This window comes from Niallia nealsonii, assembly GCF_002835805.1.
In the GTDB taxonomy this organism is placed as follows: domain Bacteria; phylum Bacillota; class Bacilli; order Bacillales; family Cytobacillaceae; genus Niallia; species Niallia nealsonii.
Window position 1 is genome coordinate 57,672 of the sequence record NZ_PISE01000031.1, and the last position, 57,671, is coordinate 115,342.

Below are 57,671 nucleotides of genomic sequence, written 5' to 3' on the forward strand. Positions count from 1 at the left end.
GACGTCTCCAGTACTTGATTTTATTGGCATATAGGCTGTAATTAATGCCCCATATTCATCTGAATAGCTCATTTGACCGACTTGCTGTTTTCCTGTCTCAAAGGCTTTAACTAACAGCGGATAGTTAGTGTCTTCTACTGTTCCAAGTGCAGAGGCATCTTCTGAATCCAAGGGCATACCGTCTACTATGTATCTATACGTATAACCATTGCTGCTTTTTTGACGGTCCATTGTAAATAAATAAACTAAACCATTCGTTTCTCTAATTTCATTTAATGTTTTCCGCAGTTTATAATAATAGTCTGTTTCACTTGATGCAAGTGTCAGTTCTTCATATTTATTTGGATCCATTACTTTTACAGCTTGCTGCAAAATCGATAATGCCTGATCTCCTAATGAACTAGTGATAGTTTCTGTTGAAGTACGAAGAGATATAAAGCTAGTTAATAGGCCAGACAACAAAATAATACTAGAAAAGATGATAATCATTTTAACTTTAATGCTTTTTCTCATAATTGCTCCCTCGTTAGTGATAGTATTTATGTGGGTAATAAGGATCATGGACTATTATACTACAAAATAACCATTTGAATGATAAAAATTTTCAATATTTTGCAATAAAGAAAAAATAATGAATAAATTCAGGTGAGTATTAGCTGAACAGGGATTTTTCACCTTTTCTAAGGATCATGTTTGTATCTATAAAAGGAGGTGAACTAATGTAGGGGAAAATAAATTCCTATGGTTTATGCAGTATTTGATTGTAGAGAGGGAATGTTTATTGAAAAAGAAGATGGTGGATTTATGAAAAAAGCTCTTCTCAAAAAATGAGTTGGGCATTTTTTATTAGGTGCAACCTTTATATTCATCATAATGAGTCGCAGGATTAATGGTTTGGATTAGGCAGCAACTACATCCTCTATATGGATAAACTCAATGTCAGCTACTTTTTCCGCTCCCTTTGATTATACGATAAAAAAGGAGAGGCACTAAATGATTACTATGCTGTAATGCAGAGGCCGTCAAGCTTAGGCAGAGGAGAAAATTCATAATTTTTAGCTAGTTGTAATTTATGTAGGGAAAGAAAAAGGTGCACTTTAAATATTGCTTAGAGGGTTCTTTCAATCAAATAAATTCATATATCCTTCTATAAAATAGCGCTTCTAGCATTACTTTTTCTTTAATGATTCAAGCTCGCTTTTTAATTTTTAATTTCATTTTGATTATGAACGGTTAGAGCAAATGCAGCAGCAGCTAATGCAAAACCAATATACTCCATGCTAATCACCTCCATTTAATAAAAATAATTATACGAACAGATTAATTCTGCTTATCTTTTTCAAGCAAATCAATAATTCGATCCAATTTATGTTCTATGGCTTTAGATTGTTTGTATCCATTTTTATTTGTTACATTTTTAATAATGACTACAATGGCCAAAATGACAGCAATCACAATAATAAATAAAAAGGTTTGAAAAATAATATCACCATAGTTAATCATTGTTAGAGGCTCCTTTTTAGGTATATTATACCATCTGTTTTTATCCATCTGTCAAATATTGATTGATGTGTGAGAATTAAAGATTGATTAACTAGGCTGTATCCACTACGCTTAATGAATCCAGCAATGTTAAAGGAGGATATTTCATGTTAAAAGAAAAGATGCATATTGCTGTTCCAACAGCGTTTTATGAAGATGAATCATTAAATATACAAGGGACAATCGAACATATTAAATCACTTTATAGTCAGGGAATACAATCTGTTCTTGTTTGTGGATCGACAGGAGAACAGCATAGTTTAACTTTAAAGGAGAAATTGAAAATCCTTGATGATCTTGTAGCAGAGGAAGAGCTTATTCATAATATGGAAATTATTTTTGGAGTTTCTTCTATCAGACAAAAAGAAGCTGTTGAACTTGCCAAAAGAATTCAACCTACTAAAATAGCTGCTATTTTGCTTGGATATCCACCTTACATCCTTCCGGCACAGGAAGAAGCATTGATTTATGCAAAAAAGATTATTCGTTTCAGTCAAAAGCCAACCATCCTATATAATAATCCGAAAAGAACCGGATTCGATCTTTCATCAGAAAGTATTATCGAATTAAGTGGTTTAGACTTGGTTATTGGACTAAAAGAGGCTGGCAACACAAAAAGAGTTTTATCACTAAAAAGGGAGATTCGAAATAAAAATTTTTATTTTTATGCAGGTGGTGAAATGCAGCTAGAGGAAAAAGTTTCATTAGGATTTAATCGCTTATCTTCTATTGCTGGAAATATACATCCACTTAAAGTAAAACAATGGTTTATTAAGATGGTTTCTAAACAAACGATAACAGAACAAGAAAAGTTAGAGATAGCTAGTCTACTAGATGAAATTTATACAGGATCTCCTTTAGCTTATGTGAAAAAATCCATAAATGAAAAAGGAATTACGATGGGAGTGTGCCGAAGTCCGTTGGGGAATGTTTAATCTAGTATATCGGTAAATCTATCGTCATATAATGAATACCGTTATTCATTATAGCTTAATTGATTAGGTTAATAAACCTATTATCTTCAAATTATTGCCCGATTTTTTTCTTTTTTAGATAGATTAGAAGGTAAAAAAAAGAGCGAGATATGGACGGATAGCATGTGGCAGTTGGATATAAAAGAAAAGAGTTCCTCCACATGGGAGGAACTCTCAGAATACAGAAAAGTCTTTTTATAGGGCTTTTTTAATTTTTTCCTTTTGAAAGTTCTACTATTGTATCTAATTCGCTGTATTTAGTAGAATAATATTTGTAATTTCCAAAGGAAGGGGATTGTCCGGTTTATAGTTTCTGTTTTTATAAAAACTAGTGTTAAATATTGGAAACATTTCCTTTTTTTTATCATGATTTTGATGCAATATGTATCCGTAAGCGCGAGACGAACAAAATATTTGTCCCACGCTTACGAGCTATAATAAATATCCATTCGATTGAATAAAAAACTGTGATTGTTGATAGTTATAGGTAACTTTGGAAAAATCGAATGGCTGGCCGTTTGTTAAATGAAAAATGCCTTCTACATAAAGTTTAGGATCTCCTTTGTTCAGCCCTAAATAGTTCGCCTCTTCATCATTGAGTTTATCTATATGAAGATAGGAATCGGTAAAGCCGACTTTTAATCCTAATCCTTCCCGAATATAATCAAAGATCGATTCAGAAACAATTTCTTTATTTAAATAGGAAATGATGGCTTTATTATAATAGGATTCCTCTACACATAATGTTTGTCCATTAATATAGCGGATTCTTTTTACATAATAAACATCGGCGTTGGGTTCAATATTTAAATTATGAGATGCTTCTTCTGTTGGTGTTCGCACATCTAATTCAATTATATTGGAAGTGATATGATAATCCTCCAAATCCTTTTTAAATCCTTGATTGGAAAGCAAACTAATATAGCCTTTTCTTTTATGTCTTCTAACAAAAATCCCGCTGCCTCTGACTTGAAATACCATCCCTTTTTTTTCCAATAGATCTAGCGACTTAGTAATCGTGCTTTTGCTTACTGCAAATTGAGTCATTAATGTCTCTAATACTGGCAGTTTATCTCCTTGCTGCAGGGCATTTTCCTCGATATATTTTTCTATCTCGATTGCGATTTCCTGATATTTTAACATATACATTCCTCATTAGTTTATTTATGTGATTTATTATTCGAATTATAGCATAATCTTATTAAAAGCTCATTCTAAAATTATAAACAAATAAAAAAAATATTTAGGTATTGATAAATTATACCGGTACAATTATAATAGGGTTGTACAATATATTTGCATAAAATAAATGAAATGGTCGGATAAATGAGAGATGGCAAAAGATATTAAGCTGTGGGAGAAAAAACTCTTCATCTAACGACTTTACATGATCTAGACAAATAAAATCAGCATTGATTGCTTATAGTGAATAGGGAGGAAATGAACATGTCAAAAATGCCAAAAGATTTTTTATGGGGTGGCGCTTTAGCTGCACACCAATTTGAAGGTGGATGGAATCAAGGAGGAAAAGGGCCAAGTGTAATAGATGTTATGACAGCAGGAGCACATGGTGTAGCAAGAGAACTAACAGAAACAATTGAAGAAGGCAAGTTTTACCCAAATCATGAAGCAATTGATTTTTATCATAAATATAAAGAAGATATCGCGTTATTTGCGGAAATGGGATTAAAATGTTTAAGAACATCGATTGGCTGGAGCAGAATTTTTCCAAAAGGCGATGAAGCAGAGCCAAACGAAGGAGGACTTCAATTTTATGATGATGTATTTGATGAATTATTAAAGCATGGAATTGAACCTGTTATTACATTATCTCACTTTGAAATGCCTCTGCATCTAGCAAGAGAATATGGCGGATTCAAAAACAGACAAGTAGTGGACTTTTTTGCAAAATTTGCGGAAGTTTGTTTTGATCGATATAAAGATAAAGTAAAGTACTGGATGACATTTAATGAAATCAATAACCAAATGGATGTCAATACCCCGTTATTCTTATGGACAAACTCAGGCGTTACTGTAGAAGAACATGAAAATGCCAAAGAAGTGATGTATCAAGCAGGACATCATGAACTGATTGCGAGTGCGCTAGCTGTTGCAAAAGGAAAAGAAATTAACCCGGAATTCCAAATTGGAGCAATGGTTTCCCATGTGCCGATCTATCCTTATTCATCCAATCCAGAAGATATTATGCTAGCTGAAGAAGAAATGAGACAGCGCTTCTTTTTCCCAGATGTACACGTTCGCGGATATTATCCAAGTTATGCGCTAAAAGAATTTGAAAGAGAAGGATACAACATCAAATTTGAAGAAGGCGACGAAGAAATCTTAAGAAACGGAACAGTTGATTATTTAGGATTCAGCTACTATATGTCTACAACAGTAAAAAGCGATATCGTTAATGACAACAGTGGAGATGTGGTAAACGGCGGATTGCCTAATGCTGTAGAAAACCCATACATTAAATCGAGCGATTGGGGATGGGCAATTGATCCAACTGGACTAAGATATACACTAAACCGTTTTTATGACCGCTATCAAATTCCATTATTTATCGTAGAAAATGGTTTTGGCGCAATAGATACGGTCGAAGAAGACGGCTCTATCCATGACCCAGAAAGAATTGATTATTTAAAAGCACATATCGAAGCATTAGAAAAAGCAGTAACATATGATGGAGTAGATTTAATGGGCTATACGCCATGGGGAATCATTGATATTGTCTCCTTTACAACAGGGGAAATGAAAAAACGCTATGGCATGATTTATGTGGATCGTGACAATGAAGGAAATGGATCAATGAAACGATTGAAAAAAGATTCATTTAATTGGTATAAGAAAGTAATTGAAACAAATGGGGAAGAATTGTAATAGACAACATAGTGCTATTAGATAAACCAAATAGGGCATCTTATCACAGGTGCCTTATTTGGTTTTTTCTATACTAGTTTCTAAATATTGAAGTTTATGCTCCAATTTTAAAGTATATGGTAAAATGTGTATGAGTTTTAATGTGGAAAATATAGCATCAAGTTTTTTATATTGAAAAAGCAAGGAGACTTTCTGATAAGTTAAAAGCAAAAGGAGACAGCGCTTCTACGGAAGAAAAGGAATATTATTTAATTACCACAAATTATGGAAGGCATCTTATATTAGCAGAAGATAGCATACAAGCTGTTAAACTGTGGGATGACAAACTATATGCTGAAGGGGAACGGATTATGAAAACGAGTCCTCCGCTATTTACGGTTGAGCGAATTGGCTATGAAAGTGAATTGATTTTTTAATTGTATAAAATAGAAGGGGAGGAAGCGCATATGAAGAGTAGAGTATTAAATTTTAGTGTTCTCTTTCTGATGCTCTCAACAATGGCAATAAATAATTTAGATTTACTTCACTCCTTCAAAACTGTTTTGAACAGTATTTGTATAACGGTTTTAATTCTCATTGCTTGTGAACGTTTATTCCGCTATATAAAAAGAGGGAAAAATGCACTTTAACTTATTCTCTATACTAACTAGAATGGGGAAAGTATAATTTAGGGAGAATTTATATTTTTGGCAGATTAATATATATTGAATTTTTATCTAGTATAAGTGCATACAGGGGAAATTTGATGAAACATGCTACAGGAGCAATTTATTTATCACTCGGAATATTATTGCTTTCTTTTGAAAATTTCGAAGGATATTATTCAAGCTTTACCTGGATTTTTTGGCTGTCTATTCTTTCTTATTGGCCTTTTGTTTTCATTTTCTGCTTTTAAAGATTATTGGAATAAACCTAATAAAAGAATAAATGAAAAAAAGCAGTAAAAAGAGTGGAATGTTTAGTGTATTAAAAATTTTTTGTTCATAATGCCTGTTTTAAAATGAAAAAACTATCCCAGGATTAAGGTATCTATTTACTAAAAATTACAGAAGGAAGACTAAACCTCTATTTTGTGAATAAAAAGAAGTACCCTAGCCTAAAAATAATCAGATGAGGTTGGGACACAACTAATTAGATAATCTGTCAAGACGAATAATCTCTAATTTAGCTTTAAAATAAAGGCTGGTTTCGCAATCTTGGTTACTTCTGTTTTTAAATATAGTCAAGTGTAAAAACTAATTCGTTTCATTGCGCTACAGACACGCCCTTTCCTCTACTTCCCGCAGGAGTGGAGTGTCCTCTGCTCTATTCCACTTCGTTTTTAAAGGTTATTATCTAAAAAAATTTTAAAAAAATAGAAAAAATTAATTATTTGGAAAAACTGAGCAGCCTGAATACACGTAGACTCCTGTGGGATTAGCGAGACAGCTTAGACCCTGCAGGCGAAGCCTAAGCGGCTCAGCGCGAGCCCCACGGAAAGCGAAGTGTATTCAGGCTGCGGGTAATAACAACAAACTTTACTGAAATCGCCCTTTTAAAAACTTAAAAACAGAACAATTATACGTAATTTCCGTATAATTGTTCTGTTTTTTCTTCAGCTGGAATACTTATGTCCCAGCCTCATCTTTATTATTCAGCTGGTTTTGTACGTGGAAATTTTTTTGAATAGTCTAGCTGCTAATGATTGAAGCTATTTGAAAATGGAATAAGATAAGTAGGAAGAAAGTACATATAATTTATATTTGTACCAATAAATATTATATGTTACTATGAATGTAATAAATAGGTATAAATGGAGGATGAAAAATGAAGTTTCCACATGATTTTTTATTTGGAGCGGCTTCTGCTTCGTATCAAATTGAAGGAGCATGGAATGAAGATGGGAAAGGATTAACCAATTGGGATGTCTTTTCCAAGATTCCTGGCAAAACGTTTGAAGGTACAAATGGTGATGTAGCGATTGACCATTATCATCGATATAAAGAAGATATTAAATTAATGGCAGAGATGGGACTTGAATCTTACCGTTTTTCTGTTTCATGGGCACGAATCTTGCCAACTGGGGATGGGGAAGTAAATGAAAAAGGATTGGCATTTTATAACAATGTCATTGATGAATGTTTAAAATATGGAATTGTTCCTTTTGTAACACTGTATCATTGGGATTTGCCCTTGTCTCTTGAGGAAGATGGGGGCTGGACGAATAAACGTACGGCCGAAGCTTTCGTCAAGTATGCAGAAATTTGTTTTCAGGCATTTGGAGACAGGGTTAAACATTGGATTACCTTTAATGAAACAGTCATGTTTTGCGGATTAGGCTATTTAAAGGGAGCACATCCTCCTGGTATTCAAAATGATGAGAAAAAATACTTTCAGGCGACACATTATGTGTTTTATGCCCATGCAAAAGCGGTAGAAGTTTACAAGAAACTAAATCAATATGGAGAAATCGGCATTACTCATGTTTTTTTGCCAGCTTATAGTGTAGATGAAAAACAAGAGAATATAGTTGCTGCAAGGCATGCGAATGAATACGAAACGTTCTGGTATTATGATCCTATTTTAAAAGGGCAGTATCCAAGCTATGTGGTAGAGCAATTGGAGCAGAAAGGCTGGACGCCAACTTGGACAGAAGAAGAACTTGATACGCTGAAAAGAAATGCAGGCAATAATGATTTTATTGGACTGAATTATTACCAGCCAATTCGCGTAGAAAAAAATCATCAAACGGCTCTATCAGTGGAGCATTCAAGGGAATCTTCCACATTATCTCCAGGAAACCCGTCTTTTGATGGTTTTTATAAAACGGTAAAAATGGAAGATAAAACTTATACAAAATGGGGCTGGGAAATCTCACCCAAAGGATTTTTAGACGGACTGCATATGTTAAAAGAGCGCTATGGCGATATTAAAATGTATGTAACAGAAAATGGACTTGGTGATGAAGATCCAATTATAGAAGGAGAAATAGTAGATGTTCCCCGCATTAAATATATTGAAGAACATTTAAAAGTGATAAAGCTCGCAATTAAAGAAGGCATTCATTTAAAAGGATATTATGCCTGGTCTGCGATTGATTTATTAAGCTGGCTCAATGGATATAAAAAACAGTATGGATTTATATATGTCGATCATCAAAACCAATTAAGCCGCAAGAAAAAACTTTCCTTTCATTGGTACAAAAATATTATTGAAACCCGAGGAGAAGAGCTGTAAGGGCAAGAATCTTGTGTTCAGTCTATGAAAAAAGGATATTTCAAGCTAACCTCTTGATGTTAATCAAGGGGTTTTGTGTATAATAGAAGCAGGAAATATGGGAACGAATGATAGGGAGATATTATGACTGTAAAATATAAAGAAATAGCAGATTGTCTAGAACAGGAAATACAAAATGGAAAATTTGATGATACGAAAAAATTGCCGACAGAAGAAGAACTGATGAAGAAATTCGAAGTAAGCCGCAACACTATTCGTAAAGCGATTAATCAGCTTGTTAATCGAGGCTATATTTATCAGGTGCAAGGAAGCGGCATGTTTTTAAGGGAACAATCGGTAACTGATTATATAAATTTAGGGAGCCTTAGAGGGCTAACAAAAGATTTAGCCGCAAAAGAAATTGTAACAAAAATCCTTTCTGTACAAGTGATAGAAGCTGATGAAGAAAAAACAAAAAAATTGCGCTGCAAAGTAGGTGCAAAAATTTATTATGTAAAGCGGTTGCGAATTGTTGATAAAGAGCCATTTTCCATTGAAATCAGCTACTTTAATAAAGATATTGTGCCATATTTAAATGAAGAGATTGCGTCCCATTCTATTTATAGCTATCTGATAAATGATTTAAAGTTAAACATTAGTTTTGCCGACAAAGTCATCAACTGTGAAAAAATCAAGGCAGAAACAGCAGAATTGCTTCAGGTTCATCCCAATGATCCAGCGTTAATCATTGAAAATACGGTGTGTTTGGCAAATGGAACGATCTTTGAACTATCTAAATCCATTTTCCATTATCAAAAAGCAAAAATCCTAAATCGTATTAATTTTCAATGAAAATTAACAAAAGGTTACAAAAAACAAAAAGAGCGGAAGAACTTCCATCGCTCTTTTTGTTTTTATTTGATTATATTTTGCAGAACTTGTTCATGATCAGATCCATTTATTTTTCCTGGTAATACAAGAAAAATAAATGGCCATCGAAAAAATCAAGCAATATTAATTGGATTCTTAGCCATACTAATACAGATTTAAATTTAGTTAGGAGGCTATTGTATGGGAAGAGCAAACAAGCAAAAAGCATCAGGCAATAAAAATTCATTGCCCCAAACACCTAAAGATTTAAAAATAGAAGCCAATCATGTTGACGAAGAATTTGCTTCTGAGCTAGGTGAAAAAGAGAAATTAAACGTTCCAAAGCCTAAATAACAAGAGAAAAACTTTAGCACAAAAAAGATTACGGGTGGCACGTAATCTTTTTTTGATTATATCCTTTAGAAAGGGCTAAATTTAGCCATTTATTAAATAAAGATAAACGAATCATTAGAAACAATGGGAATAAATGAAGAAAAACATAGTGGGAAAAGAGAAAAGAAGCGTAATAGAATGGTCTTGTACATTAAAAAAAACTTTAGCTGCTTTCATATATGGCCATGCTTAAAAGGAGGACATTAGAAACCAAGAGCTTATTTTTTATATACAATAAAAAATGATTTCTTTTTTGTTGAATGTTTTGTGATAAATTGCTGAAATGCCTGCAAGACTTCTTTGGCAAATAGTGCGCTTTCCCCTTTTTTTCTTATCACACCATAACTCAGCTTGCTTTGACAAGTTGCATCACTAAGATGTACATAATTTTCTAGGTCCAATTCAATAAAGAACTGCACTTCGGTTCCTTCTCGGTTCTTTATGGAAACGAGATAATTTCCGAACTCTTCGATAAGAACCTCGCTAAACCATCCTTGTTGCTCCCTTTCCGCTAAAAATTCTTGCGCTAATCGTATAAAAGTAGTTAAATCCATTTTGATTATTCACATCCTTTTCTATAGTGGAAATAAAGAGAGCATCCGTACGGCATCATCAAATGGTGTAAGGTTTTTATATTATCGTTATTATTATATGCAGCACGATTATTGAAAAGAAGACATAAAAGAGGAAATAGAATAAATTTATATTTTCAAAGAAATTTCTAACTGTTTTTATCATTAAAAGAGTAAAAAATAAAAATTAGTATAAACTATACCAAAAAAAGGATTCTTTTATGATTGGCCTTTTTTTAGCGATTATCATTTTTAACCTGGTAGCCTTTCGCATAAATACACATTTATCGAAAAAACAAATTGCTCATATATGGATGTTTATAGTGGCATTTCAAACAGTTGTTGATGTTATGATAGATTTAAAATATGTGGGTACTGGTATTTTTCTAAAGGCATTGATTGGATATCTTTACTGGCAGTAACGGCATTATTGCCTCCTGTGAATATGGTGTTTTTGAATGGCTATCCGTTCAATACTTCTATAAAAAAGAAAATTGTTTATTTTTTTTATTGGGAAATTTTTATGGTGAGTTATGAATTGTTGACATTACTTCCTGAACCATGGGGATATTTTCATTATGACTGGTGGAAGTGGTGGTATTCTGCGCTTTGTGATCCTGTTCTGTTATATATCTTATTAAAGTACTATAAATCGTTTGTTAAATAAGCGGAAGCGTTGTTGTATACAATATTTTCAGCTTATTTAGACAAGCATATATAACGACCTTTTCCTTTATCACACATTAACGGGCTTTTGAGGGATGATAAGAGAAGATGAGAAATCTAGGTGGGCAGAAACTTGCTGAGTAAAAGCCTGATTGTTAGCGGAACCTTATATAAAAAGTGGTTTTAATATCCCAAAATTATTCCTAAAAATAATTGGGGTTTATGCCCGTCCTTTTGCAAATAAGTTCTATAAATTAGAAATGATATATTTTTTTGCTAGAATAGTAGAGGAAGAATAGAAAGAAACATTGTGATGAAACAGGGAGATTAAAAAAGGAGCAAGTTATGATGAATAAAACAATTGGAGTATTGGCACATGTAGATGCAGGAAAAACCACTTTTTCTGAACAACTGCTTTATCATACAAACAGCATTAAAAAAAGAGGGCGTGTAGACCACAAAGATGCTTTTTTAGATAGTCATGATATTGAAAAGAATCGTGGAATTACGGTGTTTGCAGATCAAGGCATATTTGAATTCAAAAATTCTGTCTATTATTTAATTGATACGCCAGGACATGTTGATTTTTCTCCGGAAATGGAACGTGCTATCCAAGTAATGGATTTTGCGATTGTTGTCATAAGTGGAGTAAAGGGAATCGAAGGGCATACAGAAACAGTATGGAATCTGCTTAAAAAACATCAAATTCCTACTTTTTTCTTTATTAATAAAATGGATCGCACTGGAGCAAACTCACATAATGTCATAAAAGAAATAAGCAGTCAATTAACAGAAGATATATATGATATTTCAAGTTTTGCATTTGAAAGCATGTCAGAGGCATTGATAGAATTTATAGCAGAACGTGATGAAGAACTTTTGGATTATTATATGGAAATGGGCTATGAACCGAATTTGTGGCTGAAAAAAATGCAGGATATGATTCAATCCAATCAGTTTTATCCTTGTATGAAGGGGTCTGCACTGCAAGATAATGGAATAAAAGAGTTTCTGGACACATTTGATTTGTTAACAGTCACTGCCTACAGTAAGGAGCAGCCTTTTGCAGGAAGAGTATATAAAATTCGGTATGATGAAACAGGCGCAAGAGTAACTTTTATCAAAGCAATAAGCGGTGTTATGCATGTTCGCGAAGAAATTGTTTATGCGAATGAGAAAACAGAAAAGATAACACAGATCCGTAAATATAATGGAAAACAGTATCAACAAATCCAATCTGCCTGTGCAGGGGAGCTTTTTGCCGTCACAGGACTAACAAACGCTTCTATTGGAGATGGAATTGGTGAACTGCAGGAAAAAGCGATATACGAGATGATTCCAACTCTTCGTTCCAAAGTGGTGTTTGAACCAGGTGTAAATATAAAGGAAGCGCTGCAATATTTCCGTATTCTAGAAGTGGAAGATCCTTCCCTTCATGTAACATGGGAAGAAGGCTTGCAGGAAATTCATTTATACGTCATGGGAACCATTCAATTAGAAGTACTAGAACAAATCGTTTTAGAAAGATTCCAGTTGCATGTAACATTTGATCAACCAGAGATACTTTATAAAGAAACGGCTATAACAGAAACGATTGGATATGGTCATTTTGAACCACTGCGCCATTATGCCGAAGTTCATTTGAAGTTAGAGCCAGGAGAAAGAAATAGTGGAATCGTTTTTAAAAGCGTATGTCATACAGATAATTTGCCGATTGGCCTCCAGAATCTAGTCAAACAGCATATATTTGAAAGAGCACATCATGGAATACTTACAGGTTCTCCTATTACAGATATAAAAGTTACTCTTTTGACAGGCAGAGCACATAATAAACATACACATGGAGGAGATTTTAGGGAAGCAACTTTCCGTGCCTTGCGCCAAGGTTTAGAAAAAGGAGTCAACATTTTATTGGAACCTTACTACTCTTTTAAAATAAAAGTGGACATCAATCAAATGGGGAAAGTGCTTGCTGATATACAGACGGCTCATGGAAAATTTGATTCACAGGTGACAGAAGCAGACAAAGCAATCATAACAGGAACAGTTCCTGTTGCTAACTTTATGGATTATGGTTCTGTCCTAGCTTCCTTTACACAAGGAAAAGGTCGTATCACGTTGCAGTTTGCCGGATATGATCGCTGTCATAATGAACAAGACGTAATCGAATCAAAAAAATATGATAAAAATGCAGATTCTGAATATACTTCTTCTTCTATTTTTTGCGCGAAAGGACAAGGTTTTACGGTGAATTGGGAGGAAGCAGAAGAGATGATGCATTGTTTATAGGATAGAATTTATAATTGATAGCCTGTAAAAAGAATCTATTTTGATTAGTTATCAGGTGGATTCTTTTTTTGATGTAATTTAGTTTGCTTATCTCATTATCTATTTAACAAATAAGGGAGAGCAATCATATAATGAGAAAAATGTCAAGGAGATGGTTAAATGCCTTTTACACCAACTTATCATGATAGAAATATAAAAAATCTTGCACAGCTTGGTGATCATACAAAAATACAAGCTGTTAAATGGTATAAATATCTTATTGAAAATAAAATTGACGTGTTAATATATGAAACAATTAGAACAAGAGAAATGCAGAGGGAGTATCTGCAGCAAGGTGCTTCTCAAACAATGGAAAGTTTCCATATCGTTGGTCAAGCGCTGGATTTTGTGCCTGTAAAAGCTCAGGAGACAAGTTGGAATAGTTATAGAGATAGTAAAATAAAAAAAGCCATTTCTTATGCAAAATCATTAGGGTTTGAATGGGGCGGCGATTGGAAGGACTTTGTTGATCAGCCACACTTGCAATATAAGTATAAAGGATATGGCACAGATACTTTCAAAACAAAAGGAGATAAAATTATATTAAGCGATACGAAAAAAACCTCTACGTCCACCTCAAAAAAACCAACTTACTCTTTGCCGACAGGTGTGTATAAAAAAGGAGATAAAGGGAATGGGGTAAAACAAATCCAAGCTGCCTTAAATAAATTAAATTTTAATTGCGGAACTCCTGATGGAATTTGGGGGGCAAAAACGGAGGATGCCTTCAGAAGGTTTCAAAGTGTTTATTGCAACCCAGTAGACGGCATTTATGGGACAAAAACACGTTCTGCCATGCTAAAACAATTGAACAAGTAAGCAAAAAGCCATTTCATTTCCATAATTTATTAGAGGATTAACAAGCAGTAAACCTGCTGAAAGAAAATATTCGAAAATGTCGAAATTATTGAATAAGTTAATCTGGATAAGGATGATGATCTAAAAATTAGAAACATCCTTTTGGAAATGGAGATAACTTTTTTAGACTTTTAGCGGAAAAAGCGCCATTTATGCTGATTAGAGGAAAAAAATTTGTATAACCATTAAAATAATGGTGACTGATCTCAACGGGAAAAGAACCAGATTAGTTCCTGCTCCCCGGACTATTTTAATGTAATGATTATGGGTAAATAAGGAAAAAGATGTAGGTTTTCATATGATGGATAGCTTTTGAAAAAAATAAAGGGAAATAATAAAACTTAGCAGGAGAATGTTTAGATCCTTCTGGCAGAAGATTAAATGCGGCGTGCAGATAGGAACATTCTAAGGGGCCGATAGTGTTTTAAAACCTAAGAGTCGATGAAAAAGAGCAATGGCAAATTTGTCGGTGCTCTTTTTTTTGTATGCAAGTGCATACAATTTATTGTCGTTTTGCAGGTCGTATTTTTCTTTTTCCCCAAGTTCGCGAGCGAATTTTTCATCAATACGATTTAGATCTATTTTTAGTTCTTTTGGTGTTTGCGGCTTGATTGTTTTTGGGGAAATGAAAAAATAATGCAGGAGGAATAAGATCAGAGGAACGAGAATAAAAAAGGAGCTAAAAAACAGGGGGGAAAAGATGTTAACACAAACAGAATTAAAACAGATTAAAGAGCTTCAAGAGTTATGTGAAAAAGAAGGGAACTTTCAGCTGAAATTAAATTTCGATATGCTTAAAAATCGAGAAGGCGATAAAAAGGAAGATTTTTTTCAGTATGAACAAGGCAAACTTGTTGGATTTCTTGGCAGCTATGGTTTTGGAAAGACAGTAGAGCTTTGTGGCATGGTACACCCAAATTACCGACGAAGAGGGATATTTTCGTGTTTGCTGAAAATGGGACTGGATGAGGCAAAAAAGCATAATATGCAGGTTGTTTTGCTGAATGCGCCAACAGAGTCTTTATCTGCAACAGAATTTTTAAAACATGTGCCCTGTTTCTTTGCATTTGCAGAATACCAAATGAAATGGCAGGAGACAGAATTAGTGGAAGATTCAATGATTACAGTCAGACCATCTATTTCTGATGAGGATAATGAAGCGGAGATTCAGCTGGAGGTGTTGGGCTTTGGCTTTGCTGAAGAAGAAGCAAGAGAATATCAGGAAACATTAATGAAAAATAATGAAGAACAGAGGCTGTTAATTGAAGCAGAAGGAAAAGTTGCCGGAAAAATGCGAGTAGCTGAAACGAATAAAGCAGCATGGATTTATGGGTTTACCGTTTTTCCCGAGCTTCGAGGAAAGGGAATAGGGAGAAAGGCTTTAGGCAAAGTAGTCAAAATGGAACAGAAAAAGGGCTTGGCTATTTACTTAGAAGTGGAAGCAAAAAATTCTCATGCATTAAAGCTGTATGAATCATGCGGATTTAAAAGCTATCATTCTCAGGATTATTATAAATGCCTTCTATAAAGAAAAAAATTCTAAATTTGATTTTAACCAATAATAACTTTTGCAGCTGCAGCCAATGTTTAAAATTAGCTTCCTAAAAAACGTTGCTTATAGTATAGGGTTTGCTCAGCCGCCCAAAAACATATAATGATAAAGCAAAAACCGCCCATTTGTTTTAAATAGGGCGGTTCAAAGTGGATTTTTATTTATTTAAGCTGATACATCTTTATTGATAGTTTCTTCTTTTTCCTTTTTCTCTTTCATACGGCTAAATATATTGGCAAGCAGGGAACCGGAAATATTATGCCATACGCTGAAAATGGCACTTGGAACGGCAGCTAGGGGCGAAAAATGGGCAGAGGCGATAGCTACACCTAAACCAGAATTCTGCATTCCGACTTCCATTGCCACTGCTTTTTGTTTGGCAAGGTCCATGCCGCATAACCGGGCAAAAAAGAATCCAATTAAAAATCCAAGCACATTATGCAAAATAACTACTCCGAAAATCAGCAGTCCTGTTTCAGCAATTTTGGCTGCACTGCCTGCAACCACAGCAGATACAATTAAAACGATGGCAATAACGGAAACTAATGGCATTGCTTTTGCACCAGCGCGGGCTTGTTTTCCAAAGAATTTTTTTATAATGGCACCGAGCACTAATGGCACAATAACGACTTGTACAATTGAAAGGAATAAGGAACCAACACTGATATTTACCCATTTGCTTGCAAACAGAAGGATCAATAGTGGTGTAACAATTGGTGCAAGAATTGTTGAAACAGAGGCAATTGCAACAGCTAGCGCAACATTTCCTCTTGCTAGAAACACCATAACATTGGAAGCAGTACCGCTTGGACAGCATCCTACTAAAATAACTCCTACCGCAACTTCTTTTGGTAGATCAAGACCTACTGCAAGTCCAAAGGCAAGTAATGGCATAATGATAAAGTGGCCTATTACCCCAAGGGCTACATCTTTTGGCCTTTTCAGCACCTCTTTAAAATCAGATGCTTCGAGTGTTAACCCCATCCCAAACATAACAATTCCGAGTAGCGGAACAATATAGTTTCCTAGCCAAACAAAATGATCAGGCAAAAAATAAGCAATAATAGCAAAAAGCAAAACCCATAAAGTAAATGTTTTCCCAGCAAAGCTGCTGACTTTTTCAATAACTCCCATCCTAAACCCTCCAAATATTTTGTCAGATTATCTGACATGTTTTCTATCTATTTATACTAATTTAAATATTTTAAAAAATCAATATATTTTTTTAGAGGCTGCAAAATGCAGATGTAAATGGGACAGGAAAGAAATCAAAAAAATTTTAAAAAATTAAAGTCAAAAATTTACCACGAAAAATAAATTGGCTTAAAACCTTGATTTTAAAGGGATTTTTAAATTTCCCAACAATAGGAAAAGTGAATATTCTAATAGTTTTACATAGAAAATAATAGAATAAATCCTTTAGTCTGCTAATATGCTAAAAAATTTATTGACAGTACCTTTTGCTTCATGATAGATTAAGTTTATTGATTCATTTCTCTAATATATTATCGTAATAAAGTGTTAGCGGAAACTTATACATAGTGATTGTTTTATTAGCTTTTCGTAAATACAAAAGATGCACAAATTTTTCTATTATATAAGAAATTTTGTGAAATGATTACAAATAAATTTGGAGATAATTATTAACAAACTAGAGGGAAATTTAACTTCATTAAAGGTGGTTTTCTATAAAATGAAACGTTTGACAACTATTTTCTTAAGCTTAACAGCATTATTTCTTATTCTTGCTGGATGTTCTAGCACATCTAAGGAAAAAGAGGGAAATGATGATGCATTAATTATTGGAATCGATGATAAATTTGCGCCAATGGGTTTCCGCGATGAAGACAATAAAATTGTTGGATTTGATATTGACTATGCAAAAGCGGCAGCAGGAAAAATGGGTGTAAAAGTTAAGTTTCAGCCTATCGATTGGCAAACAAAAGAATCAGAACTAAGCAGTGGCCGAATTGATTTAATTTGGAATGGCTATACCATTACAGACGAGCGCAAAAAGAAAGTTCTATTCACAAAACCATATTTAAAAAATGCACAGGTTGTTGTAACACTGAAAGATTCCAAACTATCAAAATTAGCTGATTTAAATGGAAAAGTTGTGGGGCTTCAATCATTATCTTCCGCTTCAGATGCTTTAGATGCTAATCCAATTAAATCGAAAATTAAAGAAGTTACCGAGTTTTCTGATAATGTAATGGCATTAAATGATTTAAAGTCTGGCCGTTTAGATGCCGTAGTTATTGATGAAGTGGTAATTGACTATTATATGACGAAAGAAAAAGACAGTTTTAAATTGCTAGATGAATCCCTTGCTCCAGAAGAGTATGGAATCGGCGTGAAAAAAGGAAATGAAGAATTATTAGAGAAGCTTCAAAAAGCACTGGATGAAATGAATGAAGATGGTACTGCTGCTAAGATTTCTGAAAAGTGGTTTGGCGAAAATAAAGTATTAAACTAAAAAATAAGTTTAAATAATTATAGGGCAAAACAGGGGTTCCTAGAGAAGCCCTGTTTTGTTTATTGGAGGAATTTTTTTATGTCTTTAGATTATATCATCTCCATTTCAAAGCCGATGCTAGAAGGGGCGCAGGCGACGATTTTGTTATTTTTGGTTGCCATTATCGTTTCTATTCCATTGGGCTTTGTCATGACACTTGCTGTTAGAAGCAGCATTAAGCCTATTGCTTGGCTTGCTCATACTTATATTTATGTCATGCGTGGAACACCGCTATTATTGCAGTTATTATTTATCTGTTTTGGCTTGCCCATGATTCCTGTTATTGGTGAATATATGGTATTGGATCGTTTTGTTGCAGCTTCATTAGGATTTATTTTAAATTATACGGCTTATTTTGCAGAAATTTTTCGCGGGGGGCTATTGGCAATTGATAAAGGGCAATATGAAGCATCTCAAGTGCTTGGTTTAAATAAATGGCAGACAACTACACGTGTCATACTGCCGCAAATGTTTCGGATTGCACTTCCTGCAGTTGCAAATGAGTCGGTGACATTAGTGAAAGATACGGCGCTTTTGTATGCAGTTGCTGTTCCAGAAATTTTGCATTTTGCCCAAACAGCAGTAAACCGTGATTTTACGATTATTCCGTTTTTTGTAGCGGGGGTTATTTACTTAATCATGACGTTAATATTAACATTGCTATTTAAATGGATGGAACGAAAATTTAAATTTGAATAAAAAGGAAGTGAAAAATATGGCGATTATGGAAATTTCGAACTTAAAAAAATCATACGGCGATTTAGAGGTATTAAAACAAATATCTTTTGATGTGAATAAAAATGATGTAGTTGCAGTAATCGGTCCTTCTGGATCAGGAAAAAGTACCATGCTTAGAAGCCTTGTTCATTTGGAACAAATACAAGGAGGCAGCGTTACAATTTGCGGCGATCACTTAGTGCAAGATGGCGTCTATTCAAAACCAAAAGAGATTAAGCAAATTACTTCTAAAATGGGAATGGTTTTTCAGCATTTTAATCTTTTTCCCCATTTAACGGTAAAACAAAATTTGGAACTTGCGCCCAAAATGGCAAAAAAAGAGTCAACTGCACAGATAGAGGCAAAATCTAAAGAACTTCTAGAGAAAATTGGGCTGGCTGATCGTACCAATGCCTATCCTGCTAATCTTTCTGGCGGACAAAAACAGCGTGTCGCCATTGCACGTGCTTTAATGATGAACCCGGAAATACTTTTGTTTGATGAACCAACATCAGCTCTGGATCCAGAATTGACAGGAGAAGTCCTGAAGGTGATGAAAGACTTGGCCGAAGAGCATATGACGATGATTGTTGTGACACATGAGATGGGATTTGCGAAAGAGGTGGCCAACAGAGTAATTTTTATGGATAATGGGGAAATTGTTGAATCTGCTCATCCAGATGAGTTTTTTAATAACCCACAATTTGATCGGACGAAAGCATTTTTGTACCGTAATTTTAAATGATAGACGGTTGATTAAGCTGTACACAATGAAATGTTATTGTGTGCAGCTTTTTTATTTGCAGTTACTAAGATAGATGGTAGCGAATTTTGTAGAAAAATAGCTATTTGTAAAAAATTGAACCAAAATAACGAAAAAAAGAAGCAAAAGCAATAAAAAAAGACCAACAATAACCAAAAATATAGATGAAAATTAGTTGATGTAAAGATGGATGAACATATAGAAGAAGTATATTCCCGCATATTCCAGACAATAGAGAATCTTAAAGATAAATAGGCAAAAAGGAGGGGAATCAACATGCTATTTGGGATCTCCCTCTCTAAAACATTAAATCAATGCGAGATGTTTTTTCTTTTTTTAAAGGATAAATGCCAAAAGAGTCTGGAATGATTTGTGTCGATCGGTAGAGCAGTTCAGATACAGTGACACATTTATACCCGTTTTTGTATAAAAAGTCCAAAATATTATCTAATGCATGAACTGTTTGACAAGTCTGGGTATATTCACTCCCATGCCAATCATGAAATAGAATGATATTACCTGGCTTTACTCCTTTTGTTACATAGTTGCAAATTTGACCGGCAGGTGGACTTGCCCAATCACGAGGATCTTGATTCCATGACCATAATACAACTTCTTTTTGGTTTTTGATTGCTGTATTAATAATCAAATCATTATAAAAACCGCCTACAGGCCGATAAAGAGACGGCTTAAAACCAGTGAATTTCTGTATGATTTTATCTGTTTCTTCTAATTCTGCTGACAGTTTTTCTGACGTAATATTATGATAAAGATGGTGAAACGTATGATTGGCAATTTCATGTCCTTCTTTTACTTCCCGTTTTAAAATATCAGGAAATCGGATTACTTTATTGCCAGCTACAAAAAAGGTGGCTTTAGCATCATATTTAGCCAATATATCCAGTATTTGAGGAGTGAAAATTGGGTGAGGACCATCATCAAAAGTAAGAGAAACTAATTTTTCTTTTGTATTCACTTCCCAAATAACATGTCCAGTTTTTTCATATGCCTCCCGACTATTAATGAATGCAAATGTATGGACTTGATAAGAGGATAAAAAAATAAATAAAAGAGCTGTAAGAAACCATATTTTTTTCATTAAATGCACTCCTTATTTATTATGAACTTAGTTTATGAAGTCTTTATTCAAAATATTTAAGGAGAATATGTTATGAAAAAATTGGAAGGATTTAGTTGAGCTGTACGAAAATATGGTTCATTATTAAAAAGGTAAAGAGTATAAAAAAGGGGGCAGTCAATGATTAAAGAGGCTTTAATTTTAATTGTTTCATGGATTGCTGTATTATTTTTTATACCCAAACAAAGTAGAAAAACCGCTCAAATCTCATTTTTATTTTGCCAAGCAATTGCATGGATATTTGAATATATACAGGTTTATTTTGGATTTGTGGAATTTCCATTTAGGGAATTTAATTATGCAACCAAAATGAATTTTTCCTTGTATTATATTGTTTATCCAACTGCTGGTGTGTTTTTTATACTTTGGTATCCATTAAAAGCAGGGAAGATAAGAATAATCGCTTATTATTTCATTTTTGGAATGATTGTACCAACTTATTCTTTCTTATTAGAAAAGTACAGCTCACTTGTCCATTTTAGAAGATGATGGTGTAATTGCCTCCATTAAATAAGGAAGCATTTGATACGTATTATAAAACAGGTGACAAATACTCCCCCGGCTTATACATACATCTATAAAAACATCCAACTTTAATGGATGAGTGATAAAATGAAAAGAATATAGAATATACTATACTAAGCTGTTGATGTGACTTTTTGCTAGTTTGCTAGAAAATAAACCGCAAATATTTGGAGGGGATTTTTTGACAAGGGAAATTTGGGAAAAAGACCATGATTATTATAAACTACCGCCATTAAAAACAGAGGATATAAAAAAAGCAGAGCAGCAATTTAAGGTAACGCTTCCTGATTCATATATACATTTATTAAAAGAGCAAAACGGAGGCAGTATTCTCTTTAATGCATTTCCGGCAATTCAAGAGGATTTTTTTATAGAGCCTTATATTGAGGTAGATTATATTTATGGAATTGGCGAAATAAATGGCATTCTTGAAACTGACTATTATTTACAAGAATGGGAAATGCCTAAGGGACTTATTTTGTTTAATGGAGATGGCCATACTTGGCTTGCATTCGATTATCGAAACGTCGCAGCTAACCCGCCAATTATTTACATAGACAATGAGAGTGAACAAATTATCAAGATAGCAGAGGATTTTGAAGAATTTTTAAATGGTTTATATACAGCAGAAGAGGATTATCCTTTAGAAGGAGAAAGAGAATTTAATGAATGGGAATATAGTAAAGAGGAATTTGAAGCATTATTGGAAGAAAATGATGTAGAGAAATTGCATTTTGCCATTAAGGAAATATCGCAAGGAGAGAAGGACGAAAAATGGGTCAGTGATCAACTTCTGAAATTAGCTACTCATTCGGAGGATATAATAAGGAGTGAAGTTGCCAATAGTGTATGGAATTCTTATGTACACACCTTTAATAAGAAAATGATTCAAACATTTATAGATATTTTCCAACAGGATAAAGATGCTGATGTGCGCATGTATGCGGATATGATCATTGAAAAAATAAATTATTCATTTGAAGATTTAACTAATAATCTACATACATATAAATATATGCATCTAATGTTTTCCTTCGGAGAACATTTTTACCAAATTAATCGAGTTTCACAAGGATGGAGTTTACTAAATAATCAAACGGATGCTGTACAAGTGTTCAATACGGTCGATGAGTTGTTGGCACAAGCTACTTTGGACGGAAAGCCATTAAAGGAAATGTGGAGTTATGTAAAAGTAATATAATATAGAAGAGCTAATATTTGGAATAGGTGAATGAAAGAGCAGGTTTATGGACAAAAACAGAGGAATAATGGAACTAATAGGAGAATGTTTAAAGAGATAGAATTTTTTATAATCTCATGCTGCAAAAGTCCTCTTTGCTGGTAAAAGGCTTTGAAATTTATAAAAAAACATTTGACAATCGTGTATCATGTTTTATAATAAACATTAATATCTGCATAACGAAAATTTGTTTTTACATTTTGGAGTATAAGAGTAAAAGCTATGAAGAGAACGAGTAGCATTGAAAGAAACAAACAGCAAGTTGCCGGTTGATGAGAGGCGCATGTGGAGTCAATGTGAATACATCTTGGAGCTGTGCACCGAACTTATAGTAGGCTGCACCGGGTTAGCTGCCGTAATCCAAGCTAAAGTATCGTCTAGTTATTAGACCGTACTTATGGAGGAAAGTCATGCGAGTGGCTTTCAAATAAAGGTGGTAACACGTCAAACGCACGTCCTTTAGGGTTTTCCCTAAAGGACGTTTTTTTGTTTTTACTCTTATAGAGCTTGCAATATTATTTATAATATTCCAAGGAGATGTTACGTATGTTAGTAAAACCTGAAGAACAATTAACCATCATTATGAAAGGCATTCACACATTAGTGGATGAAAAAGAGCTTTTGGATAAACTAAAGCGCTCTTATCAAGAACAAAAGCCACTGACCATTAAATTAGGATTAGACCCGTCAGCACCTGATATTCATTTAGGTCATGCAGCCGTTCTGCGCAAAATTAAACAAATGCAAGATTTAGGACATAAGGCTGTCATTTTAATTGGGGACTTTACAGGTCGTATTGGAGATCCAACTGGAAAAGCCAAGGGACGTGTCGCTTTAAGTGATGAACAGGTAAAGGCAAATGCAAAAACATACTGCGAACAAATTTTTAAAGTGTTAGATCTAGAAAAAACAACCGTTCGCTTTAATAGTGAATGGTTATCCAAACTAACGTTTGAAGATGTTTTAAAATTAGCAGCCACTACATCTGTTGCACGTGTATTAGAACGTGATGATTTTCAAAAACGATACAAAAATCAAGTGCCCATCGGCATCCATGAATTTTTCTATCCCTTAATGCAAGCATATGATTCAGTAGAAATACAAGCAGATATTGAACTCGGTGGAACAGACCAAACATTCAACATTTTAATGGGACGCACACTGCAAAAACATTGGGGACTGGAAAAACAAGTTGCAATATTTATGCCGCTCTTAGAGGGATTAGATGGTGTGGAAAAAATGAGTAAAAGTTTAGGGAATTATATTGGCGTGAGCGAAGCGCCAGAAGTGATGTTTAAGAAAATCATGGAAGTGCCAGACCATTTAATTATTAAATATTTTGAACTTGCCACAGATGAACATCCAAATCAAATACAAATGGTGAAGCAACGTCTTAAAAATGGTGAGAATCCACGTGATATTAAACTAGAGCTAGGAAAAATTATTACAGGTCTTTATCATGGTGAAGACGCTGCAGAAAAAGCGCTGCACTTCTTTGAAATGGCGTTTCAGAAAAAAGAAATTCCTCCTAATATTCCAACAATACTTGTTGAAATAGGAGCAGAATCAATCATGCACATCATTCCAAAACTCGTGGAAATGAACTTAGTGAAAAGTAAAAGCGAATTTATGCGCTTAATTGCTCAAAACGGGATTTCATTTAATCAGGAAAAGCTTGAAAAAGGAGATCTTGATCAAGTAATAATGAATGAAGATGTACTGCAAATTGGAAAGAAACGATTTGTACGTTTTGAAAAATAATTTATTTTTTATCCATCTGCCAATCTTTTTTAGATTGGCAGATGGATAAAGAAGTCATGAATAATAGTTATCTAGCGACAGAGTAATATATTTAGGACTCGTATATTAGTTTTTTTCTTTTACACCAATCCAAATCTCGCTATACACATTTTGCATCTCCGTCAAATCTCCTGTAAATGAGATTTCTGGGACATTTTCTAATTCATAATTGGTAGAAGGCAGCCATTCTGATGCAATTTTTGCCCAAGTATCCTGCATAGTTTGAGGGAATGGACCTTGGGAAGTAAAAATAGCCCAAGTTACTTCTGGCACCTTTACCACATCAAAGCCAGGGAATTCTCTAGTCAATGTTGTAATAGAACCGACGATATGGTCTAAGCTTCCATTTTCTTTATTTCTGCCGCTATCAAAATTATAGGAAGCTTGAACAACGGTTTTTACATCCGTATTTCGAAAGCTTTGCAACTTTTCTTTTTGTTCCTTTGTAATGGACTGGATTAGTTTTATAATCTCAGGATTTTGTCCTTCAAAAATGATTGGAACTCGTTTGCTGATTCCAACTAGTTTAAAAGCTTCTTTTTTTTCTACTCGATAATTCAAATCATTTCCCCCTCTAATGGTAAGCTGGAAGGTCATCTGTGGAAATAGTTTTAAATTTTTTGCTTTTTTTACTTCAGAAGGGTTTATTCCAGACCATTCTTTGAAAGCCCGTGTAAATCCATCTGCTGAATTGTAGCCATATTTAACCGCAATATCAATCACTTTGCTGTTGTCTTTTTGCAAATCTAAACTTGCTTGGGACAGCTTCCGATTACGAATATAAGTATTTAAGGACATCCCAGATAAATAGGAAAATAAACGGCGGAAATGGTATTCGGAAGTTCCAGAAAGTGTTGCTATTTGGAAATAATCTATTTCATTGTCTAGATTATTTTCAATATAGCGTAAAGCAGCATTCATATTTTTTAGCGTATCCATTGGATAACCTCCTCGCAGTTTTTATTGTAAAAAATAATCGAAATATACATTCTACTTATATAAGACGGAAAATGTCGGATTTTCATTTGGTTTGGAAATCAGCATTAATTTTAACATAAAGGGTAAGCTTTAGTGGAGGAAATAATCGTTTATAATTCATTTGTTTTAGCGTATTCGCAAGTAAATGCTGATACATTAAGGCTTGGCAATAAGGAGAAAATTTCTTAGGGTTGTTTCTGAATAAGGTTGGCATATAATGTCATAAAGATGGGGTAGGAAGTACAAGTTGTCTGCTCTGTTAAAATCAGTCAGTAAAATAAATGGAATAATAACAAGCGAAAACTATTTTGTAGGCTGTTGAATTGTATTTTTTTAACATATAATCCTGTTTTCTATTAATAGGAGGGATCATTTTGAAGGGAAACATTATATATATGGGAGGTTTACTTCAAAAGAAGGAAATCCGACAAGAAAAGATAAAAGATATTGGTTTAGTGAAAGATACGGAAAACCAGAAATATTTTCGACCTTCTTGTTTGCCAGCCTTAAATTCGCAAGGCTTTCCATTTTCATTTTTTGACTCCTATTATGAAAAGGATGTTTCCGAAATACATCTGCCTCCAACTATTATAAATTCACCTAAAAATACTGTTTTAAACTATTTTCGTGTTTTGAAGGAGGCTGCATTTTTTTCAGAAGGAAAGGCAGGAGGATGCGGTACAGTAGGCATGGCAACGATACCCTATCCAGTTGCTTATCAATTTTTTGCTGAAGAATATCAAAAAAAAGTCAACTATCATGATTTTTTACACTCCTTTCGAAATATTGGGCATATTAATTTGATTAAATTAAAACAAGTAAATAGTGAATCTAACCCTGCTGATAATTGGCGCTTTTTTCTTGAAGTAGAGACAATTGAAGGAGGGGAAAAGGAGTCTACTAGTTTTTATTATTACTATGGATTTATAACGGTAAAAAAAGAAGTGGATAGGTATAAAATAAGTGATATCGTTTTTAATGGAGAAGACTTTTTATGTGCTGCTTACCATGGGTGGAGTCATGATGCAGAAGCAGTTGTAGACATTCAATATGGCCAGTGGTGCAAGCTGGTGAGAAGAAGGCACCCAACATTTAAACGAGGGTATGTAAAGAATATCTATGTCAATGGCACGGATGGATATGATTACCTTTTTGTTTTTGTTGAATTAACGAATGGAACTGACATTGAAATAGCTCAATATAAAAGAGGAATAAGTGAGTGGCTGCCTATAAAAATTAACCCAGATAAATGTATAGAGTAAAGGGGAACTTAGCCTTTATATAATAAAAGGAATTGCTTAGAGTTTACATTATTTTCATTTTTATGTTCCTGAAGGTGAAAAGAAAAGGATAATGTTAAAGATAGTATAGATTTGTTATGATTTAGGTGAATCAACAAATTTAGGGGAAGATTCTTCTAGAAAAAAAGACAGGTGAAGAAAAATCTATTGTTTTTTTCGCCTATCTTTATTTTTAGGACTAGTTTCATTCGTTCAAATTTAATCGTAAAGGATAGTGATTCTATTGAAAATTAGCAAATATAACACAGAGCATTATATTTGGGGGAGAAATTGTGATGGCTGGCATCTTGTGAAGAACAAAGAGTTAAGTGTCATCCATGAACGTATGCCTGCCAATACTGTTGAAGTTAGGCATTATCATCATCATGCACAGCAATTCTTTTTTGTTCTTTCTGGTACGGCAGTTTTAGAAGTTGATGGAGAAGAAATTGTATTACATTCATTGGAGGGAAAGGAAGTTTCTCCGCATATCCCACATCAAATGGCTAATCGATCAAATGAGGATGTGGAATTTTTGGTTATATCGCAGCCTAATAGCAGAGGAGACAGGTCTTTTGCAGATAAATAGAGAACAGTAGTGAGGTATTTTTTAATTAAAGAGATTCTGCATTTATGTACATAAGCATAAAAAAGATTGGAAGATTAGAAGAGACAAATCGAATCATCTATCCAAGGTGGCTTCGATTTGTCTTGCTGCTAGAATGGTTGGATATGAACCGAAATCTCCATATTTTTTGCCCTGCTGTGATAAAAAAATGAAGAATGGGGCCTCCAAAACAAACGGTCATTAGCGTTCCTATGCCAATTATTAAGAACAATGCGATGATAAATATAAATTCTCAATTTCCCACTGTCAATCCCACTTTTTTAGATAAACCTACCAAAAGGGCAGCGGAAGGGGGGGCCAAGGTCTGATTGTATGGTTAAACAAATGCCCAGTGTTAAGATCATAATACCGAATAGGTAAACGAAAAAGTTTATTTTCTGCATTATTTATTAGATAATTCTTTTACCATCAGCACATGGGGAATGCCATCTTCCATAAAAGCACTTGATGCTCTTTTATAGCCTAACTTTTGATAAAAGCCTTCTGCCTGTATTTGGCCATGTAGTTTTGTTTTTATTAATCCTTTTTCCGCAGCAATTTCCTCTAATGATTGAATAATTACTTTTCCAAGACCAAATTTTCTGTATGGCTCTAAAATGCAAATTCGCTCTAATTTAGCAAATCCATCAACTGCTCTTAAGCGTCCTGTGCCGACTGGATTTTCCTTATGAAATACCAATATGTGTTCACAATCTTCACTTAGGATATCGAATTGATCAAACTCATCTTCTAGTGCTACACCTTGTTCTTTTACAAATACTGTTTTTCGAATGTGAAAAGCTTTGTTTAATTCCTCTTCATTTGTTATTTTTATGGATAAGGTCATTTTTTTCAGTCCTTTTTTAGAATGTAATTAAAATTTTGTATTAATGTTGCATTTACAACAAAATCAACGTAAGATTAATTTATCTTATTTTTATTGTAAATGCAACAAAAAATGGACTAAGGAGTTTTAGAATGAAAGAAATTTTGCGTGAAATGGGTATGATAGCCAGATCCTTAGATTCAATCAGCAATATAGAATTTAAGGAGTATGATTTGACAAAGGGGCAGTATCTGTATCTCGTACGCATATATGAAAACCCAGGAATTATTCAAGAAAAGTTAGCCGAAATGATAAAAGTAGACCGTACAACAGCAGCTCGTGCTATTAAAAAATTAGAGATGCAAGGATTTATTGAAAAAAAAGAAGATGCAGTAAACAAAAAAATAAAAAAATTATTTCCAACAGATAAAGCAAGCACTGTGTATCCAATCTTAAAACGGGAAGGGGATCATTCCGACCGTGTTGCTTTAGCGGGATTTTCCGAAGAAGAAACAGAAATACTTTTTCATCTTCTGCAGCGAGTTAGAAAAAATATTGAAGTGGACTGGGAATATGTCAAAAAAGGCAATAAACGAAATTATTAATAAAAAAATCCTCAAATCGGCTAGTAGGTATTGCTAATTTTTCTAAGAAATATAATGATGTACATATAAAAAGAAGACCCCGTCATAATTGCGCAAAAAATGACAGGATGAAATAGAGAAAAAGTTTTAATGTATAGATAGGTAAGGGAGGGATGAAAATTAGTGAGTTGGATAGAAGATTTACAGTGTTCGATTGATTTTATCCGGCAGTAACGGCAGTAAAACCCCCACTGATTGAAGTTTCACTTTATCGGAAAAAAATCTTGATCAACCATTGGATGTCGATCGAATTGCAAAAGAAGCAAATGTTTCTCCGTTTCATTTTCAGCGGTCTTTTTCTCTTTTCACTGATATTTTGGTAGGAGAATATATCAGAAGAAGATTATCATTAGCTGGTCAAGAATTGCTGACAAAATAATCGACCTTTTTTGGAAGTATGGATATGACACACCAGAATCTTTTTCAAAAGCTTATCGAAAACAGCATGGCATCACACCAAGTGAAACAAAAAAAGGAATAGGGAAATTAACGATCTATAATCCATTTGTCATTCATATTAACTGAAGGGAAGAGAAGCGATGAATGTAATGATTAATGAAAAAAATAGTTTTCAAGTGATTGGCATAAAAAGATCTTATTCTTATAAAAATGATGAAAATATGAAAGGGATTCCTAAGTTTTGGGAAGAAGTGAATCAAAATGGGCAGGCGGATTTATTGTCTAGCTTCAATAATGGGGAAGTAGAAGGACTTCTTGGCGTTTGTGTGGATGATTCTTCAAATGAAAAGATGGATTATTGGATTGGCGTTAACGGAGAAGCGACAGAAGAGGATGATTATCAACTATTGGAAGTTCCAGCTGGAAAGTGGGCGATTTTTGCCGTACATGGTCCGATGCCACATAGCATGCAGAAAGTATGGAAACAAATCTATTCGGAATGGCTGCCAACAAGCAGGTATCAAATCAGCGGAAATGTTTCGTTAGAAGTATACCAGGATGGCAATCCTTTTAGTGCTGATTATTATTCAGAAATTTGGATTTCAATTGGGGAGAAGAATGGATTGTAGCGTTTTATAAAGGGAGCTAGGAGTTTGGCTCATTCTTTGGACGTTGACCATTATGCAAGGACTGTTCTGTTTGCTTCCTTCCTATATTAATATATATGCATCAGATACAATCAATTAATATTGCGATGATAAGAAAGGCTGTCGAGAGTTCGACAGCCTTTTGTTTATGCCATATCTGCAGCAGCAGACATAAAATGCTTTTGAAGTGGTTCAACATGCACGCTGTAAGCAATGATTTTCTTTTTGTATTGTTTGACAATATCAATATGATCATTGTATTTGTGCATCACTATTTTGATGTTCTGTTTGCCTCTTTTCGCATCAATAACGATTGGTGTTCCGTCGTTTTCTGGATTTAGATAAACATGTTCGTTATAGCCGCGATAGATTGTATATTTCTCCAGCACAGTAGCTTCGTTAAAAGCACGAATTACCTGCATTTTTTCTTCTCTTTCTAGCTGGTTTCCGTTGATGCTAATTATGACATCTTCTTCACGAAGTTTTGCATGCATTTCAAATTTGCGGATTAGCCAATTTACCGTACCAGTTGGCAGACAGGTCATTAATACTTTCACTATACAGACAGCAAATATAGAAAGAAAAACAGCCCATGTCATACTTCATCATCTCCGTTATAATCAAAATCAATATTTTTACAATACTTATATTAACATAGGGAAAATAGGTTGAAAAGCTATTTGCAATACCGCTAATTTAACCAATACCATTGTCAAAAAAACAATGGATTTGTTCTTAATTAAGAAGGAAATTTATATGTTTTGTCGAATGACTAGGTTAATAGTAATGATAGGTGAAATACTAAAATAGTATAAAGGAAGCGCTTGAATAAGAATACATCACTAGACAGTAAGGTGGAGGTAACTTATGAAAAAACTATTAATAGCTGGCTGTGTTTTGTTGCTTGCGGCATGTACTCCAAAAGAATACTCCTTAAATATTCGTGCCGGACAAGAGCAGATACAAGAAGAAAACTTTGCTGCTGCATTAACCTCTTTTGAAAAAGCACAAAATGAGAAAAAAACAGAAGAAGTAAAAGTATTTATTAAAGCGGTGCATTTATTGAATGAAAGCGCAGAAGCATTGCAGGGAGGAGAGTTTGATCAAAGCATACAAAAAGCCAAAAAAGTTCAAGCGATAAATAGCAAAGAGGAAATAAAAAATACAATCGATAAGCAAGCAGAGCAGTTGATTTCAGAAAGTCAGATCCTGTCTAGTCAGCAGAAAGCAATGGAACAAGGAATTGCTCAGGGGAAAAAAATGTTGGAAAAACAGCAATTTGGGAAAGCTTATGATATTTTTGAAAAAGTGAATCAAGATAGAGCGGCGGATAATCAAACAATTGCAGCTTTAAGCAAAAAATTAGCTGATTTAATGGATAAAACCACAGCCGCTAAAAAAGCGTATGAGAAAAAGCTCGCAAAAGAAAAAGCAGAAAAACAAAAACAAGAGGCACTGCGTTTGGCAGCGGAAAAACGAGCGCAAGAAGAAGCAATTCGTTTAGCTGAAGAACAGAAACAAAAACAACAAGCGGCTGAGCGTTTAGCCGCAGCACAGGAAGAGAAAAAAGAAGAAGAGTCAACAACAGTGGTACCACAACCAAAGCAAATAGCCGAAACCAGCTCGATAGAAGTCCAACAAACAGAACAAAAAACAGCAAGTTCCAGTACTGTACAGCAAAAGAAAACTTCAGCACCGCAAGAACCAAAACAAGAGACAGACACCAAACAGACAGAAGAAAAGCAAACAACAGAATTGACGAGCAGCGAAGCAGTACAATTAGTTAAAAATTATTTGAATTTAAATAATGAAAAAATGCATGTAGAATATGACCATATGGACGGGGACAATTATATTATTCATGTATTTGAGGTGGTCATTGATGATCCCAAAACAAATGTAGGCCATACAGCAACATATGGATGGTATGGAGTAAATAAAAAGACAAAGGAGATATATAATGCATTTAATTAGCAGATAAATATAGACAAGGGGAGAGAAGAGAGAGATGAATGAGTGCAAAAGTTTAGAAGAAGTAAGAGTAAATATCGATAAATTAGATGATCAAATAGTAGGGTTAATTAGTGAAAGAAGCCAATACGTTAAACAAGCTGCGAAGTTTAAACAAGATGAACATGAAGTGGAAGCACCGCAACGGGTAGAAGCAGTAATTGAAAAAGTGCGACATCTAGCAGGCCAAAATAAAGTAGACCCTTCTATCATCGAGCAAGTTTATCGAACGATGATTGCTTGTTTTATCCGTTATGAATTAGAAGAGCATGCAGGGATAAAGAAAAAAATAGAGGAAGAATGTTAGCCCTTGTTTTATTAGACAAGGGTTTTTTATTGTGAGGTTAAGTTTTTTGTTGTTTTTCCTCACACTTGTCTCTTTATTATTAATTCTATACAATAATAACCGTACATAAAAAATAAATAGAGGAGTACATACATAATGAAAAAATCCCTTTTATTCGGTTTGCTTATGTTAGTATCGCTTGTTTTGCTTGCGGCATGTGGAAACAAAGAGGAAGAAAAAAACAGTTCTTCTAATGCTGATTACGCAGACAAAATTAAAGAAAATCCAATGGTGACCATTACGATGAATGATGGAAAAAAAATCGAAATAGAGCTGTATCCAAAGGTAGCTCCAAATACAGTAAGCAATTTTGTTTCTTTAGTAAAGAGAGGTTTTTATGATGGTTTGACGTTTCATCGTGTGATTCCTGATTTTATGATTCAAGGAGGAGATCCAAACGGAGATGGAACAGGGGATCCTGGCTATGGCATAAAAGGAGAATTTAGCTCGAATGGCTTTGATAATGATTTAAAACATGAAAGAGGCGTTATCAGTATGGCAAGATCAAATGACCCTGACTCAGCTGGATCACAATTTTTTATTATGGTCGCAGATCAGGCAAGTTTGGACGGAGAATATGCAGCATTCGGAAAAGTAATCAGTGGCATGGACACAGTAGATACGATCGTAAACGTGGGAAGAGACGAAAATGATAAACCATTAGAAGATGTAACCATGAAAAAAGTAACAGTCGATACAAAAGGGGAAGAATACCCAGAACCTGAAATAAATAAATAATCGCTAAGTAAAAAGTTTTCTTTCTGCAGAAAAAAATGGTATGATAAAAGCTGATTTTGAAAAAGGAGTTGTTTAATATGGCAGAAAAAGGTTACATATTAATGCAAAATGGCGAAAAAATTGAATTTGAATTATATCCAAATGAAGCACCAGGAACGGTTGCAAACTTTGAAAAATTAATCAAAGAAGGATTCTACAATGGATTAACATTCCACCGCGTGATTCCTGGTTTTGTAAGTCAAGGAGGATGTCCTAACGGAACTGGAACAGGCGGTCCTGGTTACACAATCAACTGTGAAACACAAGGAAATCCTCATACACATGTAGAAGGTTCTCTTTCTATGGCACATGCAGGACGCAACACTGGAGGAAGCCAATTCTTTATCGTTCATGATCCACAGCCACATTTAAATGGAGTACATACTGTATTCGGAAAAGTAACTTCAGGCATGGACGCTGTAAAAGCAATGAGAAACGGCGATGTAATGGAGAAAGTAGAAATCACTGAATAATAGTAAATCAACAGGACGGCTTTTAGAAGCTGTTCTGTTTTTTATTTTTTTAATATAATTTTACGCATCCAATATGGTTAATAACCAAATTTAGTTGTGCATAAGTAATTTTGCTTATACATAACTAAACTCCAATGGAAAAATGTATCGATGTACTCATTTTTCGTCCTTTTTCGACAAGATTATATAAAAATATATGCCATAATAGGAATGATATGGATGATTTGTATCTGGACAGTCCATACATAATTTTTGTAAATATTAGTAAATAATTAATAAAAAATATTAATCAATTATGGAATCAGAAAAAAGGAGTAGATTCATGGGAACAGCAATCGGTATTGATTTAGGCACTAGCAATTCAGCTGCAGCAATTTATCGAAAAGGAAAAGTGGAAACGATTCCTATTGATGGCAGGAAAATTATTCCGTCTGTTATTTCTTTTAAGGAAAATGGCAGTGTGCTTGTCGGCAATACAGCAAAGTCAAGACTTTATATTGATCCATTAAATAGTATTGCCTCATCCAAACGCTATATGGGGGATCCTGACAAAATATATGAAATTCGAAATAATATGTTAACACCAGTTGATGCTGCAAAAGAAATTCTTCAAAAGATTAAAAGAGAAGCAAGCAAATACTTGGGCGAAGAAGTGACAGAAGCGGTTATTACAATTCCTGCCTATTTTACAAGCGAACAAAGAGAAGCGACAAAAAAAGCAGGGGAACAAGCGGGGTTAAAGGTGCTGCGCCTATTGCCTGAGCCAACAGCAGCTGCTATAGCATACGGTCTTGATAAAGAACGAAATCAAACAATTATGGTGTATGACCTTGGCGGTGGTACATTTGATGTGTCTATTTTAAAAGTAGAAGGTAATTCTTTTAAAGTAGTCGCAGTAGATGGAGATGCGATGCTTGGAGGAGATGACTTTGATGATGAAATTGTTCAGTATGTACTTGGGAAAATTCAACAGACAAATGGGGTTAGTGCACTGAAGCAAGGTTCCCATTCTCTTCAGCGTTTAAAGGAAGCAGCAGAGGAAGCAAAAAAGGAACTATCTGAAAGCGATATAACAGATATTACAATTCCTGATATATTTGGAGTACATATAGATGAAGAATTATCGATTGATACATTTAATGAAAGAATTCAACCGCTGTTAGAACGAACAATTGAAAAAATTCAAGAAGTTTTAAAAGCTGCAGAACTATCGAAAAGAGATATTAGCCGTGTCATTTTAGTAGGCGGTTCTTCGAGGATGAGAGCAGTGCAGGAAATTGTTACACAGCAAATCAAAAAACCTTTTATTGCAGATAATGTCGATGAAATTGTAGCACAAGGCGCAGCGATTATGGCAGCCAATTTATCTGCACCTGATCTTGATACAGCGCCGGTTCCGATTGAAGTGGAAAATGTTACGGCTCATTCTTTAGGAATAGCGATGTATTTGGATGATGTCTATTCAGTTGTCCATCTTATTAAGAGAAATAGTGCAGTTCCTGTTATTGGAGCAACTATTGGTTCTACAATGGAACCATATCAAAAAGCAGTCAGGCTAAAAGTTTACCGTACAGAATCCACGGAACCGAATGATAAAGATATATTAGGAGAATTGCTTTTAGAGGTAACTCCAAAGCAGGATCCTGTAGCTGTAGTGGCAATTTTTGAGTTGAATGAAGACGGCATATTAGTTTTATCAAGTGCTGAAATTCCAACTTCTTCCCCTCTTGTTAAGGAGTATGCAGAAACGGATCAAATCAACTATGCAAAACTTGCAAGCATGATTGAAAACAGTCAAATCAAATTAAAAAATGTAACGATCGATACAAATAAATAATCGGAGGAAACAACATGGCTATAATAGAGAAAAACAGTCCATATATATTAGGAATTGATTTAGGAACATCCAATTCAGCAGTTTCCATTTATCGTAAAGGGAAGCCTCATATGATAAAACTTGGGAAGGAAACAACAATTCCTTCGGTGGTCAGTTTTCGAACAGAAGAAGATATTCAAGTTGGAGATGCAGCAAAACGTCGAATTCTAATTGACCCAGAAAATACGATTTCTTTTATTAAAAGGGAAATGGGTAGCGATTGGAAGCGTGATTTTTACGGAGTATCATATCGTCCAGAAGATATTTCAGCAGAAATTCTTTCTAAATTAAAAGAATATGTAGCTAGCCAAGAAGAATTTGATTTAAAAGGGACACCAACTTATGCGGTGATTTGTGTGCCAGCAAATTTTGATGACAATAAGAAGCGTGCAACAAAAGAAGCAGCTGAGCTTGCAGGATTGAATGTAACCTATTTATTAGAAGAGCCCGTTGCAGCTGCTATCGCATATGGAATGGAAGTTGGCCGAAATCAAACAATTATGGTCTATGATCTTGGCGGAGGTACATTTGATGTGTCTATCCTTAAAGTGGACAGCACATCCGAAGATTCCCCAGCAACATTTACCATTTTGGCGAAAGAAGGAAATCCTGCTCTTGGAGGATATGATATAGATCAAGCGATCATGAAGCTTGTTGGAGACGATTTTAAAGAAAAAAGTAAACTCGATTTATTTGATCTAGAAGCTGACCAAGGAATATCTGTGACTGAATTGCTAGAAGCACAGCAGAAACTGCAGGAAGCATGTGAACAAACGAAAAAAGAATTGTCGGAAATGGAATTTGCCGCAATAGAAATTCCTAATTTGATTAAAGATGAATTTGGAACGATATATAATATTGATTTTGAATTAACAAGAGCGGATTTTGAGAAGGCAATTGAATCATTGATTGAACAAACAATTGATACAATGAAAAAAGCCTTAGAGAATGCAATGCTGGGGGCAAAAGATATTTCACGAGTAATACTAGTTGGCGGTTCTTCGCGAATCCCTCTTGTCAGCAAAAAAATCAAAGAGCTTTTGAATAAAGAACCTTATTCGAATATTGATCCTGATACAATTGTTGCCCAAGGAGCTGCTATCTACGGTGCGAGTATCGGGGTGCCGACAGACAAAATGAATGTAACAAATGAAACAGCCGAAGAAGATAAGCCGGAAAGTAAAATTGAAATGAATAATATTGTTACACACTATCTTGGCATTGAAATCAGAGGTGGCCGTTTTAATAGAATCATTGAAAAGGGATTGAAATTAACAGATGAACAGCCAATTGTATCATGCGAAAAAGTATACAGCACTCCGGAGGATGATATGACGGAGATGCGTATATCTGTATTCCAAAGTGCAGAACATGTAGACTACGTAAGTGATGAACAATGTGTTTGCATCGGAGAGTTTTTTCTAACTGGCATTCCAGCAGCTCCAAAAGGAACTCATAGAATTCATGTCAACTTTGAAGTGAATCTTCAAAACGAAGTAATCGTAACAGCAAGTCTTCAAGGAGATGAAGGAGTATCGAATCAACTTACAATTCAAAGGGATTAGGAGCCGGAAGCATGAATCATAAAGAAGAATTATTAAGCAAGTTTAACGAAAGTCAAGGGAATTATCAGGAGAAAAGAAGCTGTATGGATGATTGGAAAGAAGATTTCAAAAAGCTAGAGACAGAGATTCAAAACTTAATAGCATCATTCCATAAACACTATGAGAGCTCTGAATTGACAGAGGATTTTTCTTCCGATATAAGAGGGAAATTGGAAAATCGAAGAGAAGGCATACGTCTATCTGTGAAAAGTGCAAGCAGACTTTTAAAGAAATTAGCTCCGGAAAAACCATTAACAGATGTGGAGAAAGAATTTATTGCAAATGAAAAATTGGCTAAAGAGATTTTAGCTGCTCGAGAGTTCTCGCCAATAAAAGAAGCGGCAGAAGAGCAGAATGAGTTTGTCCAAGGAGAAATAGAAAACGAAATTTCTGCTGCTATTAGCGAAACAGGAGCAATTAATAAAGAAAACACCGTCAGTCAGAAAAAGCAAAATGAAAAGAATTCCGTTGTAGAAGAAGTTTCAGAAGGAAACAAAAGTGATTTGACAATTATTCAAGACGCCATTCAAATTAATGATGGTATTTTAATAGAACTAAAAGAGCATCTGCAAAGCGCGGAAAATAGATTTTTCAAGTTTATTGAAAAAGGAGTTGCTCCAGTCTTAGACGGTCTCTATAGCGGAAAAGCATATGCATTGGATTTAATAGAACAGTTGGAAAAAAACAACAATGAAGAACTTAATCAAACAAAGCAATGGCTTACTATTTACGATACCTTAATGAATGAAATTGAGGAGCTTTTTGCACGTTTTTCTATTAAACTATATGCTCCAGAAAGAGGTTCATTTTTTGATGAAAATAAACAAGAACCAATCGGTGTGATTGAGGCAGCCGATTTAGAGGATGAACAAATAAAAGAAGTTGTTCGCTATGGGCTTCATTTTGAAAAAGAGATGACAAATGAATCTTCTTATCTACTGCGCCCAGCACAAGTAATCGTAGTGAAGAATAAGAAAGTGGAAGTTAAAGAGTCATGCGAGGGAAATGAACAATGAGAATAGATAATGAGAAAAAACCTGTACTTGGAATTGACTTAGGAACAACGTATTCTGCTATTTCCAGATGGACAGAAAAAGGTCCGAAAGTCTATCAAAATCCTCGAAGGGAATATACATGGGCGTCGGTTGTTTATTACGATGAACGTCAGGAAAAACCATTGGTAGGAAATCTAGCATTAAAAAGGGCATTAATTGATCCAGAAAATGCAGTCATTGGCGTAAAGCGAATGATGGATGATAAAAACCAAAAAATTTCCTTGGGCAATCAAGTATTTAGTCCTATTGATATTTCTGCCATGATTTTACGAGATGTGTATGAATATGCGGAAAAAACAACACCTGGATTTGATCCTGCTGGTGTTGTTGTAACAGTTCCTTATTATTTTACTGCTGTACAAAATACAAATACATCTGAAGCAGCGAGACTTGCTGGTTTGAATGTCCTTGGCATTATTCAAGAACCAGTCGCAGCAGCACTTGCATATGGAATTCATGAGGAAGAAACGCTGAATGATGAAATTATTATGGTATTTGATTTAGGCGGAGGGACATTTGATTTAACTGTTTTCCGATTTACAAACAGAGCAGATAAATTGACGTTTGAAGTGCTTGCAACAGGCGGTGATGATAGACTTGGAGGACTTGACTTTGATCAAAGTTTAGCTGAATTAATTAAGAAAAAAGCAAATTTGAAATTAGCTGGACAATCTGAAACTGATCAATTAAAAGCAGAATCTGCATTATTAGAATCTGCAAAAGAGGCAAAGGAAATTTTATCTTTTGAAGAAACAACAGATATTATTAAGCCAAATATTCTTCCAGGACAGCATATTGAAATTGAGATTGAACGGGAAGAGTTCGAAGAGTGCATTGAACATTATTTTGCGAAAATGGATGCCATTATAGATAATGTTATCGAAAAAGCTTCATTGTCCCGAGAGGATATTGGCCGTGTCATTAAAGTTGGCGGTTCGAGTCGCATTCCAAAAATAGATGAGCTGCTTACACAAAAATTAGGAAGCAATAAGACTTTTGGAAATATTGATCCTGATCTTTGTGTAGCACAAGGCGCAAGTATTTATGCAGCATATCTCGATGAGCGGATTGAATGGTCAAAAGAAATTGAAATTAAAACAGCTACTGCACATGCTTTAGGAGTTGGATTAGGAAATGGAAGAGTAAGTGTGCTGATTCCAGGAAATCGCCGCACTCCATGCGAAGAAACCCGTATTTTTACGACAGATTCAAATGATTGCGAAGAATTGGATATTGACCTTTATCAAGGTTCTTCAAAATTTATAAAAAATAATAAAAAAATTGGTACCATTCATGTGCCAGGCTTAGTAAAGCGTCCTGCTGGAGAATTAGATATCAAAATTACATTTCGCATTAATCAGCAACAGTCGGTATCTGTCACCATTGTTCAAAAAGACAGCAACATAAGAAAAGTAGAGAATGTAAAGCTCACTTAGTTACAAGTGCACTATGCTTGATATAAAAAGGGGCAAATCCTCATCTCGGATTTTTAATAATCTAGAGGTGGGGATATTGCTGCCTGCGCTGTTTGAGAATTGGCAGGAAGGAATTTCTAGAAAAATAGAAGAGTGAGGTGAGCATATTGAATATAGAAGGTTTTAGCATAAAAGAAGAACTATATTCAAATACTTTAGGCCTTAAAGTATACAAAGCACAAGACGAAAGCGGTAATCCCGTTCAAATCCGCTTAGCAGATTACAGCAATAATGCTTCTGGAAGGACCATCGATAATTGGTATGAAGTATATGAACAATACCAGTCAACCATTACAAATTATAAATATTTGCCTCAAGTTTCAAAAATTACTATGATAGATGATTCGAAAGTTTATACAATTCTAAATTACGAAGAAGGTGATATGCTAAAAAATTCTGGATTGATTACTATTCTTCAAATCTCTCAGTTAATTGATGCAGTTCGGCATCTTCACCGCAAAAAAATAGCCCATGGATCTATCCATGCTGAGAATATTTGGTTAACACCTAAAGGCAATATTGTATTATATGGTGCTGGAGAGCTAAAAGCATTAAGCAAGACTCCAAATGATAAATTATCCTTTGATATCAAAAGTTTAACAGAAATTATTAAAACCTTTTCATCTGTAAATGAAGAAATAATGGATAAATTGGAGATTGAAAACCCAACTACTATTGAAGAATTGGAAACGATTCTTTTAGAAGCCAAGGAGCCGGCACCGCAAGACCAGGAAAAAAGGAAAGGTTCATTGGCGGAAAAAGACGTTCAAGTGCAAACAAATAGAGAAGTGCTACCACCTGATATTGCATATGAAAAAGAGAAGCAACGAAATGATTCTTCCCAGGAAAAAAAGCACGATAAACCGAAAGGAAATAATGAAACTTCTCAAAGTAGTGCAGTGGAAAATGAACAAAAGACGACAGAACAGAACGAGCGGCGTACAAGAGCTTCATCAACCAAAAAAACAGCTTGGTTTAAAAATATTATTGTGGGAGCAGCAGCTGTTATTGTTTTAGGGTACGGCATCAATCAATTTATGGGTTCTGAGGAAGAGGAGCATCAGACTGCACCAGATGAAGAAACATCTGCGGTTCAAACGGTAGCAGAAAAAGAGTCGACAGAAGAAAAAGAAGAGCCTGCAAAAGAGAAGGATGTCCAGCAAGTAAATGCTGAAGAAGAATTACAAGAGGAGCAAGAGGAACCTGCTGTTACATATACGGATGATGAGGTAGAGAGATTTATCAGTAAATATGTAGGAGCTAGTGTTGCCGCACTGAATGAAAAAGATTTTTCTCGCGTAGATCAGTTACTTGATCCTAATGGCAAAAGCTACAATGAACAGCGTGACTATATTGACTATATTGCTAAAAAAAACATAACAGAAAATTTATTAAGCTTTAAGGCAACAGATATACTCACAGTAAACCAATCTTCTTATAAAGTAACCACACAGGAAGAATATGAGATTTCTTATGATGACGGTTCTAAAAAACAAAAAGAGTTTAATAGTTCCTATATTATTAATATAGGGGAAGATGGGCAGTTAGTTGTGAATGAACTGCTATACACGCAAGAATTGTCTTCAGAAACAATCCAAGAGGCAGATGCTGAAGAGACAAACGAAGTATACGAAGACGATTTTTCTGATGAAGAATATGATAATAGTTACTTATATGAAGATAATATGGAGTCAGGAAATGAAACAGATGACACTGGCGCCATTGAAAGCATGGTGAGACTGCATTATGGCAGCATCAGCAATAATGATTTTACAATTGCTTATGACTTATTTTCTTCTTCTAGAAAAAAGAAAATGTCAAAAGAAGGTTGGGAAGATGGACTAAAGCAAAATATATATGATGAAATAACGAATATCCAAGTAGAGCAAACAGATGAAAATAAAGGAAAAGTCTATATTGAAATGACTTCCTATGATGATAATACAGATGGGACGACATTGGTTCAAGATTGGTCAGGGTATTGGAATCTTGTTAAAGAAAACGGAAGATGGGTGCTTGATGAACCAAATCTTTCAAAAGTAGACTCGAGGGTAGAAGAACAATGAGGAAATCAAGGTCAAAACAGCGTTCCATAAATCCCTTTCCGCTACTAATAGCTGTTGTTCTTGCAGTCATTTCATTAAGCCTTATCTTCTATCTACTATTTGGGTCATCTCAAGCAAAAGAGGAAAAAGAGGAAAGTACTGATACCTCTCTTGAAAAAAACAGCCATGAAAATGCAGAGAATAAAAAGGAAGTGGCATCAGCGAAAGAAGTACAATCGGTTAGCAAAGAACAGCAAAAGAGCGAAGCAACTCTTGGAGCGGAAGATAAGAATACTACCTTTTTTGATGAAAATACTACCATAGAAGAAAAAGTAACTAACTTAGTGGCAAAGATGACACTGCAAGAAAAAATTGGCCAATTAATGGTGGTAGGTTTTCAAAGCAACCAACCTGATGAGCATATTAAAACAATGATAAACGACTATAAAGTAGGCGGAGTCATTTTATTTGATCGTAATATGATAAATCCAGAACAAGTTGCTTCACTAAATAATCAATTGCAGAATCTTGCGATGAAAAACGAAAAACAGATTCCATTGACAATCAGCATTGATCAGGAAGGTGGGCAAATTGTCCGCATGAGGGAACAAGTTTCCACTATTCCTTCTCAGCAAAGTCTAGGACAAAAAAATAATCCAAAAGCAGTATATGATACTGCTTATCATACAGGTACAGAACTCAGTGCGATGGGGTTTAATGTGAATTTTGCACCTGTTTTGGATTTATCGGATACAGATAGCCGCTCTTTTGGCACAGATCCGGAAAAAGTAAATACTCTTGGCAGCCAAGTAGTCACAGGATTAATGGATTCAGGAATGGTTGCAACGTTAAAGCACTTTCCAGGGAATGGGAGAAGCAATGTGGATCCACATATTGAAACTTCCTCTGTTGAAGCGAATAAATTAGATTTAGAAACAAAAGATATTTACCCATTTAAAAAAATGATTGAAAATGTGGACAATAATCGCTTTTATATAATGGTTACACATATTAAGTATCCAACGTATGACAAAGTAAATCCAGCAAGCATTTCCCCCATTATTATTCAAGATTTACTTAGGAAAGAACTTGGATTTAAAGGAATTGTTGTTACGGACGATTTAGAAATGGGAGCTGTCAACAAATATTTCACATACGAAGATCTTGGTTATAACGCAATAAAAGCGGGAGCAGATATGCTATTAGTCTGTCATACATTTGAAAATCAACAGAGAGTTTTCAATGGAATAATAAAAGCAGTTGAATCGAAAAAGCTATCAGAAGAACGAATTGATGAATCAGTAAAAAGAATTTTAACAAATAAACTTACAGTAATAAAAAATACACAAGTTGATCCAGTAAAAGCAGAAGCGATTATAGGGAAATAAAGCAGGGGGCTTTTAGGATAAGTAGTTCAGATAACGTGGAGAAACAATAGAATTAGTATTCAGAATCGAGTATGAATTTATACTCGGTTTTTTATTGATGTATAAAGGTTCTCCCTGTTTTTATTATCAAATTAGCAAGTGAAATAGCATGCAATTAAAAGGATTTAAACATCATTGTCATTTCGGTGTTTAGGATGCGATTAGGATTGATATGTGAAATGACAAAAAACAAAGCAGTAGGTAATTTATGTTAAAATATAATAGAAGCAAAAAGATGGAATTAAAAGTTTTTTTGAGAGGGAGAGATATGAAGGTATTAGCTTGGGGATTGATGTTCTTTTACTTACTTATTACAGTATTTTGGATAGCAAATTCTCCGCACTTATTCTCATTGGGGGGTGTAATTTTATGGTTGACTTCAATTGTATTAGGGTTTATCACTTATAAACAACTAAAAGAGCCAAAACTTATAAAGAAACTTCTATTGTATTCAAGTTCTTTTATGGTGTTTTTGGTTATAGTAACGGGTTTGATATACTTGGCAGTAACTTCTATGCTGTAGCTGAAATACAACTAACACGGGATTAAATGAAATAAGTGTAATATAAAGACAAACTCAAACTCATAAGCTCTGAGTTTGAGTTTGTAAATTAACCAGTCAATACTAATGTTAATTAGCTTGTTATTTTAGGTTTCCCTACAATAAAAGAACTAATTACTTTAGAAGCCCTCTTGTTTATTTTAAAAATAAATTTTACGCATCCAAATGAATATTAAATCTAAAACAACTATTATATATTAAAAAATATCTTTAAAGAAAAATAACAACATAAAGCTTTTATTTATAAAGGGAATATAATCATGGCAGTATACAAAAATGGTATAATAATGGAAAAAAACAAAGTGGGGAATAAAGGATTGAATAATATTTTATCCGTTACACAAACCGAATTATATGAATTTCTATTAAATATTGCACCAGTTCGTCCTGTATTCATATGGGGAGCCCCAGGGATCGGCAAATCTTCGATAGTAGAAAATTTTTCTCATGAAGTGGGGATGGACTGCGTTTCTTTATTAGGAAGTCAGCTGGCACCAGAAGATATAATAGGTGTTCCTAAAATAGAAAATGGATATAGTGTGTTTTGTCCACCTAAACAAATTGCAAGAACAAAACCATATGTGCTGTTTTTGGATGAACTGAATGCATGTTCTCAAGAAGTGCAAAAGGCATTTTATAGTTTAATACACGATAAAAGAATTGGAGAGTATCATTTGCCAAAAGGGTCTATTGTTATTGGAGCTGGAAATCGGGCTCAAGACAGCGCTATTGTAAAACCAATGTCTTCTGCATTAATTAATCGCATGGTGCATGTACAATTAAGAGCCTCCCATAAAGATTGGCTGCAGTGGGCTTATGAAAAGGAAATCCATCCATATGTTATAGAGTACATTCAGCTTAGGCCAGATCATTTATGGAGTGAGCCTCCAAAAATGGAAGAACCATTTTCCACCCCTCGTTCTTGGCATATTTTAAGTGACTGTATGTATGAGTACGGAGAAAATATAACAGAACAACAGCTAGAAGTGCTGACATTTTCCTGCTTGTCTCCACACACAGCTGTACAGTTTCGTGCATTTATGAAACAAGTAAGCAATCGATATGCCATTGCAAAAATTATATCGGGCGAATTAAAATGGCCAGAGAAACTAGAAGAAAGAGATGTATTATACTTTTTGGCACAGTCTTTTCGCGCACAATTAATCAAAGAACTGCCCATTGAAAAGGACGCTGTTTCAACAAATCAGCGGCAGTTAGCCATCCGAGCAAAGGAATTAATCAAAGAACTTTCATCGATTAGTTTAGAAATGGCTCAAATGGTGATGTCTGAAGGCAAAGGAGAATCTATTCCTTCTTGGTTTATGATGGAGGTTATCCGCGATCTTCCAAGATTGGTTGGAAAAAGAGATGGAAAGTTATGAGCAAAAAAAAGATAAATTCACAAGATGGAAAAAACAAAAAGCTAATAGAACAAGGAGCAAAACTAGTTAATTCTTTTCCATTGTTTATGCCGATTTTTGAGGCAGTTGATATAGATTTTCTTGAAATGGAGAAGGAAGAGTGGGCCTATGTAGAAAGTAGCGGGAACATTTTTTTAAATAGTAATAAAAAAGCTGCTCCAGATGAATGGTCCTATATTATTGCCCATTGTTTATTGCATTTGGCACTAAATCATCCCCAAAAAGAGTCGATGAAAAATCAAGAATATTGGAATGTTGCATGTGATGTGTATATAACTAGTTTTCTTGCGCAATTAAAATTTGGCAAAGCGCCGCAGCCGTTTGCCAATCCAATCTATGAGAATATAAAATCGGAAAAGTCTTTATATGAAAAGCTTTTAGCAGAAGAATTTCCGGATTATTTAAAGGGATATAGCACAATGCCCGGTAAAAGGGATATGTTTTATAATGGGGAGCTTGACTATTATTGGAGAAGCAATGTAACATATGAGCAATTATTTCAAGAAGGATTAACTAACGCGGTAAAAGCGGCAGTAAGCGTGGCAGGTGGACATACTGCCAATATAGCTGGTGAAGGAAGAAAAACATCTGCTATATTAGCAAAGGAATGGTTTTTAAGCAGTTATCCGTTATTGGGAGCTTTAGCCAGTACATTTGACATAATAGAAGACCCGCAAATTTGTATAAGGGAGCAAGTTTCGATTGCAGCCATTTCTATGGAGACAAAAGAAATCTATATAAATGCTGCTGCCAATTTGACGGATGAAGAAATGAAATTTGTGATGGCACATGAATTGCTCCATGCAGGGTTAAGTCATTCAAAAAGAAGGAGAGGGAGAGATCCTTATCTTTGGAATGTAGCATGTGATTTTGTTATAAACGGCTGGCTGATTGACATGCAAATTGGAGATATGCCAGCTATAGGGGGACTTTATGACCCAGAATTAAAAGGACTGTCCGCTGAATCCATTTACGACCGAATGGTAGTCGACATGCGTTTATATAGAAAATTAAGGACATTCCGCGGGATTTCAAGTGTGGATATAATAGATAGAACTGAAGCTGATTTTTGGGATCATTCGAAAGGAATGGACTTAGATGCATTTTATCGGCGAGCATTGCGAGAAGGATTAACCTATCACTTTTCCCAAGATAGGGGCTATTTGCCCGAAGGATTAGTAGAAGAAATCAAAAGTCTCTCGCAACCGCCGATTCCATGGGATGTGGAGCTTTCGAGATGGTTTGATCGATTATTCCAGCCGATTGAAAAAATAAGAACTTACCAGAGGCCAAGCAGAAGACAAGGTTCTACACCTAATATAGCAAGGCCTAGATGGATTAATAGAAGTGATGAAGAAGATGGGAGAACCTTTGCTGTTGTGATTGATACTTCCGGCAGTATGGACCGGGGGCTTCTCGGAAAAGCTTTAGGCACCATTGCAAGCTACGCAATTGCAAAAGATGTCGAGCGTGTGCGAGTCATATACTGTGATGCATTCTACTATGATGCAGGATACCTAGCACCAGAAGCATTAATGGATAAGGTGAAAGTGAAAGGAAGGGGTGGCACCATTTTGCAGCCAGCCATCTCTTTTTTAAGAAATACAGAAGACTTTCCTAAAAAAGGACCTATCCTTATTATTACAGACGGTGAAATTGACAGGCTGTCTGTGCCAGGAACTCATGCTTTTGTTTTGCCAGAAGGAGCAAGACTTCCATTTATAGCAAAAGGAGAAGTTTTTCGAATGAAGTAGTTTAAACAGAGAATATCAACTGCTTTTGCAAATCAAAAAAATAAGAGGAGAGTGTCCTAAAAGTTGGTGCTTTTGGAACACTCTTTTTAATTTGGATTAACATGACTAAAATTATAATTAATTTTACGCATCCAATACAAATTAATAATTATATATTAAAATAAAACAATAAATAAAATAAATTTTTTTCTAAAAGATTTCTAAATCATTTAAAATATCTTGTTTTATAAACAACTCCATATAATGCAAAAAAAAATAAAAAAATGAAACTTTTTGTCTATCTATATCACTCTAATTAATGAAAAGAAGGGAGGGAAACAAAATGAAACATGATATATACACATTAAAAAAAGCAATTCATGGAGACGTTGAAGCCTTTGAGGAACTGCTTTTTGCAGAAGAAAAAATGCTCTATTATAAAGCACTTTCTTATATTGGCAATAAAGAAGATGCAATGGATGCTATTCAAGAAACTTCCTGCAATGCATTTCTTTCTATTGGTCAATTAAAAAATCCAGAGTTTTTTTCCACTTGGTTATTTAGAATTCTTATACGTGAATGTTATAGGCTACTTAAAAGGCGAGATCAAGTCATTCCATATGAAGAAAGTGATCTGTTAAAAAAATTAGATAGCAAACAGGATATAGAAATAGATTCTTTTTATTTAAGCGAGGCACTATCTAAACTTAATGCTTCTTATCAAACAGCTATTCTTTTATTTTATTATCATGATCTTTCTATTCAGGAGATTTCAGAGATTATGGAAAAGCCGCTGGGAACAGTAAAAACTTATTTGCGCAGGGCAAAGAAAACATTAAAAACTGATTTAGAAAGGAGTTATAAAATAAATGCAAAAATCACCTGATCATTTAAATGATTTTCCAAAAGAAGAAGTTCGTTCCGCTATACGCGCAGGCATTCTCCAGGCGGAAGCGCAGCAGAATGTCTACATAAATAATAAGCATCGTAATCGAAAAAACATTAGAAAACGAAACATAGTCTATACATTAGCTGGTCTGGCTGCTGCTTTTGGTATATTGGTTGGCTCTTCTTATCATTCGCCAGCACTAGCAAGCAGCTTATCTCAGATTCCTATTATCGGTTCTGTATTTGGAGATTCTAATGTAGTTGGTTTAAAACAAGCGCAAAAAAATGGGCTGACGAACAAAATTGGCGAAACACAAACAATCAATGGAATATCTGTTACGATTGAAGAAATATTATATGATCAAAATGCCATTACAGTTGGTTATAAAATAGAAGCAGAAAAAGAATTGGGAGAAAACTATTTTGGCTCTGGTGCAAATTTTACTATTAATAAAACATATTCACCTGTAGGTTCGGGTGGATATGGAGAAAATATTCAATTGTCAACGGTTCGGACTGCCATTCAAGAGTTAACAGTAACAAAGGATTTGCCAAATGCATTTGAACTAGGAATAGTATTACATGGAGACAAGGGGGAAACCTGGTATTTCTCTGCTCCGATTAAGAAAATTACAGACATTAAGAAAATTCCTATTCAGCATTCCCAAAAAGCAAGCGGAATTAATCTTACTGTAACGGAAATTACTTTAAGCAAAACGGGGGTGGGCTTATCTTTTGAGAGTTCGGAAAAAGGAACAGATTTTGAAAAAAATCGCGCAAGTTTTATAGAATTTAAGTTAGTCGATCAAAATGGAAAAGAAGTGAAAAGTTATTCTGGCGGAGGAATGGGACAAATTATAAAAAATAACATAGTTTTTACAAGCACCAAAAAGTTTGATCCTATTGATTCAGACATAAAAGAACTAACCATTATTCCTTATTTGGCCCTTCCTGAGAACGGTGGAGGGATAGAATGGGGTGAAAATGGAGAATCTAATGAACTGGAGTTTAAAAGAGATTCTTTACAGTCAGTTGACTTTAAATCGTTTAAAGTGAAGATTCCAGAAGAAAACTAAAAGAGAGTGTATATAAAAAGGTATTGGGCAAAACAAAAAATTAGTCCTAAATAGATTAGTTCTCAGCCGTCGAGATTTTCTCGACGGCTATTATTTTATCTATTTATCTAATAGATTAAGTTAAAAGGAATAACGGCAGTAAAATAAAAATGCTGAGATCCTTTTTTTCAACTAATTTAAAAGTGTCTTTTTTAAAATTTTGTGGACTTTCAACATACTTTGATGGAATAAAAACTTAATAACGCATTAACCAAATAGTGCATTCATTCCCTGATATCCAAAATATAGGCCAAATAAAATTAATGATACTCCCGAAATAATGGAGATAGTGATTAGACTTTTTATATGGAGCAACTTCCGGAAGCCTGAAGTGAGTGCAGCCACAAAAATATCCCAACAAGTTAGGCCTAGAAAAATCATGCTACTATAAATTAATAGGGATTCGGTACCATTCGTTTGAGCGGTTTTTGCTAAGACAGATCCATAAATGCCTAACCAAAACAAAATGGATAGTGGACTGGTAATAGACATGATGAATCCTGTAAGAAAGCACCTAAATAAGGATTCTTTATTTCGAGTATAAGCAAGGTTAATCGTATTTGCATTTTTAATGCTTTCGAATCCGGAATAGATAAGAACAAAGCCGCCAAATAGCCAAAGAAAAATCTGAACGATAGGAATTCCAAGAAATTGAACCATCCCTAAATAAACCATTAACATAAAGATACCATCTGCAATCATGGATCCAGCCCCTACAACCCACGCATGCCAAAACCCATTCTTTATCCCTTTATCCAATCGGGCAGAATTTACTGGACCAATTGGAGCTGCCAAAGTAAATCCCAAAATTATATAACTGACCAGAATTCCTATACTCAAAGTACCACTCCATCCTGCTTAATGTAACAACTTGTACATTTTATGAAAAATATATTCATTCATGCTAATAAATGAAATGTTTTCAGAATCCTTTGTGTAGAGAGGATACCATACTCTCTATATCTTTGTAGAATCAATAATGAGCTTTAATATTTCTAGTTCAAAATTAGAGAAAACAATGAAGCTTAAGTGTGGGGAAACAGCCTGTAAATACGTGATTAACTTAACTAACCATAAAAGCTTTCACTGATGGAAGTTTCATTTTTTGCTCCGTCCGTTTATTTCTAGAAATAGGCTAAAACACAGTGGCAAATGAAAAAGCGGATTCATATGGTAAACATAGTTAAAAATCTACAAAAAGAAAAGAAACCATTAATTATTGGTTAAATGGGGGTATTTCATTTTTATGAAGAACGCAGTTTTTGTACCAAATGTATATCAACCTAAATTAGATTTAATCCAAATAGAAATCGCAATAAAAAATATAAAAGATAATTTTGAAAGAGAGTTATCAGAAAGTCTAAACTTAACAAGGGTATCAGCTCCTATTCTTTTAAAATCTGGAACTGGAATAAACGATAACCTTAATGGAGTGGAACGCATTGTTTCCTTTGATGCTTTAGACTTAAGTAGCTCTACAATTGAAGTTGTTCAATCATTAGCAAAATGGAAAAGAGTGGCTCTTTCTAGGTATGGATTCACACCTGGTGAAGGACTTTACACAGATATGAGGGCAATTAGGAGAGATGAAGAATTAAGCAATCTGCATTCCATGTATGTAGATCAATGGGATTGGGAGAAAGTAATTACTTATAAACAACGAAACCTAAAGACACTAAAGAATGAAGTACAGAAGATATTTCAAGCCATTAAGTCTACTGAAAATTACCTGTATAAATCGTATCCATCGCTTGTACCTGTTCTTCCAAAAGACATTCACTTTATTACTACTCAAGAGCTAGAATACAAATATCCGAACTTAACACCAAAAGAAAGGGAAAATGAAATTGCACAAGAGCTGGGTGCCGTGTTTATTATGCAAGTTGGCGGCAAGCTCCATTCTGGTGAAAAACATGATGGGCGATCCCCTGATTATGATGATTGGTCTCTAAATGGAGATATCATTTTGTGGTATCCACTATTAGAAAGAGCGATGGAAATTTCTTCTATGGGAATTAGAGTCGACGAAAAAACACTTTTAAAACAATTAAAACTTTCTAATGCAGAAAGTCGAATTAAAATGGATTTTCACCAATCCATTTTAAAGGGAGAACTTCCTTATACAATTGGTGGAGGCATCGGGCAATCACGATTATGCATGTTCTTCTTAAAGAAAGCTCATATTGGTGAAGTTCAAGCGTCTGTATGGAATGATCGAATAATTGAGGAGTGTAAAAAAGGGAATATTACGTTATTATAAGAGACTATTATTGCAAATTTCTATTATTAAAAAGTCGTAAAAGCCGGTTCCATTTAAAACGGAGTCGGCTTTCTTTCATTATTATTGTTTTTCTCTATTTTTGTGGTAATGCACCATTTGAATTTTCCGCATCATCTTCCTCACTATCATTTTGAGTTTTTGTCCATACTTTATTCATAATGAAGGTAACAGCACCTATAAGAGCAATTAACAGCAAGCTGACAAAAAAACCAAACCGAATACTTTTCTCAAATATCACACCACTTACAGCAGCTATTAGTAATAAAAGACCAATTACTGATAGAACAATATCTCCCGTTTTGATTTTAAGTATTTTCACAGCAGAAATAATAATAAATCCCCAATTATACATTTGCAGTATTCCAGCTGCTGTAGTAATATATCCATAAATTTTGCCTGGGAGCAATAGTGCTGTAATAATGGAGCCTAAGAGTCCAATTATTGCAAGCCCTAAAGACGGGAGTGGAAGATCTTTAAGCTTTTTGATTTTTTTTCCAAAAAGTGCTGGTGCATCTCCGTCTTTCGACAATGTTACAAGTAAATTCGTTACTGCAAATAAAGAAGCAGTCATGGTTGAAAATCCTGCTATAATGATTGCTCCATTAAATACATGCGGAAAAAAGGCCAGTTTATAGGCTGACATAGCCGTGACGAAAGGACTTTCCTTTTGATTAATGGAATGATAGGAAACCATACTGATAACAAGAATAATGGAAATAACGTATATTACAGTCAATACAATGAGCATAACCTTACCAGATTTTGGTGCATCATCTTTCTTTTTTAGCTGCATGGAAAGAAGGCCGATTGTCTCAATGCCTCCATAAGCATAAAAGGCATAAATTAATGACGACCAAAAGGGTTGAAATCCTTCAGGAAATATCTTATTTACAGTCATTGGTATTCCAGGCTGATCGCTGCTTCCGCCGTGTATCCATCCAATTAATCCGGAAACAGCAAGAATAATAAACATGATAATTGCTGCAGTTTTTGTCACTGCAAGGATATTTTCTATCCTATCAAAGCCTTTTGTTCCTAATAATACGACAATAATGGCTAAAACCGCATATCCTGATGCAAAAACCCATAAAGCAATCTTTGGAAACCAAAAACGAGATAGGATGGATAACGCGGTTAACTGACTTCCCATAATTAATATTTTGGAGCTCCAATAATTCCAGCCGCAGCTGAAACCAGCCCATCGTCCATAAGCTTTACTAGCGTAGTAGCAGAATGAGCCTTCTTGGGGATCTGCGGTTGTCATTTTTGCGAGAAAATGAAAAACAATATAGGTGCCAATTGCAGCCAGTATAAAGGAGAATACCATGGAAGGTCCTGTGATTTTAATCCCAATTCCTGAACCAAGAAAATATCCTGTACCAATTGTACAGCCAATTCCTATTAAGGATAATTGCCACCATAATAAATGACCCTGTTTTTCTCCCTTTGACGAATTCTTCTCTACATCTGAACTGCATGTGAAAAAGTCCATTATCTCCCTCCATTCATCAAATATTATTATTAAATGTGTATTTAGTATGTGTAATTTCTCAACGTATAAAACGGAATATATTTCAATGTAAACAAGAGTGGAATTAATTTAAATAAATCGGAAATTATAATGAAAGTATGAAATAAGTAGGAGGTAATGAAATGACAGTTTTTGTCTACCAAACTTTTATAATAAAACAGGATAAATTTAAAGAAGCAATAGATAATTTAAATGAAATCAAAATGTTTTGCAAAGAAAATTATGGCCAACAAATCGAAATATTAACACCTATAACAGGGGAAGATCATACTTATGCGATGCTTTCTACATATGAGGGACTAGCTGAAATGGAATTGCAGGGCAAGAAGATGTTTGAAGAAGAAGAATATCAAAAGATTATTGGTAAGTTTTTTCTTGAAAATATTGTTCAAGGAAGCATGTATACCAAAATTTACCGTTCTATGAAAGAGAAAAGTCGGAAAAAAGATGAAGAAAAGTAATAGATAATTTATAAGGAAGATGGACAAACTTTTTAAGGGGGTGCTTCACAGAAAGGCGGCACTGTAAATGAATAAATTTTCTTATAATATAAGGAGGGCAACAATGGGCATTTTAAGTGGAAATCCTAAAGAAGAGCCATTACATTACGGAGAAGCTTTTGATTTATGGACTTCAATACTAGTAGGGAATAGTATGATTGCAGGATATCAGACGATGATAAATCATGCAGGGGATGAAGATTTAAAAAAGTTATTATTGGAAGCAATAGATACTTGTCAGCAGGAAAAAAAACAAATAGAAGAAATATTAAAAGCAAACGGAATTGGTTTGCCTCCAGCTTCGCCAGAGCCTCCGGAAGCATGTTTAGAGGATATTCCAGTAGGAGCTAGAGTTCCTGATCCAGCTATTTCGGCTACACTTTCTGCAGATATTGCTGCAGGATTAGTGGCATGCAGTCAAGTAATAGGCAAATCAATTAGGGAAGATGTAGCCATGATGTATGGACAATTCCATAACCAAAAAGCCGCACTTGGTGCAAAAGTACTTCGTTTAAATAAAGAAAAGGGCTGGCTCATACCTCCGCCATTACACCTTAAAAAGCATGGCGATTGTTAAGGGAAAAGAGTTTTGTTTTTTATAAAATATAAGTACTGAATTGTATACAAGGTAAAGCTCTTTGGGAGTGTTATAATTCCAATCATTAATCTATAAGTCACAGCAAAAAGTTTTTGGGAAATATAGGTTTTCTTTAAATAGACATAAACGGAATTATTCATACAGAAATAAAAAGTAAAGTATCCAACCCCCTTTTTCCTTATTTTCTGGATTGCCAGTTATAAGGAAAGAGGGGATTCATTTTCTGTTAAAAAACGTAATATTTATACATTCCAAATCTTATTTCTATTACTATGAAAGAAAGAGTGAAAACCTACGACTTCATAAAAAAGCACTAAGAAAAAATTTCTTTAGAGTTTCATATTCTCAAATAGTTAGCACTTTTTTATAGATTTAAATGCAAGAGATTTAGAAGCAGTAAGCTGTATTCCCGCGTCTATTTATGGGGTAAGACCGGTTCGGAGTTACCTTTCTTCTTTATTACTTTTCTTCTCAAAATAAATTATTAACCAGACAAGTTTTTAGAGAAACTTTTTTTATTATAAAATATGTCGCGATTGTTATAGGAGAGACATAAGGCTTCTTTTTGCTGAAGTGATATTAATAGGCTACTTTGCCAGTTGTTTAAACGTCATAACAGCAAATGCCAAAATCGTGATGGCAAGAAAAAGGTATGCAGCACCTTCAAAGCCTCTAACAACAAATAAACCGATGCTAATGAGCAGAATAGAGCCAATTGCGCCAATATACGCAGGGATTTTTATAATAGAAGAATTGCTGGTGAATTTTTTCTTTAACATAATGGTTATGCCTAAAATGAATATTCCTATAACACATCCTAAACCTAGCGGCACAAATAATAACATATAAATTTCCTCCCTTTTTAGTTGAGTATTCCGAAAACGCCATCATAAATATTTTAACAATATTATCCATAAAAAAGAAGGTTTTTATAAAGATTCCTGCAAAAGGAAAAAGGTTGTCGTGTGTAATTTTACCGGAAAATAACTATTTCAAAAAGTTGATGCAAATAATTAAAAATAGAAGCAATGAAGCTATTTTTTGGCATAGTAAAAATCCCAATCTTTTTGCCGCAAATAGAAAGATTGGGATTTGATTTTGTTTAGGCTCCTAATGTTTTTATCTCCTCATCAAGAGAAGAAGCAGCTTGTTTTTTTGATTTAACTTGCAAAGTCATCAGCATTAATGTGACTAAAATAAATAATAAGGCTACAAATGCAATATTATACGTATGGGTTATATCCTTTACTGCGCCAACAAATATCGGAATAAAACCGCTTAGCATGTAGCCGCCAAATTGAATCATTGCTGTCCATTGGCTGGCTTCTTTTGGTGTAGATGTTGCATCCAAAGGAAGAATCATGGTTATTGGAAATAATCCGCCAGAACCTATTCCTATCAAGGCAGCACTGATGAGTGGGGGAATATTTCCAATCATCAATAAGGTAATTCCAACAAAAGAAAACAAAGCGCATAACATCATCCAAGGTTTTCGATTTGAACGATTATTAATTAACATGGGAATGATAAAGCTGGCAATCATTTGGGTAATGGAAAAAACAGTAACTGCTGTTGCCGCATATGTGGCACTATATCCGATTTCCTGCACTTTTGGAGCCAACCATGTTGCAAGAGAATAGTAGATGCCAGATTGCAGGCCAAAAATAATGGTAAGCAGCCAAACATATCGATTTCCCCAAGGCAATCGGCTTTTTTTCATGATTGATTTTTCTTCCGTCATTGTCCGCTGATGAGCTGTTTTAATAATTGGCACCCAAACAATGAAGCCAATGACAGCAAATAATGCCCAGATTGCTAAAGCATTGTTCCAAGAATTGTGGAATGCATGCATAACAGGCACAACGAATCCCGCACTTAACGATGCGCCAATTCCCATTCCAGCTGAATATACACCGATCATAGAAGAGGAAGAGGCAGGAAAATTTTTTTTGATGTATCCAGAGATAAGTGGTCCTGCGATAGCAATCCCAATTCCAGTAAATACAGCGGTCAATAATAAAAGCAAAGGAATAGATGCAACAAGGCGCAGAGCTGTTGCAGCACCAATTAATAGAATAGATAATGCAATTGTTAACTCTAGTCCAAAGCGTTCACTTAGTTTTCCGGCAACAGGAGCAAAAATCCCCATGCAAAAAACAGGAAGAGAAGTAAGCAGACTAACAGAAATGCTAGACATCTGCAAGTCTGTCTTAATATTTTCTAAAACTGGAGAAATGGATGTGATGGAAGCCCGCAAGTTCATGGATATCATAAACAAAGCAAAAATACTCCAAATAATATACATCTTTTTTGGTTGGTCCATTATAAAAAGCTCCTTTTTTGAACATATAAATACTTATTTGATATACTATAATTAACTCATTTGCATACTATAATATACTTTTTGGGTGAAAGCAATAGGAAAGAGGGGAGATATGAAGGAGGAAAATCTAGAATTATATAGTCAGGTTGGAATGAATCTCAAAGAAATTCGCAGAAATAGAAAAATTAGTCTAGAAGAATTGGCGGAGAAAAGCAATGTCAGTAAATTAACCTTAGGCAAGATAGAAAGAGGAGAAGCAAATCCAACACTTAATATTCTTTGGAAAATATGCAGAGCATTAAATATTCAGCTGGCCTCACTGCTTACTTTTGAAGAAAAAACAGAAGTATATCGATTTTGTTCTAATCCCCACTTCAATGGACCAAATAATGATTGGTTTGTTGACCCTTTATTTAAGACGTTAGGCACGATGGAATGGTATAGAGCTTGCATAGAGGCAAATAGTGAGTATAGCGAGTTTCATTTAGCTGGTTCTGAGGAAACAGTGCTTGTATTAAATGGTCAATTAGAAATGAAGGTAGGCGAAAATTATCATTTATTGCACCAGTGGGATATTATTAAATTTAAAGGAGACGAATTGCACACCTATATAAACCGTTCTGATGAAAAAGTGTATTTAATGCTGTCGCTCACCTATCAGGCTGCAAATTAAAAATAAAACTCGTTTATGCTAAAAAAGGACCAAAAAGGGTAGGAAATATATATTTCTCTATTTGGTCTTTTTAAAGATATAAAATTGCAACAAAAATTAATTTTACGCATCCAATATATTTAATAAATATTAAAACTTTTCTCTATAGAAAAAAATGTTGGGGAACCTTGAAAAACAACAGTTTATTTATTGAAAAACAATAAATAAACTGTTGTTTTTATTTTATACATAAAAAATTGAGGTGATTGTATGAATCAAAGCACAACGAGTATTCTAAAAGTGATTATTTTGATGATTGGAATACTGGTGTTTGCACTATGCATTTTTTTCTTGCCATTTTTAGCAAAAGAAGCTGCGATGGCGAATCCTGATTATAAACATTTAAAAATCCCTGTGCTGTTAGGGATATATGGAACGGTAGTCCCTTTTTTCACAGCTCTTTATCAAACCTTTAAGATTTTGCACTTTATTGAAAAGAAAAATGCTTTTTCCTCATTCGCTGTAACTGCATTGGGATATATAAGAAATAGTGCCGTCATTATTGTGATTCTGTATCTAATTGGAGTTATTTTCCTTTCATTTCAACATGCAATGCATCCTGGATTAGCCATTATTGCTGGAGTTGTTATTTTTTCCACTCTAATGATTGCATTGTTTGCAGCACTTTTGCAGGAATTATTATAAAAGTAATGAACAAGGAGCAGACATCATTGGATATATTGACCATAAACATGATGTAACTTTAGAATTTTGGTGCATTAAGGGAGGCGAAGTGGCTGAAATTAGATTGGATGATGCAAGTGTTAAATAAAAAATACTAATGAGATAGAGGATTTTTTGTTTTTTGTCTATTTTTCTTTAAGTGAAACCAGATGATTTTTTTCCTTGTCAAAAGCAGTTTGTTCGCCATTGTCCTTTTCTTTTGCTACTATGAAACAAAGTGATCATTAAAAAGAGAGGTTTTTATTATGGCATTCTTTGATAAAGTAGTTGTTGTGACAGGGGCAAGCAATGGCATTGGAAAAGGAATTGTGAAAGCCTAT

The 57,671-nt window shown here is 34.5% G+C and carries 55 protein-coding genes, 1 pseudogene and 1 other annotated feature (2 of these 57 cut by a window edge); of the genes and pseudogenes, 42 read left to right on the top strand and 14 right to left on the bottom strand.

What is annotated here, in order from left to right; genetic code table 11:
- Positions 1-513 carry the 5' end (the start) of a methyl-accepting chemotaxis protein gene (locus tag CWS01_RS14420; protein ID WP_168714404.1) on the bottom strand. 1,206 nt of this gene lie to the left of the window's left edge, so the window shows 513 of its 1,719 coding nt (coding positions 1-513); its start codon is at positions 511-513; its stop codon lies beyond the left edge, outside the window.
- Positions 514-1,320: 807 nt separating this feature from the next.
- Positions 1,321-1,503 (bottom strand): DUF4083 family protein, encoded by a 183-nt coding sequence (locus CWS01_RS14425; RefSeq protein WP_157827662.1) that lies wholly within the window; start codon positions 1,501-1,503, stop codon positions 1,321-1,323.
- A 146-nt stretch (positions 1,504-1,649) separates the two neighbouring features.
- Here CWS01_RS14425 and CWS01_RS14430 point away from each other — a divergent pair, with 146 nt between their 5' ends.
- Positions 1,650-2,477: a dihydrodipicolinate synthase family protein gene (locus tag CWS01_RS14430; RefSeq protein WP_101177895.1), complete on the top strand. Its 828-nt coding sequence runs from the start codon at positions 1,650-1,652 to the stop codon at positions 2,475-2,477.
- Between the two features lie 471 nt (positions 2,478-2,948).
- On the opposite strand, the gene CWS01_RS14435 is transcribed toward CWS01_RS14430, so the two are convergent.
- The gene (locus tag CWS01_RS14435) at positions 2,949-3,659 is read right to left on the bottom strand and encodes a GntR family transcriptional regulator (protein ID WP_101177896.1); all 711 of its coding nucleotides are present in this window, start codon (positions 3,657-3,659) and stop codon (positions 2,949-2,951) included.
- A 303-nt stretch (positions 3,660-3,962) separates the two neighbouring features.
- On the opposite strand from CWS01_RS14435, the gene bglA reads away from it, so the two are divergent.
- The 5 genes from bglA (at position 3,963) to CWS01_RS22435 (ending at position 9,821) form a co-directional block, all read left to right on the top strand.
- Positions 3,963-5,402, top strand: a complete 1,440-nt coding sequence (gene bglA / locus CWS01_RS14440) for a 6-phospho-beta-glucosidase BglA (protein WP_101177897.1) — start codon at positions 3,963-3,965, stop codon at positions 5,400-5,402.
- A 446-nt stretch (positions 5,403-5,848) separates the two neighbouring features.
- A complete protein-coding gene (locus CWS01_RS14445; RefSeq protein WP_101177898.1) occupies positions 5,849-6,031 on the top strand; it encodes a hypothetical protein in 183 nt (60 codons plus the stop codon).
- Positions 6,032-7,208: 1,177 nt separating this feature from the next.
- Positions 7,209-8,618 carry a GH1 family beta-glucosidase gene (locus tag CWS01_RS14450; protein WP_101177899.1) on the top strand — a complete coding sequence of 470 codons (1,410 nt, stop codon included), beginning with the start codon at positions 7,209-7,211 and terminating at the stop codon, positions 8,616-8,618.
- A 123-nt stretch (positions 8,619-8,741) separates the two neighbouring features.
- The gene (locus CWS01_RS14455; protein ID WP_101177900.1) at positions 8,742-9,449 is read left to right on the top strand and encodes a GntR family transcriptional regulator; all 708 of its coding nucleotides are present in this window, start codon (positions 8,742-8,744) and stop codon (positions 9,447-9,449) included.
- A 219-nt stretch (positions 9,450-9,668) separates the two neighbouring features.
- Entirely contained in the window at positions 9,669-9,821 is a 153-nt protein-coding gene (locus CWS01_RS22435; RefSeq protein ID WP_157827663.1) for a YfhD family protein, read from the top strand.
- 257 nt (positions 9,822-10,078) lie between these two features.
- Here CWS01_RS22435 and CWS01_RS14460 read toward each other — a convergent pair whose 3' ends face one another.
- A complete protein-coding gene (locus CWS01_RS14460; RefSeq protein ID WP_101177901.1) occupies positions 10,079-10,414 on the bottom strand; it encodes a hypothetical protein in 336 nt (111 codons plus the stop codon).
- A 239-nt stretch (positions 10,415-10,653) separates the two neighbouring features.
- On the opposite strand from CWS01_RS14460, the gene CWS01_RS23350 reads away from it, so the two are divergent.
- The 4 genes from CWS01_RS23350 (at position 10,654) to CWS01_RS14480 (ending at position 15,812) form a co-directional block, all read left to right on the top strand.
- Positions 10,654-10,854, top strand: coding sequence for a hypothetical protein (locus CWS01_RS23350; RefSeq protein WP_328588922.1), 201 nt, complete (start codon positions 10,654-10,656; stop codon positions 10,852-10,854).
- 592 nt (positions 10,855-11,446) lie between these two features.
- The gene (locus CWS01_RS14470; RefSeq protein WP_101177902.1) at positions 11,447-13,387 is read left to right on the top strand and encodes a GTP-binding protein; all 1,941 of its coding nucleotides are present in this window, start codon (positions 11,447-11,449) and stop codon (positions 13,385-13,387) included.
- Between the two features lie 159 nt (positions 13,388-13,546).
- On the top strand, positions 13,547-14,245 hold the full coding sequence (locus CWS01_RS14475; RefSeq protein ID WP_101177903.1) for a peptidoglycan-binding protein: 699 nt from the start codon (positions 13,547-13,549) through the stop codon (positions 14,243-14,245).
- A gap of 739 nt (positions 14,246-14,984) precedes the next feature.
- Positions 14,985-15,812: a GNAT family N-acetyltransferase gene (locus CWS01_RS14480; protein ID WP_101177904.1), complete on the top strand. Its 828-nt coding sequence runs from the start codon at positions 14,985-14,987 to the stop codon at positions 15,810-15,812.
- A 189-nt stretch (positions 15,813-16,001) separates the two neighbouring features.
- Here the strand turns inward: CWS01_RS14480 and CWS01_RS14485 are convergent, their stop codons facing one another.
- Complete coding sequence (locus CWS01_RS14485) at positions 16,002-16,970, bottom strand: bile acid:sodium symporter family protein (protein WP_101177905.1); 969 nt, start codon at positions 16,968-16,970, stop codon at positions 16,002-16,004.
- Between the two features lie 559 nt (positions 16,971-17,529).
- Between CWS01_RS14485 and CWS01_RS14490 the strand changes: the two genes are divergently transcribed.
- The 3 genes from CWS01_RS14490 to CWS01_RS14500 all read left to right on the top strand — a co-directional run bounded on the left by CWS01_RS14490 (position 17,530) and on the right by CWS01_RS14500 (position 19,813).
- The gene (locus CWS01_RS14490) at positions 17,530-18,312 is read left to right on the top strand and encodes an amino acid ABC transporter substrate-binding protein (protein ID WP_101177906.1); all 783 of its coding nucleotides are present in this window, start codon (positions 17,530-17,532) and stop codon (positions 18,310-18,312) included.
- A 78-nt stretch (positions 18,313-18,390) separates the two neighbouring features.
- Positions 18,391-19,050, top strand: a complete 660-nt coding sequence (locus tag CWS01_RS14495) for an amino acid ABC transporter permease (protein WP_101177907.1) — start codon at positions 18,391-18,393, stop codon at positions 19,048-19,050.
- Between the two features lie 16 nt (positions 19,051-19,066).
- Positions 19,067-19,813 carry an amino acid ABC transporter ATP-binding protein gene (locus tag CWS01_RS14500; RefSeq protein WP_101177908.1) on the top strand — a complete coding sequence of 249 codons (747 nt, stop codon included), beginning with the start codon at positions 19,067-19,069 and terminating at the stop codon, positions 19,811-19,813.
- Between the two features lie 316 nt (positions 19,814-20,129).
- Here the strand turns inward: CWS01_RS14500 and CWS01_RS14505 are convergent, their stop codons facing one another.
- Positions 20,130-20,930, bottom strand: a complete 801-nt coding sequence (locus CWS01_RS14505) for a polysaccharide deacetylase family protein (RefSeq protein ID WP_101177909.1) — start codon at positions 20,928-20,930, stop codon at positions 20,130-20,132.
- A 159-nt stretch (positions 20,931-21,089) separates the two neighbouring features.
- On the opposite strand from CWS01_RS14505, the gene CWS01_RS14510 reads away from it, so the two are divergent.
- The 3 genes from CWS01_RS14510 (at position 21,090) to tyrS (ending at position 24,495) form a co-directional block, all read left to right on the top strand.
- On the top strand, positions 21,090-21,458 hold the full coding sequence (locus CWS01_RS14510) for a CBO0543 family protein (protein WP_101177910.1): 369 nt from the start codon (positions 21,090-21,092) through the stop codon (positions 21,456-21,458).
- A 217-nt stretch (positions 21,459-21,675) separates the two neighbouring features.
- Complete coding sequence (locus CWS01_RS14515; protein ID WP_101177911.1) at positions 21,676-22,695, top strand: SMI1/KNR4 family protein; 1,020 nt, start codon at positions 21,676-21,678, stop codon at positions 22,693-22,695.
- Positions 22,696-22,947: 252 nt separating this feature from the next.
- Positions 22,948-23,197 (top strand) — a binding site (T-box leader).
- An 83-nt stretch (positions 23,198-23,280) separates the two neighbouring features.
- On the top strand, positions 23,281-24,495 hold the full coding sequence (gene tyrS / locus CWS01_RS14520; protein ID WP_101177912.1) for a tyrosine--tRNA ligase: 1,215 nt from the start codon (positions 23,281-23,283) through the stop codon (positions 24,493-24,495).
- Between the two features lie 105 nt (positions 24,496-24,600).
- Here the strand turns inward: tyrS and CWS01_RS14525 are convergent, their stop codons facing one another.
- Positions 24,601-25,473 carry an AraC family transcriptional regulator gene (locus CWS01_RS14525; RefSeq protein WP_101177913.1) on the bottom strand — a complete coding sequence of 291 codons (873 nt, stop codon included), beginning with the start codon at positions 25,471-25,473 and terminating at the stop codon, positions 24,601-24,603.
- Between the two features lie 413 nt (positions 25,474-25,886).
- Between CWS01_RS14525 and CWS01_RS14530 the strand changes: the two genes are divergently transcribed.
- A complete protein-coding gene (locus CWS01_RS14530; protein ID WP_205161153.1) occupies positions 25,887-26,774 on the top strand; it encodes a hypothetical protein in 888 nt (295 codons plus the stop codon).
- A 262-nt stretch (positions 26,775-27,036) separates the two neighbouring features.
- Positions 27,037-27,381: a cupin domain-containing protein gene (locus tag CWS01_RS14535; protein WP_101177914.1), complete on the top strand. Its 345-nt coding sequence runs from the start codon at positions 27,037-27,039 to the stop codon at positions 27,379-27,381.
- Between the two features lie 274 nt (positions 27,382-27,655).
- On the opposite strand, the pseudogene CWS01_RS23500 reads toward CWS01_RS14535, so the two are convergent.
- Positions 27,656-27,803 (bottom strand): annotated as a pseudogene (locus CWS01_RS23500) (YitT family protein); the annotation flags it as partial.
- Positions 27,803-28,246, bottom strand: a complete 444-nt coding sequence (locus CWS01_RS14540; protein WP_101177915.1) for a GNAT family N-acetyltransferase — start codon at positions 28,244-28,246, stop codon at positions 27,803-27,805. The pseudogene CWS01_RS23500 and the gene CWS01_RS14540, both read right to left, overlap by 1 nt.
- Before the next feature lie 131 nt (positions 28,247-28,377).
- Here CWS01_RS14540 and CWS01_RS14545 point away from each other — a divergent pair, with 131 nt between their 5' ends.
- The 3 genes from CWS01_RS14545 (at position 28,378) to CWS01_RS23025 (ending at position 29,897) form a co-directional block, all read left to right on the top strand.
- Positions 28,378-28,830: a MarR family winged helix-turn-helix transcriptional regulator gene (locus CWS01_RS14545; RefSeq protein WP_101177916.1), complete on the top strand. Its 453-nt coding sequence runs from the start codon at positions 28,378-28,380 to the stop codon at positions 28,828-28,830.
- 274 nt (positions 28,831-29,104) lie between these two features.
- Positions 29,105-29,248 carry a helix-turn-helix transcriptional regulator gene (locus tag CWS01_RS23020; RefSeq protein ID WP_235852075.1) on the top strand — a complete coding sequence of 48 codons (144 nt, stop codon included), beginning with the start codon at positions 29,105-29,107 and terminating at the stop codon, positions 29,246-29,248.
- A 160-nt stretch (positions 29,249-29,408) separates the two neighbouring features.
- Positions 29,409-29,897, top strand: a complete 489-nt coding sequence (locus tag CWS01_RS23025; protein WP_235852076.1) for a GyrI-like domain-containing protein — start codon at positions 29,409-29,411, stop codon at positions 29,895-29,897.
- A gap of 164 nt (positions 29,898-30,061) precedes the next feature.
- On the opposite strand, the gene CWS01_RS14555 is transcribed toward CWS01_RS23025, so the two are convergent.
- Positions 30,062-30,514 carry a YfmQ family protein gene (locus CWS01_RS14555; RefSeq protein ID WP_101177917.1) on the bottom strand — a complete coding sequence of 151 codons (453 nt, stop codon included), beginning with the start codon at positions 30,512-30,514 and terminating at the stop codon, positions 30,062-30,064.
- Positions 30,515-30,782: 268 nt separating this feature from the next.
- On the opposite strand from CWS01_RS14555, the gene CWS01_RS14560 reads away from it, so the two are divergent.
- The 15 genes from CWS01_RS14560 (at position 30,783) to CWS01_RS14630 (ending at position 48,683) form a co-directional block, all read left to right on the top strand.
- Positions 30,783-31,889, top strand: coding sequence for a tetratricopeptide repeat protein (locus CWS01_RS14560; RefSeq protein ID WP_101177918.1), 1,107 nt, complete (start codon positions 30,783-30,785; stop codon positions 31,887-31,889).
- 34 nt (positions 31,890-31,923) lie between these two features.
- Positions 31,924-32,232 (top strand): chorismate mutase, encoded by a 309-nt coding sequence (locus CWS01_RS14565; protein WP_101177919.1) that lies wholly within the window; start codon positions 31,924-31,926, stop codon positions 32,230-32,232.
- 135 nt (positions 32,233-32,367) lie between these two features.
- Positions 32,368-33,009, top strand: a complete 642-nt coding sequence (locus CWS01_RS14570; RefSeq protein WP_101177920.1) for a peptidylprolyl isomerase — start codon at positions 32,368-32,370, stop codon at positions 33,007-33,009.
- A 77-nt stretch (positions 33,010-33,086) separates the two neighbouring features.
- Positions 33,087-33,521 (top strand): peptidylprolyl isomerase, encoded by a 435-nt coding sequence (locus tag CWS01_RS14575; protein WP_101177921.1) that lies wholly within the window; start codon positions 33,087-33,089, stop codon positions 33,519-33,521.
- A 322-nt stretch (positions 33,522-33,843) separates the two neighbouring features.
- A complete protein-coding gene (locus CWS01_RS14580) occupies positions 33,844-35,358 on the top strand; it encodes an Hsp70 family protein (protein WP_157827665.1) in 1,515 nt (504 codons plus the stop codon).
- A 14-nt stretch (positions 35,359-35,372) separates the two neighbouring features.
- Complete coding sequence (locus CWS01_RS14585; protein WP_101177923.1) at positions 35,373-36,962, top strand: Hsp70 family protein; 1,590 nt, start codon at positions 35,373-35,375, stop codon at positions 36,960-36,962.
- An 11-nt stretch (positions 36,963-36,973) separates the two neighbouring features.
- Positions 36,974-38,017: a nucleotide exchange factor GrpE gene (gene grpE / locus CWS01_RS14590; protein WP_101177924.1), complete on the top strand. Its 1,044-nt coding sequence runs from the start codon at positions 36,974-36,976 to the stop codon at positions 38,015-38,017.
- Positions 38,014-39,492, top strand: coding sequence for an Hsp70 family protein (locus CWS01_RS14595; RefSeq protein WP_101177925.1), 1,479 nt, complete (start codon positions 38,014-38,016; stop codon positions 39,490-39,492). Before grpE ends, CWS01_RS14595 begins: the two co-directional genes overlap by 4 nt.
- A gap of 146 nt (positions 39,493-39,638) precedes the next feature.
- Complete coding sequence (locus CWS01_RS14600) at positions 39,639-41,597, top strand: TcaA NTF2-like domain-containing protein (protein ID WP_101177926.1); 1,959 nt, start codon at positions 39,639-39,641, stop codon at positions 41,595-41,597.
- Positions 41,594-42,964: a beta-N-acetylhexosaminidase gene (gene nagZ / locus CWS01_RS14605; protein WP_101177927.1), complete on the top strand. Its 1,371-nt coding sequence runs from the start codon at positions 41,594-41,596 to the stop codon at positions 42,962-42,964. The genes CWS01_RS14600 and nagZ overlap by 4 nt, the downstream gene beginning before the upstream one ends.
- A gap of 307 nt (positions 42,965-43,271) precedes the next feature.
- Positions 43,272-43,526, top strand: a complete 255-nt coding sequence (locus tag CWS01_RS22710) for a hypothetical protein (RefSeq protein WP_168714405.1) — start codon at positions 43,272-43,274, stop codon at positions 43,524-43,526.
- Between the two features lie 299 nt (positions 43,527-43,825).
- Positions 43,826-44,947, top strand: a complete 1,122-nt coding sequence (locus tag CWS01_RS14615; protein WP_235852077.1) for an AAA family ATPase — start codon at positions 43,826-43,828, stop codon at positions 44,945-44,947.
- The gene (locus CWS01_RS14620; protein WP_101177929.1) at positions 44,944-46,740 is read left to right on the top strand and encodes a DUF2201 family putative metallopeptidase; all 1,797 of its coding nucleotides are present in this window, start codon (positions 44,944-44,946) and stop codon (positions 46,738-46,740) included. Before CWS01_RS14615 ends, CWS01_RS14620 begins: the two co-directional genes overlap by 4 nt.
- A gap of 322 nt (positions 46,741-47,062) precedes the next feature.
- A complete protein-coding gene (locus CWS01_RS14625) occupies positions 47,063-47,605 on the top strand; it encodes a sigma-70 family RNA polymerase sigma factor (protein WP_101177930.1) in 543 nt (180 codons plus the stop codon).
- Positions 47,589-48,683: a DUF4179 domain-containing protein gene (locus CWS01_RS14630; protein WP_101177931.1), complete on the top strand. Its 1,095-nt coding sequence runs from the start codon at positions 47,589-47,591 to the stop codon at positions 48,681-48,683. The genes CWS01_RS14625 and CWS01_RS14630 overlap by 17 nt, the downstream gene beginning before the upstream one ends.
- Before the next feature lie 246 nt (positions 48,684-48,929).
- On the opposite strand, the gene CWS01_RS14635 is transcribed toward CWS01_RS14630, so the two are convergent.
- Positions 48,930-49,562: a LysE family transporter gene (locus CWS01_RS14635; RefSeq protein ID WP_101177932.1), complete on the bottom strand. Its 633-nt coding sequence runs from the start codon at positions 49,560-49,562 to the stop codon at positions 48,930-48,932.
- 406 nt (positions 49,563-49,968) lie between these two features.
- Here CWS01_RS14635 and asnA point away from each other — a divergent pair, with 406 nt between their 5' ends.
- Positions 49,969-50,982, top strand: a complete 1,014-nt coding sequence (gene asnA / locus CWS01_RS14640) for an aspartate--ammonia ligase (protein WP_101177933.1) — start codon at positions 49,969-49,971, stop codon at positions 50,980-50,982.
- A 94-nt stretch (positions 50,983-51,076) separates the two neighbouring features.
- On the opposite strand, the gene CWS01_RS14645 is transcribed toward asnA, so the two are convergent.
- Positions 51,077-52,495: an amino acid permease gene (locus CWS01_RS14645; protein WP_101177934.1), complete on the bottom strand. Its 1,419-nt coding sequence runs from the start codon at positions 52,493-52,495 to the stop codon at positions 51,077-51,079.
- A 161-nt stretch (positions 52,496-52,656) separates the two neighbouring features.
- Between CWS01_RS14645 and CWS01_RS14650 the strand changes: the two genes are divergently transcribed.
- Positions 52,657-52,995 carry a hypothetical protein gene (locus CWS01_RS14650; RefSeq protein ID WP_101177935.1) on the top strand — a complete coding sequence of 113 codons (339 nt, stop codon included), beginning with the start codon at positions 52,657-52,659 and terminating at the stop codon, positions 52,993-52,995.
- A 103-nt stretch (positions 52,996-53,098) separates the two neighbouring features.
- Positions 53,099-53,611 carry a DUF3231 family protein gene (locus tag CWS01_RS14655; RefSeq protein WP_101177936.1) on the top strand — a complete coding sequence of 171 codons (513 nt, stop codon included), beginning with the start codon at positions 53,099-53,101 and terminating at the stop codon, positions 53,609-53,611.
- A 608-nt stretch (positions 53,612-54,219) separates the two neighbouring features.
- Here CWS01_RS14655 and CWS01_RS14660 read toward each other — a convergent pair.
- Together CWS01_RS14660 and CWS01_RS14665 are read right to left on the bottom strand one after the other, a co-directional pair.
- Positions 54,220-54,477 carry a hypothetical protein gene (locus CWS01_RS14660; RefSeq protein ID WP_235852078.1) on the bottom strand — a complete coding sequence of 86 codons (258 nt, stop codon included), beginning with the start codon at positions 54,475-54,477 and terminating at the stop codon, positions 54,220-54,222.
- Between the two features lie 257 nt (positions 54,478-54,734).
- Entirely contained in the window at positions 54,735-55,955 is a 1,221-nt protein-coding gene (locus tag CWS01_RS14665; protein ID WP_101177937.1) for an MFS transporter, read from the bottom strand.
- A 112-nt stretch (positions 55,956-56,067) separates the two neighbouring features.
- Between CWS01_RS14665 and CWS01_RS14670 the strand changes: the two genes are divergently transcribed.
- The 3 genes from CWS01_RS14670 to CWS01_RS14680 form a co-directional block, all read left to right on the top strand.
- Positions 56,068-56,628: a helix-turn-helix domain-containing protein gene (locus CWS01_RS14670; RefSeq protein ID WP_101177938.1), complete on the top strand. Its 561-nt coding sequence runs from the start codon at positions 56,068-56,070 to the stop codon at positions 56,626-56,628.
- A gap of 249 nt (positions 56,629-56,877) precedes the next feature.
- The gene (locus tag CWS01_RS14675; protein WP_101177939.1) at positions 56,878-57,312 is read left to right on the top strand and encodes a DUF2975 domain-containing protein; all 435 of its coding nucleotides are present in this window, start codon (positions 56,878-56,880) and stop codon (positions 57,310-57,312) included.
- Between the two features lie 284 nt (positions 57,313-57,596).
- Positions 57,597-57,671, top strand: the start of a protein-coding gene (locus CWS01_RS14680) for a glucose 1-dehydrogenase (RefSeq protein WP_101177940.1). 669 nt of this gene lie beyond the right edge of the window; 75 of the gene's 744 nt are visible here — the first part of the coding sequence; its start codon is at positions 57,597-57,599; its stop codon lies beyond the right edge, outside the window.

Excerpts from the sequence above, each read along its gene's own strand:
- CWS01_RS14425 (WP_157827662.1), bottom strand. The coding sequence starts at position 1,503 with ATGATTAACTATGGTGATATTATTTTTCAAACCTTTTTATTTATTATT.
- CWS01_RS14430 (WP_101177895.1), top strand. The coding sequence starts at position 1,650 with ATGTTAAAAGAAAAGATGCATATTGCTGTTCCAACAGCGTTTTATGAA.
- CWS01_RS14435 (WP_101177896.1), bottom strand. The coding sequence starts at position 3,659 with ATGTTAAAATATCAGGAAATCGCAATCGAGATAGAAAAATATATCGAG.
- bglA (WP_101177897.1), top strand. The coding sequence starts at position 3,963 with ATGTCAAAAATGCCAAAAGATTTTTTATGGGGTGGCGCTTTAGCTGCA.
- CWS01_RS14445 (WP_101177898.1), top strand. The coding sequence starts at position 5,849 with ATGAAGAGTAGAGTATTAAATTTTAGTGTTCTCTTTCTGATGCTCTCA.
- CWS01_RS14450 (WP_101177899.1), top strand. The coding sequence starts at position 7,209 with ATGAAGTTTCCACATGATTTTTTATTTGGAGCGGCTTCTGCTTCGTAT.
- CWS01_RS14455 (WP_101177900.1), top strand. The coding sequence starts at position 8,742 with ATGACTGTAAAATATAAAGAAATAGCAGATTGTCTAGAACAGGAAATA.
- CWS01_RS22435 (WP_157827663.1), top strand. The coding sequence starts at position 9,669 with ATGGGAAGAGCAAACAAGCAAAAAGCATCAGGCAATAAAAATTCATTG.
- CWS01_RS14460 (WP_101177901.1), bottom strand. The coding sequence starts at position 10,414 with ATGGATTTAACTACTTTTATACGATTAGCGCAAGAATTTTTAGCGGAA.
- CWS01_RS23350 (WP_328588922.1), top strand. The coding sequence starts at position 10,654 with ATGATTGGCCTTTTTTTAGCGATTATCATTTTTAACCTGGTAGCCTTT.
- CWS01_RS14470 (WP_101177902.1), top strand. The coding sequence starts at position 11,447 with ATGAATAAAACAATTGGAGTATTGGCACATGTAGATGCAGGAAAAACC.
- CWS01_RS14475 (WP_101177903.1), top strand. The coding sequence starts at position 13,547 with ATGCCTTTTACACCAACTTATCATGATAGAAATATAAAAAATCTTGCA.
- CWS01_RS14480 (WP_101177904.1), top strand. The coding sequence starts at position 14,985 with ATGTTAACACAAACAGAATTAAAACAGATTAAAGAGCTTCAAGAGTTA.
- CWS01_RS14485 (WP_101177905.1), bottom strand. The coding sequence starts at position 16,970 with ATGGGAGTTATTGAAAAAGTCAGCAGCTTTGCTGGGAAAACATTTACT.
- CWS01_RS14490 (WP_101177906.1), top strand. The coding sequence starts at position 17,530 with ATGAAACGTTTGACAACTATTTTCTTAAGCTTAACAGCATTATTTCTT.
- CWS01_RS14495 (WP_101177907.1), top strand. The coding sequence starts at position 18,391 with ATGTCTTTAGATTATATCATCTCCATTTCAAAGCCGATGCTAGAAGGG.
- CWS01_RS14500 (WP_101177908.1), top strand. The coding sequence starts at position 19,067 with ATGGCGATTATGGAAATTTCGAACTTAAAAAAATCATACGGCGATTTA.
- CWS01_RS14505 (WP_101177909.1), bottom strand. The coding sequence starts at position 20,930 with ATGAAAAAAATATGGTTTCTTACAGCTCTTTTATTTATTTTTTTATCC.
- CWS01_RS14510 (WP_101177910.1), top strand. The coding sequence starts at position 21,090 with ATGATTAAAGAGGCTTTAATTTTAATTGTTTCATGGATTGCTGTATTA.
- tyrS (WP_101177912.1), top strand. The coding sequence starts at position 23,281 with ATGTTAGTAAAACCTGAAGAACAATTAACCATCATTATGAAAGGCATT.
- CWS01_RS14525 (WP_101177913.1), bottom strand. The coding sequence starts at position 25,473 with ATGGATACGCTAAAAAATATGAATGCTGCTTTACGCTATATTGAAAAT.
- CWS01_RS14540 (WP_101177915.1), bottom strand. The coding sequence starts at position 28,246 with ATGACCTTATCCATAAAAATAACAAATGAAGAGGAATTAAACAAAGCT.
- CWS01_RS14545 (WP_101177916.1), top strand. The coding sequence starts at position 28,378 with ATGAAAGAAATTTTGCGTGAAATGGGTATGATAGCCAGATCCTTAGAT.
- CWS01_RS23025 (WP_235852076.1), top strand. The coding sequence starts at position 29,409 with ATGAATGTAATGATTAATGAAAAAAATAGTTTTCAAGTGATTGGCATA.
- CWS01_RS14555 (WP_101177917.1), bottom strand. The coding sequence starts at position 30,514 with ATGACATGGGCTGTTTTTCTTTCTATATTTGCTGTCTGTATAGTGAAA.
- CWS01_RS14560 (WP_101177918.1), top strand. The coding sequence starts at position 30,783 with ATGAAAAAACTATTAATAGCTGGCTGTGTTTTGTTGCTTGCGGCATGT.
- CWS01_RS14565 (WP_101177919.1), top strand. The coding sequence starts at position 31,924 with ATGAATGAGTGCAAAAGTTTAGAAGAAGTAAGAGTAAATATCGATAAA.
- CWS01_RS14570 (WP_101177920.1), top strand. The coding sequence starts at position 32,368 with ATGAAAAAATCCCTTTTATTCGGTTTGCTTATGTTAGTATCGCTTGTT.
- CWS01_RS14575 (WP_101177921.1), top strand. The coding sequence starts at position 33,087 with ATGGCAGAAAAAGGTTACATATTAATGCAAAATGGCGAAAAAATTGAA.
- CWS01_RS14580 (WP_157827665.1), top strand. The coding sequence starts at position 33,844 with ATGGGAACAGCAATCGGTATTGATTTAGGCACTAGCAATTCAGCTGCA.
- CWS01_RS14585 (WP_101177923.1), top strand. The coding sequence starts at position 35,373 with ATGGCTATAATAGAGAAAAACAGTCCATATATATTAGGAATTGATTTA.
- grpE (WP_101177924.1), top strand. The coding sequence starts at position 36,974 with ATGAATCATAAAGAAGAATTATTAAGCAAGTTTAACGAAAGTCAAGGG.
- CWS01_RS14595 (WP_101177925.1), top strand. The coding sequence starts at position 38,014 with ATGAGAATAGATAATGAGAAAAAACCTGTACTTGGAATTGACTTAGGA.
- nagZ (WP_101177927.1), top strand. The coding sequence starts at position 41,594 with ATGAGGAAATCAAGGTCAAAACAGCGTTCCATAAATCCCTTTCCGCTA.
- CWS01_RS22710 (WP_168714405.1), top strand. The coding sequence starts at position 43,272 with ATGAAGGTATTAGCTTGGGGATTGATGTTCTTTTACTTACTTATTACA.
- CWS01_RS14615 (WP_235852077.1), top strand. The coding sequence starts at position 43,826 with ATGGCAGTATACAAAAATGGTATAATAATGGAAAAAAACAAAGTGGGG.
- CWS01_RS14620 (WP_101177929.1), top strand. The coding sequence starts at position 44,944 with ATGAGCAAAAAAAAGATAAATTCACAAGATGGAAAAAACAAAAAGCTA.
- CWS01_RS14625 (WP_101177930.1), top strand. The coding sequence starts at position 47,063 with ATGAAACATGATATATACACATTAAAAAAAGCAATTCATGGAGACGTT.
- CWS01_RS14630 (WP_101177931.1), top strand. The coding sequence starts at position 47,589 with ATGCAAAAATCACCTGATCATTTAAATGATTTTCCAAAAGAAGAAGTT.
- asnA (WP_101177933.1), top strand. The coding sequence starts at position 49,969 with ATGAAGAACGCAGTTTTTGTACCAAATGTATATCAACCTAAATTAGAT.
- CWS01_RS14645 (WP_101177934.1), bottom strand. The coding sequence starts at position 52,495 with ATGGACTTTTTCACATGCAGTTCAGATGTAGAGAAGAATTCGTCAAAG.
- CWS01_RS14650 (WP_101177935.1), top strand. The coding sequence starts at position 52,657 with ATGACAGTTTTTGTCTACCAAACTTTTATAATAAAACAGGATAAATTT.
- CWS01_RS14655 (WP_101177936.1), top strand. The coding sequence starts at position 53,099 with ATGGGCATTTTAAGTGGAAATCCTAAAGAAGAGCCATTACATTACGGA.
- CWS01_RS14660 (WP_235852078.1), bottom strand. The coding sequence starts at position 54,477 with ATGTTATTATTTGTGCCGCTAGGTTTAGGATGTGTTATAGGAATATTC.
- CWS01_RS14665 (WP_101177937.1), bottom strand. The coding sequence starts at position 55,955 with ATGGACCAACCAAAAAAGATGTATATTATTTGGAGTATTTTTGCTTTG.
- CWS01_RS14670 (WP_101177938.1), top strand. The coding sequence starts at position 56,068 with ATGAAGGAGGAAAATCTAGAATTATATAGTCAGGTTGGAATGAATCTC.
- CWS01_RS14675 (WP_101177939.1), top strand. The coding sequence starts at position 56,878 with ATGAATCAAAGCACAACGAGTATTCTAAAAGTGATTATTTTGATGATT.